The sequence below is a fragment of the Echinicola rosea genome (genome assembly GCF_005281475.1).
GTDB lineage: Bacteria > Bacteroidota > Bacteroidia > Cytophagales > Cyclobacteriaceae > Echinicola > Echinicola rosea.
The window spans coordinates 5,930,413-5,988,083 of sequence record NZ_CP040106.1; the positions used below are offsets into that span (position 1 = coordinate 5,930,413).

Below are 57,671 nucleotides of genomic sequence, written 5' to 3' on the forward strand. Positions count from 1 at the left end.
CCCTACTGGAAATTATGGGGATGTGGCTTATATCAATACCCGGGACAATTTCAACTATTGGGGCTACGGATTAGCGGCCACCTATTTTCTCAATCCCAATGTACAGCTAAAGGCTTCTGCCGAAAAAACCTACCGCCTGCCCGAGCCCGAAGAACTCTATGGTGACATGGTCAACCTGGAAGGAAACATCGGCCTTAAACCGGAAAGCAGCTACAACTATAACCTTGGCATATTCTACAATCACACTTGGACCATAGACCGCAGGTTGGAAATAGACGCCAATGTCCTTTACCGCGATGCCAAGGATTTTATCAGGCCGCGCCTGAACACCAACCAAGCCATGCAGGTCATGGATAATTTGGTCAATGTGACCAATTTGGGCTTCGAAATGGATGTCAGGTATTTCCATAACCGGAATTTCACTGCAGGGGCTAACCTCACGTATCAAAACCTACGGAACAACACCAAATATGACGAAGGACAAACAGTAGAAAGTGTCGTGTACAGAGACCGGGTTCCCAATATGCCCTACCTCTTTGGCAATGCCAACGCTTCCTATACCATCAATGATGTCTTGGGGGAGCAAAAAAATGTGGTGATCGGTTATAACCTGCTGTATGTCCACGCATTCTACCTCTACTGGCCCAGCTTGGGAAGCGACAAACTGGATATTCCAAAGCAAATCAGCCATGACATCAATGTCACCTATACCCTCGGCCAAAACAACCGCTTCCAATTCACTGCCGAGTGCCGAAACATCCTTGACAGTAAACTATACGACAATTTCAGCCTGCAAAAACCGGGACGAAACTTCAGTGGAAAAATCAGATACTTCATTTATTAATTACCTAAAATCATGAGAACAAGATTAAACAATTGGTTAGGAGCAGGTGCGCTAGCGGCCTTCACCCTAATGGGATGCACCAACGACGATGGACCTGACGGTCCAGGCAATGTTTCGGAAAGATTTGTCATTGCTTCCACCCCTACTACTGCTTCTGACGGGGTTGCCGATTACCTACTGACGGCAGAATCCCTTACTTCCGGCACCATCAGTACCGTGGGGAACGGGATCGAACAAGACGGTACCTACCGCTATTACATCACCATCAACAACAAGTTCTTCAGCTTGCTTTACGGCCAGGGAAATCCCGGTGCTGTGACCACCTACCAGCTGAACAACCAAGGTCAATTGGCAAAATTATCAGACTTCCAAGCGGAAACCGTCCAAGCTTTTGCCGAAATCGACGACGATCTATTGATGATGAAAATCCCTCGATCAGGTGCAGAAGATGCGACTTGGTATCAAATGGACACCGATATGCTCCAAATCACCGGCGATGGCCTGACCAATATTGTGGATGTGGCCAACAACGGTGAAAGGGCGCATTTCACTTGGCTTACACAAGTGGGAGACAAGGTATATGCCCCATATATGAGCATCAAGGGATGCTGTGACGATAATTTTGGCACCAATAATCCCGACAGTGCCTGGGTGGCCGTCTATGATTATCCTAGCATGGAGCTGGAAAAAGTCATTAAGGATGACAGGACCAGCTATATCGGCCGCTATTTCACAGAAGGGCTAACGGAAGTGGAAAACGGCGATGTCTATGCTTTCTCTTCCGGTGTCGCCACCAATAATGGAGAGGCCAGTTCTACCCTTCCTTCTGCTTTCGTAAGGATCAAAGCTGGCCAAACCGAATTTGACCAAAGCTATTACTTCAACATCGAAGAAGTAGCCGACGGCTATCACGTAACCGACAAGACCTATCTGGGTGACGGCAAATTCGTGGTAAATATGCACAATGAAAAAGGTGCATACACCACAGGAAGCCGTTTGGCCATTGTAAATGTGTACGATGAATCATTCACATGGGTAACTGGCACACCTGATCCTGAAAATGTCCTGAGGGTTACCACTAATAATTATAGCTTAATGGACGGAAATACTGCTTACATTGGCTTCACCACAGAGCAAGGTAGCTGGGTATATGAAGTGGATGCCACTTCAGCCACTGCCACACAAGGCCTGAAAGTGGAAGGCGGTACGATCACGGCCATCAGCAAACTGGATGTTGCGGAATAATTGATATGTTTAAGCTGCCAGACGACACTTCTTGTCTGGCAGCTTTTTTCTATAGCTTACCCACCATATACACCATACTTATGAAACCCTCCACCAATAACAAAAAGAAGAAAAACCGTTCGCTGTTTTATCGTATATCAGCTTGGCTTCATCTTTGGTTAGGACTGGTATCCGGTATTGTAGTAGTCATCATCAGCTTGACGGCTGCGCTGTTGACTTTTGAGGAAGAAATCAGGTTGGTATTGGAAGCCTCCCGTGAAAAAGTCACCAAGCAAGAAGGCCAGGTCCTCTTGCCCCCCTCACAACTTGCCACAGCAGTAAAGGAGAAATATGGTTGGCCGTCGGTGTATGGTGTCATGTACAGAGGTGAAGGCAGAAGTGCCATGATCCCCTATTACCGGGACCGTTCCAATTACCAACAGGCACTGGTAAACCCCTACACGGGTGAAGTCCTTCATAATCGAAAGTTAAACGATGATTTTTTCAGGTTTATGTTGATCGGCCATTATCAGCTATGGTTGCCAAGGTCAATTGGCAAACCTGTAGTAGCTTACAGTACCTTGATTTTTGTCATCACCCTGATCACTGGCCTGATCTTGTGGTGGCCAAAAAAATGGACTCGCGCAACCAAAAATGCCAGTTTCAAGGTTAAATGGCCCGCCACTCCAAAACGCTTCAATTACGACTTGCATAATGTAGTAGGCTTCTATTCACTATTGATTGCATTGGTCCTGGCCCTTACGGGAATGGTATATGGTATGCAGTGGTTCAGGGCTTCCTCCTACTGGGTGGCCTCTGGAGGGGAAACCGAAACTTTTGAACGCATGCATTCGGACACCACTTTGGTGGCAGCGGAAGATCAGATAGATGAAGATGTCCTCTTCACGAACCTGCTCCAAAGCGGCCTGGATCCAGACCAAAACCGCTTTAGTATTTTCTATCCACGGGGAGCGGCGGGAGTCTGGAACATGCAGGTAAATCCCAGTCTTATCAACACCTTCCAAAGCCGCAACCATTATTTCGAACAGGGCAGCCTGCACCTACTAAAAGAAGATCCCGCGTTTTCCACCGCCAATGGCGGAGACCAATTGATGAAGCTCAACTATGACCTTCACCTTGGGCTGATTGGGGGAATCTGGACCAAGATCATCGCTTTCTTGGCATGTCTCATATCTGCCAGCCTACCCATCACAGGGTTTATTATCTGGTGGGGCAAAGAAAAGAAAAAGCGAAAAAACAAGGCAAAATCCAAGCAAAAAGTAAAACAACAAAGGGTTCCTGTTCCAGCTTGATCCCCATATGGATGGCCAATAAAGTGACCTCCTTAAGGATATCAATCAAGTAAATCCAAAAAGCCATTTAACTATTTATTTGAACAAACTAAAAATTACGTTGAATTTTATTATATTGGTCATGAGCTTAAACCAATTTTAATGCAACGATCATGTCAAGAAATTTCAGCCTGCTTTTTTTAGTGATCATCCTGCTATCATGCAGTAAAAAGCCCACGCAACAAGAGGTACTTGAGCAAGCCAGGACCATGATGGCCAATCGTCAGGCGATATCCCATACCACCACCTATCATTGGGAAAATGCCTTAAATGAAATGGACACCTTCAACTATTCCCTTCAACTCGAAAAATATAAAAACGAACATTTTGACTATAATTATATTGCAAAGGGACATCAATCTGACATCATATATATAAGAGGCAACTATTCTAGAATCGACCATAAAGACAGCACCATTTCCTTATATACCGCAGAAGATCTCAAGACCGAGGCACATAAAGATGAAATAAGTTCCATTCGGAACACCATGGCACTTGCCTTTAATCCTATCTTACTATTACAACTGGATCAATGGTCCTATCTTAAGGACACCACTGTAAAAGGAGCCCTTTACCATGATTATTTTTTGGTCAAAATGGATACCGTTATTGATGGGAAAGAAATTTACCTCGAAAACCACCTTTTTATCAATCCCGCAACAAAAAACCCCGACTTCTTTTCTAATAGACTTTACCATAACGGCAGCAGGTCGCAGCTGATCAATGCCTATTTTTCGGATTATGATTTCCACGCTCCCGATGAAAAATTGGACTATCTTCCTCCGGCAAATTATCTCTCCCGATCCGGCAAAAATAAAAATACCGAAAAACGCATTATGCTAAAAGCTGGAGATAAGGCCCCAGGTTTTGAACTCCCTACTCTTGAAGGAAAAACCTTTACACTATCGGACATGAGAGGAAAAAAAGTTTTGCTGGACTTCTCTATGATCAATTGCGGCTGGTGTGCCATCGCACTAGAGCAGTTTACCAAACCAGAATTTAGTTTTAGGTCCAATATAAACCCCATTTACATCAACCCTGTGGACTCCAAAGAGGATGTAAAGAAGTACCAATCCCTCAACAACATCCCATTTCCAATTATCCCCGATGCTGGAGAAATAGGCAAGGCTTACGGTGTAAGTGGCTATCCCTCTTTTTTTCTGATCGATGAAAATGGCTACATCGAAAAGGCCTTTGCAGGATACGATAAGAGCATCCTATTGGGGCTTGGTCAATGATATGCTTAGTCCTCAAAAAAACTGACATGGCATTCCTTGTGGTCCACCAAAAATTCCCCAGTAGAAAAAAGCACCTTATACACACAATAAGGATTGTCAAACACACTGCTGTAACGATTATTTTTTTAATCAGTTTTTTATAGTTAATTACCGCCTATAAATAAACCTGTTTTACCCAAATTAGGTTTTTTAGACCTATATAAACATTATTCCCAGTGAAAGACCACCAACAAATCTTCCAGCAAAACAACAAAATACTGCAGACCTTGTTAAAACTCGCCAATAGCAATCGTGGTTTTATTGGAGTGATCAAGGAAGGTGGTCTCAATCTTTTGGCAGTCACCAACTTGGACGAAAACACCCTTCATCTCCATGAAGAACCACTAATTGACCTGATCAATACGGCTGAAAAAACCGGGGCAACTACCTTACCTTTCAATATCGGAAAAGTGTCTTCCCAACCGGGTATTATCGCTCCTTTTTCCACTGGCCAAAGCGGCACCAAAGGAGCCGTTTTTCTGTTGGATGTCGAAGGGGATGCAAATGACGCAGCCCCGTGGGAAGAAATAAGCATACTCACTGAGGCATTGGCAGAAAAGCACTTTTCACCGGGACCTTCACCGAATGTCCATTATGCAGAAAATCAGTTCAGAGATTTTTTCGAAAATTCCATGGGACTTATGTGCGCCCATGACCTCCAAGGAAATTTCCTCATGGCCAATAAGGCAAGTGCCCATAGTCTTGGTTATAATCAAAAAGACCTGATCGGGAAATCACTTCATGATATTATCCCAGTCCAACACCATGAATTGCTAAAACAATACCTGCAGAACATTCAACACCACGGAAAAAGCCAAGGGACCATGCGGGTGCAGCATATCAACGGGTCTGGCAGAATATGGCTATACAGTAATATTCTCCTGAAAGACCACAAAGGGGCTCCATATGTCCTCGGCAACGCGCTGGACATCACTGAGCGTTACCAACTGGAGCGGGAATACGACAGGTTGAAAGAAATGCTTGAGCAGACCAATAGTGTTGCCCGTGTGGGTGGCTGGGAAGTGGATCTAAAGGACAACACCATATTTTGGTCCAAGGTTACCCGAGAAATCCACGAAGTACCTGATGACTTTGTTCCCGATACTGCAAAGGCCATAGAATTTTATAAGGAAGGAAAACACCGTCAAGCCATCCAACAGGCATTCGAAAATGCCGTCCGCAAAAATGAACCATACGACCTGGAACTCATTTTGGTCACTGCAAACGGCAAAGAAGTATGGACACGCGCCATTGGCCAGCCGGAATCAATCAATGGTGAATGCGTTCGGATCTTTGGCACCTTTCAGGACATTACTGCACAAAAGGAGGCAGAACTGGAAATTATCAGGTCAAAAAACCTCCTTGAAGATGTCTTAAATGCCTCCTCTGAGATCAGCATCATTGCCACTGACAAAAACGGCTTGATTAGTCTTTTTAACAAAGGTGCTGAAAAAATGTTGGGCTATTCTGCAGAAGAGATGATTGGAAAACAAAGCCCGGCCATCATCCATGATCCTGAAGAAATAGCAGAAAGGGGTCAAGAGCTGAGCGATAAATATCATCAAGAAATCAGCGGGTTCGAGGTTTTTGTTTATTTACCGGAATTAAAAGGTGCTGAGGAACGTGAGTGGACCTACATCCGAAAGGACGGTCGCAAACTGTATGTTTCCCTAGCAGTGACCTCCATGCGAAATGAAGAAGGAGAAATCACCGGATACCTTGGCATGGCTACAGACATCACAGAACGGAAGCATGCAGAACAGGCACTAACCATCGAAAAGGCACGGTTAAACGCATTTGTCTCCCATGCCCCAGCTGCCGTTGCCATGTTTGATAAGGAAATCCAATATATTGCCTATAGTAACAGGTGGGTAGAGGAATATCAGCTGGAAGGGACAGACCTTTCCGGAAAATCGCATTATGAAGTGTTTGGCACCATTTCCGAGGAATGGAAAGCTATCCATGCCCGCAGCCTTAAAGGAGAAGTCATTCGCAATGAGGAAGATCGATGGCGGCCCGATGGCTGGGATCACGACCAATTCCTTCGCTGGGAAGTTCGCCCTTGGCACTACTATGATGGCAGTATAGGAGGCATTATGATGCTTACCCAGGACATCACTGAGACCTGCCTGCAAAGAGAGGAATTAAAAAAAGCAAAAATCCTTGCCGAACAGGCCAGTAAAGCCAAATCGGAATTTCTTGCCAACATGAGCCATGAAATCCGAACCCCTCTTAACGGTGTGATAGGGTTTACAGATCTGGTACTAAAAACAGACCTTTCCGACACACAGGAGCAATACCTATCTATTGTCAATCAGTCCGGCAATGCCCTGCTCAATATCATCAATGATATTTTGGACTTCTCCAAAATCGAGGCCGGTAAACTGGAACTGGATATTGATAGGTGTGACTTGTACGAACTCACCGAACAGGCCAGTGACATCATCACGTATGAGGTACACAAAAAGGGACTGGAGATGTTATTGAATATCCATCCCGATACACCTAGATATATATGGACTGACAGCGTGCGGTTAAAACAAATATTGGTAAACTTACTTGGAAATGCCTCCAAGTTTACCGAAACCGGCGAAATAGAACTGCAGCTCCATCCTGCTTCCCAAATAAATGAGGAAAATGAAATCACACTACGTTTTGCTGTAAGGGATACGGGAATAGGGATCAAAGAGGAAAAACAGCAAAAAATATTTGAAGCCTTTTCACAAGAGGATATAAGCACTACCAAAAAATACGGAGGTACCGGCCTCGGCCTGACCATTTCCAATAGCCTCCTCTTGATGATGGACAGTGGACTGAAGCTCAAAAGCAGGGTAGGCGAAGGGAGTACATTCTACTTTGACCTGACGGTCAAATCAGAACAGGAAGAATCCGACCATATGGATGAAAATATTGATATCCAAAAGGTCCTTATCGTAGATGACAACGATAACAACAGGATGATACTGGAGCGGATGCTGTCCCTACGGGGAATCGAATCGATCCAAGCAAAAAATGGATTTGAAGCACTACAGAAATTGGTAGAAGAAGGCAGGTTTGATGTGATCCTGATGGATTATCACATGCCCTATATGAACGGTATAGAAACCATACGCAAAATCCGCGAAATTGTCGAACACCAACCCATTATCTTTTTGCACAGTTCTTCAGATGACGACACAATCCTCAAAGCCTGCAAGGAACTGGGGGGACGCAAAAAACTAATCAAGCCCATCAAGCTGCAAGAAATGTACAATGCATTGCTCACCATTAACAAAAAGCAGGATCATCAAAAAGCAACCCAAACAACTTTTAGCGAAAACCACTTCCCTGAAGACACCACCGTCCTCCTTGTAGAAGACAATAGTATCAACATGCTTTTGGCCAAAACAGTCATCCATAACCTCTCACCTACCACCAGAATCCTAGAGGCCACAAATGGATTAGAAGCGCTTGCAGTGATGGAAACTGAAATTCCAGCAGTAGTTTTTATGGATGTCCAAATGCCCGAGATGAACGGTTATGAAGCAACGCAAGCCATTCGAGATAAATACAATAAACATAATATCCTGATCATTGCCCTGACTGCCGGAAATGTAAAGGGCGAAAAAGAAAAGTGCCTACAAGCTGGCATGAATGATTTTATCGCCAAGCCATTCGTGGAAGCTGATGTCATTAATTTGCTAAAAAAGTGGAATATCAACAAGGGAAATGATGAGCTCGCCACCACCAATACAAATGCTCATGGCGATCCCCAAAAACAGTTTGATCTTGAAAAATTCCAAGCCGTACTAGGTTTTCCTGATTTGGAAAGTGAAATGTTCCAGGTGATTCTAAAATCGGGCTTGAAGGAATTGGGAAAATCTAAAATTCAGCTGGAGGAAATCCTTTCTTCAAAGGGAGAGGGCCTTTCCATTGCTGCCCACAAACTCTACAGTACCGCCAGTGCCATGTACCTGACCCCGCTAGCCCAACTCAGCTCCAAAATGGAGACCCGAAAGGACTTTGATTTTGCTGATCCAAGCCTTGAAAATGAAATAATGATTATTCTAGCGGAAATCGACAATGCTAGCATATTGATTGATGAGGTTATTAAATAATAAACCCGCACTTTAGGTAAGGGCAAGTGACACCCGAGCCGCTGCACGATGTACTGGTTTGAATATTTATAATTTCTTCGAACGAACATCGGAAAAGCTGAAAGCAAAACCATAAGGGCGATCTGAAGATGCAGGGCAAACGCATTTAGTGTTTTGAAGGGGAAAAATTTTTGTGTAAGCATGACTATCATCCGTGCCGCTGGCACTCCTTCGAAGGGTTGAGGTGAGCTTAAGCTCCTGCGGATGAATCCGCAGGTTACTAAATTTATCGTGCCACTGGCACTTTGCCCCGGTTTGTACATTGGAAACTTCAGTAGCCTATCTTGCCGAATGGCTGGATAGACTGAAGAAATGATCAGTTGATTTGGAACCTAAAAACCGTCGCAGCTATCTGCTCATGAATAGTGTGGCTTGGTTGAGGTCAAACCCTGAATTTGCGTTAGCAACCAAGCGTCCTGCCTCATCCGCCTTAGGCGGAGGGGCATTTTTGGTGCAGGTGGTCACCTGCACCAAAAATGATTACACACAAAAGGTCAAGTTCCATAGGAATGGCAGGTATAAATGCAAATAGGAATATTATTATTAAATCAAATGGAACACCTTAAACATTTTGCTTAAACGACAAACACCTCTCTACTCATCACTATCTATCCAGAAAAACCTGCTTGTTTTTACCGTCCATAAAAAAAAATTTTTTCTAATTTTTTCCACTGAGCAAATCAAATATTCGTTTAAAACCATCCTCCGTTACTATCACTTTTTTTTCAGACTTAACCAGAAGCACAACAACCTATTTTACAGAAAGTTATAAACGCCTAAAATCTACTTTTTTTACCCTCTCACTTCTACTTAAACAAGTGATTAATCCATAGTTTGCTTATAAAATACACCCAAATAAGCTATTTCTGTTTTGTCATAATGGCAAAATCCGGTGTGACATTTTCATAAAACATGTGTCCTAATGATAAAGACAGAAAAGACAAACCATTTAAACCAATTAGTCATGAGCAACCTTGTTAGTCGAAATTTCACCAATCCGCAGGAACGGTTCTATACCACTGACCCAGCACAAAACTTAAAATCGTTTATTGAAAAGGGTGATCTACATTTCCTTTCAGAATTCAATGGGATATTTCCGAATTTCATTTCAAAAGTAAAAAGCGCCAGTTCCAAGCTAAATGCCATGGACATTAAATTTTGTGTGCTATTGAAAATGGGATTTTCCACCAAGGAAATCGCAAGCGTTACCAAAAGTACGATCCGCGCAGTACAGTCAAGAAAATACCGGATCAGAAAACGTCTTGGCGTCCCCAAAGACGAGGACCTTAACCTCTTCATGGTTACCTTTTCATAATGGCCAAAAATCCCATGTAAGTATGGTAACCTGAAGCACTACACGATTATTCTAATGATGACGGAAATACATTATTATATTTTCCGCCATTTTTAGGGATGGTACTCAATCCACCTGTTCCCCAAATCGTTTCCAGCCGTTACCCTACAACAAAAGGACACTATTCATAAATATTATTTCATCAACCTTGCCTATTGCATAGTAAATTAGAACAACATTATTTACCATGATATTAATCGAAAAAGGTAAAGACAATATATCAATAAGTAAATCACATGGCTTTACTACCAAAACACCCATAAAATCTAGTAAGTTTATGAATGATATCAAGGCTTTTTTATTGAACACCTATCCAGGACACGACAGAAAACATCCGTCTGTTTTGAGGCCTGTACCTTGGCTTGGCAATTACAGGGCATTGTTTTAGAATATCTTAGGGAAGTTTATATGACTATCTCAAAAAACAAAGAGGATAAGGAATTAAATTACTCAAGTCTGGACGATATCCAGCTGATAGAGCTAATCATCAAAAACAATGACTCTAAGTTATTTGGGACCCTGTACGATAGGTATTCCAATATAGTTTATAACAAATGCCTGAGTTTTGTAAAGAGCAAGGACGAAGCCCAGGATTTGACACATGATATATTTATCAAGCTCTTTTTCAATCTCAAAAAATTTAAGGGAGAAGCCAAATTTTCCAGTTGGCTATATTCCTTTACCTATAATTTCTGTGTAAACTACGTTCAGCGAAAATACCAGAAAAAAAAGGAAACGTTCCAGAGTTTGGATGACTTACAAAATCACCCCTATGATGAAATCGATGATAGTGAAATCTATAAAATGCAGGCCGAACGCCTACAAAAATCTCTCAAGTCCCTTGATCCCAATGATAAAATGGTCTTGTTGATGAAATACATGGATGGAATGTCCTTGAAAGAAATCCAACACGCCATAGGAGTGGGGGAGTCAGCGGTGAAAATGAGAATTAATCGTGCAAAACAGCGATTATTGGATATTTATAAAAATATTGACTGATGAATAATCCTTTTCAAGAAATAATCAGTGACGAGAAATTACCAGAATATATCCGGCAAAAGGTAATTGACGACATCAATTTGATAAAATTATCGATTGATATGGCGGACCTTTTCATGGTAAAGAGCCCTAATGTATTGGGAACTTTATTTGATGATAAAGATGATAAAAATGAAAATCCTGAGTTTTAAAATTACTACTACTATGAAAGATGTATTTACCCATACTGATTGGAGCTTATACTTAGTGGACAACACACTTAAACAAATCAGTGACCTGTTACCAAGACTGGTCGTATTCATTGTACTGCTGATAGCAGCTTGGCTGATCATGCGCGGGCTCCTTTTTTTAATCAAAAAACTGCTTAAACTGTCAAGGATCGACGAACTGGCACATAACTTAAGTGAAAGTGAATTGTTTAACCACATCAATATAAAACCTACCGCTATTATACTGGCTTTTGCGAGGTTCTTCTTCATACTCTTGATCGTAATTTTCAGTGCTGACTTCTTACAGCTCCACGCTGTTTCTGACGAAATCAGTAAATTCCTGGGGTATATTCCTCAAGTGTTCGTGGCCATGGTACTTTTTGCACTGGGCGTGTACTTGTCCATTGTGGTCAAAAAATTCATCAGAGGACTCCTTAAGTCCTTTGGTTCGTCGGGGGCCTCCGTGATATCCAATATTGTCAGCTATATAATCCTGATCATAGTTGGAATTACAGCCATGAGCCAAGCGGGGATCAATACCCAAGTCATCACCGATAACCTTTCGCTGGTACTCGGGGCATTTTTGGCCTGTTTTGCCATCGCCATTGGACTGGGATCCAGGGATATAGTACAAAGAATACTGTACAGTTTTTATTCAAAAAAGAACTACCAAATAGGCCAACACATTAGATTTGATGATATCGAAGGTCAAATCCTCGCCATTGACAATATATCCATCACGCTTAAAACCGAAAGTGGAAGGATGATCGTCCCCATTAAGGATTTGGTGGACACCAAAGTGAAAATACTGAACAATAATTGAGATAAAAACATAGGGGCTTTCCCAATTTAAATCTCGGGAGAGCTTCCTTTCTGATTGGCCTTTCAGAGGGCAGGTGAGTTTTAGGAAACCGAAATAATCCTTCCTCATTTCGTTTAGACTCGTTGTGCCGACAGCTATGCTGCGGAACCACTGATGTCAAATCAACGCTTAAATGACGGGTAAGGCCGTAATGGATTTTTGACAAGATCAAGGAAAAAAACGACCTTATCCATGAAAAGTCGGCTATGAAGTATCTCCAATTCTTCACCATAGGCCTATGCGCATCCTGCCTTAGACATCAAAGCTTGGTAACAGCTACGGCCAAAAGTCCTCTGCAATGTCCCAAAGGAGGCACATTGCAGAGGATCAATTGAACTCTTAAAAGTCCGCTTGGGCAGATTAGGCCATGCACAGGTCACTGTGATAAAATAAATCTTCTTCTTACTCTTCTACGACCCAGTAATTCAAATAACCGGAGGGCGTCTCCAACACCACTTTCAGCAACTTGGAGTCTAGCCCATCCAGCAAGACCGTTGCCGCTTCATCATCGAGATTTACTTCGCCAAAATCCCAGTAGTTGTCAAGGCCACCATTTTGGAAATTATTGGAAGGGGCAATCCACACCCGGCCTCTCTCACCTTTTGCAAAAGCTTTCCATCCCAGCTTCAGGCTTTCCCTTACACGGTCCACCTCAAAATCTGCTGCCGATACATGGCCTACGAAAGAAACACCGTCCAATTCCATCGCTTGATTCTTGGGAAGCGAGAGGCCCAAATGATGGGCTAAAGAAGGAAATATATCCACCATCTCCTGTTCATTGTCCATAAAGTACCCGTTGAGATTATCGGCGTTGGTCGCGATCCAAATTTTGCGTTCACGTTCACTCTGACCGCCGTGGCCATATCCATCCACCGTGCGGCCATGGTCTGTAGTGACCACCAGCATCCAGTCTTCCTCAAAATTGGCTTCTCTGTACTTTATGGCCTCCCAGATCCTTCCAATCTGAACATCAGCCTTCTTTACACCATCTATCATTTCGGGGCTATTGCCGTACTTGTGCCCCATATCATCCGAGTACTCCAGGTACACCCAAGCCAAATCTGGTCCTTCTTTTCTGACATGGGCAGCCGCCTCCTTGGATACTGCCTCATCAATCAGGTGTATAAACTCCCGCTGCTCATCGTGCGGGAAGTGAAGCGTGTCGATTTCCATTCCATCATAGTAGTAATCAAAGGAAAAATGCCCCGTGGCAGGTAAATTGGCACCGACAAGCTTTGTCCGATTATCCAGCCACGTAGAATATATGGCTGTTTTCTTGGATGGAAATACCGTCTTAAACGCCTTAAAGATGGTGGGGTAATAGTAATTGGGCTGTTTAATGGAATTGCCCCAGACATTGTGCTTATTGGCCCACGTGCCTGTCAGCAGGGAATTGTAACCTACCGCAGAAATAGTAGGTGTCTCACTGTAGGTCTCGGGATCCCCGCCCATGATGGCCATGGTAAATCCCCCTTCAGCAGCTACCGCATCGATATTGGGCGTATCCACCGTATCGACCACATCTTTAGGGATGCCGTCCACAATGACAAAAAGTGCCTTTTTTGTCTTTTCTTGGCCCCATGATTGCCCAAGTACAAAAACCAGAAGCGATACTATCATTATTTTTTTCATCATTTAGATTGTTGTTTTAATTAACATAAGTTGATTCCCTTTCCTCCCAACAGTTGGTTAAGGTGCCCCATTTGGCAGATAACATTAATTGGCCGGCACTAAGGAAAGGGTGCAGGGCCTGGAAGCTCATTTGCACTGTCCGCTGGCCCGATTACCTTTCTACTTGGGTCTTCGACACCTGTTATTTTTTTTCACCCCACTTACTCCCAACCAAAGATTTGTTCCAAATTGGGGTTAAGGGTCACTTGCTGAATGGGGATAGGGCGGTAGTAGTATTTAGGCTCTTCAAAATTCCTCACCCTAGTATCAGTGATCATATTGCCTCCAGCTTCACCATTGGCCAGGTACACGTCCACATTCTCGCCGATTAGTCCGGCTTTATAATAAATCAGAAATTCTCCCAAGCTATTTTTCTCCTTGGCATCCCCAGTAGGAATATCAGAATCCTTACTTATCAAAATCACGTCTTCCACATCATCGCCCGTAAGGTCATACTTGCCCAGGCCTGGAAAATACATTCCTTCAGGGATTTTTTCCAGTAGCTCCCCTGCATGCCAACGCATCAAGTCATCATAACGGTAACCTTCAAGTGCCATTTCCACTCTTCTTTCCCTACGAATTTCCAACAATACCCCTTGATTACTCCCGCTTACATTTGGGTATTTTTGTGATAAAAAGGCATCAGGTGCAGCATTGGCCATAGCTAAATCCAAAGCAGGCATTCCTACACGAGTCCTTAACAAATTGACGGAAGCATCTAGGTCCGCTTGGGTAAGTTCATTGAGTTCGGCTTTGGCCTCAGCAAAAGTCAGCAATACTTCTGCATAGCGATAAACAGGAAAATCCACGCTCGCCACTTCCACGTTATCGATGGTATTGGCATAGCCTTTTAGCTGGTGATATCCCGTGAAATTCTTGTTCAGTGATTGGATATAGGAGGTAGCATTGGGCTCCCTGACCCACCCAGGATAGGCTATAGTCTGCATTAATCGTGGATCTCTGTTTTCAAATTCTTTCACAAAACCAAGCTGCTCATGTCCGGTCATGTTGGTGTAACTGCTACCATCTGCCATCAGGTAGCTCATGACCAAGTCCCTTGAGGGAGACTGCTCATAATCCCCAAAGACCGTATAGTTAATATCACTACTCCGGTCTTTATTGACATCATAGGGGTTTGGAAGAATCACCTCGGGATTTCCCGTTAAGTCTTGGCTGGAAAACAGCGCCGCATAATCCCTACCTGGGTTTCCTGTGGAGTAAATTGAAAAGTGGCCAGCATCCATGATCTCTTTGGCCAAATCCCTTGCTATCTCCAAAAACTCCAATGATGATGCTGCTAGGCCAAGCTCGCCATGATACTTCCTGTAGGTGCCTTCATAAAGTGCCACACGGGCAAAAAAGGTTTTTACTGCCCATACATCTGGCGTCCCTTTGGGCACAGAAGACCGTACATTTTCTGCTGCAAACTCCAAATCTGCCATCATGTTTCGCACCACCATATCCCTTGGATCCCTAGGCTTATAGAGCTGCTCATCGTCCGGATTCAGCGTGTTTTCATACCAAGGCACATCGGAATAGCGCTTCACTTTTCCAAAATAAAACACTGCCCTATAGTACCGTGCCAATCCAGCAAAATGGTTTTTGGCCTCTTCAGATGCGTCAGCGCGCTGATAATTATCCAGAAAATAATTAATATCCCGCAGCCTTCCCCAGCTCCACCCACCGGTAATGGTCTGCGAACTTGGGTCACCTGTCATCATTGTCTTGACTTCCACGGCACCGGTAGTCGCCATGTTATCCGTACTTTGGTCTGCATGGTATGCTCCACTGGCACTTTGCAGTGACAATAATCCGTTTACATAGAGCTGCAAATCTTCTTCTGTCTTGAAGAACTCCTCAGGTGCCACGGAGGTTTGTGGGTACCTGTCCAAAAACTCCTCATCACAGGCGCTCAAAGAAAGCATCGCTAAGGCACCTAATAAAATTATATGTCTTTTCATGGTATTATCAATGTCTATTTTTACAAATCAATATTCACCCCAAAAGCGAGCTTACGCTGAAATGGATATGCCCAACCATAGCCATCATTCACCGCTTCTGGATCCACAAATTTCTTGATAGAGGAAAATTCATAAAGATTTTCTCCCGTCACAAAAACCCTTAAACGGCTGACCTTTATCTTATCCGTGATAGACCGGGGAAGGCTGTATCCTATCGTAATGTTCTTTACCCTGAGATAAGCGGCATTTTGCAAGTACTTGGTCTGGGAAATATCCAAGCCCCCGCCATAATTATTATCGGCCATCCAAGATTGTAGTACGGGAAATTCCGAGTCCAAATTGGCCTCCGCCAGTCCAGCATCAATATAGGACTGGGAGTGCTGTGCCATCAATGCCTCGTCATCTGCTGTTGCCCTATAAAAGTCCAAGTTCCAAGGGTAAATATTCGCATATGGCTGCTGATACGGCCCCCAGTACAGGTAATGCCGCGGGTAATAATCTTTTTTACCCACACCCTGCAAGAACATCGAAAAGTCAAAACCATTCCAGGCCAAGTTCATATTCAGCCCATACCGGTACCTCGCAGTTGTATTACCAATGATACTTAAATCTTTCGGATCGCCAGTGGTCAAGCCCTGCTCAATTTTACCGTCTTCGTTCTGGTCAATGTACTTCGGCCAGCCGGGCACAATATCCAATGCACCCCAAGGAATAATCGCCGTCTGGTCCAAGGCGGCTATTTCATCTTCACTCTGGAAAAAACCATCATTGGTCAACCCCCATATCTCTCCTAGCTCCTGGCCTTCCCGATAGGTCGACAACAAACCATTTTCATTTTCAAACTTGATGATGTGGGACCGTGAATCCGAAAGCATCCCTTTGACATCAAAGGTCACTGGATTGGACATGTCTCCAAAACTGGTCCTGTAAGAAAGAGACAACTCATAGCCTTTGGTACGCAGATCGGCAGCATTTTGCTGGGGTGGACTGGTACCCAACACGCCCGGAAGCTCTACAGGATCAGTCAGCATACCTTTCGTGTCCCTGACAAAATAGTCAAATGCCGCCGTCAATTTATCATTGAACATCCCTATGTCCGCTCCTATGTTTTTGGTCACTATTCTTTCCCAAGTATAATTATTGGGATCCACCGCCAAAGCTGGCGATGAAGTGATCACCGTCTGGCGATTTCCATCTATCAAATAAGATGACAGGTCTGTGGGAAGGGATTGAATATATCCAAAGTTAGCCACATCCTGATTGCCAAGGCTACCATATGACGCCCTTAACTTAAAGGTCGGAATAGTGTTTTGTAACCCTCCAAAGAAGCGCTCCTCGCTCATCACCCAAGCACCAGAGATGGACGGGAAAAAACCCCAGCGATCATTGACAGGAAACCTAGAAGAACCATCGTAGCGTCCATTCATCTCAAGGATATAACGGTCCTTAAACGTATAGTTTATCCTACCGAAGGCACTTCGGGTAGCATAGGTACTATAACTTGGCGTAATGAACGCATCACCTGAAGTCAAGCCTATATAAGGAAGGGATGAAGAAATCAGCACCCTTTTCTCCGATTCCACAGAAGAATACTCATAGTTTTCCTGATTATAGCCCAACAAGATCCCAAAATCATGATCACCAAAAGATGTTGAATAATTACCAAACAGATCAAAAATGGTATTGATAAGCGTCCCGTTTCGTTCTACTACCGAGCCGTCTCCCCCCTCTGTCCGAATGTCATCAGGCCCATAACCAATATCAAATTTCCGTGTATCATAATGATACTTCCATTGCTCCCTTTTGAAGCTGCCTCGTCCGGTTACGGTAAGATCGCCATCAAGGAAGCTACCCGTTGCACTTAGGATATCTTGAAAACCTATGCGGTCATCCTGATTTCTTCCACCATCTGTCAGCTCTGCGGCCAATCTACCTGCATCCGTATTGGCCCAGCTGCCATCAGGATTGACGGCCACCTGCGTCGGCTGCAAATAGTAAATATCAGTAATGCTACTGGTAGGCTCCGCTTGCTTGGTCTGGTAAACATTCAAGTTATTATCTATTTTGAGCCACTTTAGCGGGTTAACAGTGATTCTGGCCCTAATAGAGTACCTGTCCCAGTAATCCGGTGCCAGTTTATTCATCCCGTTTTCCTTATTATAGTCTGCTGACAAGTAATACCCTATCGCCTTCTCTCCCCCACTGCTGCCACTGATGGACAGGCTATGATTTGTAGAAAAACTGGCTGAATTAAAAAAGTACCCGTACCAATCATTACTGCCCATATAGGCCCATCGTGTAGGATCATTGGGGTCCAGTCGGACATCTTCTACGGAAGGGTTTTCAGAACGCTCCTTTGCCCATTGATAGTGCTCATCAGAGTAATTCACATAATCCCAAGGGGTATTGTTAGTAGAAGTTTCCAAGACCCTTGAGTATATATAGGGATCTGTAATGGGGTCGGGAAGTACCGTGGGCTTTCCCCAAGAAAAGTAGTTGTTATAGGTAATGCGTTGCTTCCCTTCTTTACCGGTCTTAGTGGTGACCAGCACCACACCAAATGCTGCTCTCGCGCCGTAAATCGCAGCTGAAGCAGCATCACGAAGTACAGAGTAGGATTCGATATCCGAAGGATTCAGCCTCAACAGGTCATCATAAGTCCCCGCTACCCCATCAATAACGATCAATGGACCACCCCCATTAATAGACGTAAATCCCCTGATATTAATATCAGGAACAGTACCGGGTTTGCCTCCTCTGTAGGTGATATTTAGCCCTGGACTTGCTCCCTGAAGCCCTTGCATCACATTGGCGACCGGTCTATTGACAATATCCTCGCCTGAAATCTGGTCAACGGCTCCTGTCACATTGATCTTCTTCTGGGTACCGTAGCCCACTACCACCACTTGATCAAGCAGTGTTTCTTCCTCTTCCATAACCACGTCAATCACCGTCCGTCCATCTACCGGCACCTCAGCCTTGGCGTAACCAATAAACGAAAAAACCAAGGTTCCACTTTCGGGTGCGCTAAGGGAATACTTGCCCTCAATATCGGTCACCGTTCCGATTTGTGTTCCTTTTACCAACACTGAAATACCAGGAACAGTCATACCGTTTCCTGCATCAGTAACTGTTCCCTTCACGTTCACTTGCGCAAAGGCCATCTCCTGGAAGCACAAGAAGACAATAACCATTGTCCCCAATCTCCTTCCAAACCTTCCGAATACGGAGTAGTCGTGTAAATTCTGTTTCATAAAATAATTTTTTAACGGGTGTTTTTTACGGAATATTCCATGCCAACAAGACTTAAAACGATTCAATATTTTTATTGAACATTCATTCAATATTAAATATTGAAAATAACAATTCAAAAGAAAACAATATCTTTTTTGTTGCGATTTATAGATATTTAACGTTAAAATAACACTGAAAATCAAAACTTCACGAAAACGAAATTATTGGATAACAAACCTTAAAAAGGACATTATGGCGAAAAGTTCAGATTATTTATAACGAGGGTTGCCGCAGATGATAGGCTTCTATTGGCAGCTTGCTTGAGCACACACTTTTATTCATTGTTTTTAAAACCCGGAACGTACATTAGCCTACCTATCCAGATCCCAGATGCATCAACCGGGGTTAAAAAAGTCTCCAAAAATCCATAAAGAGACAGGTAGGCGCCTATATACCCAATGGGAAAAATGTCAGCAAAATATACTGAACATTCAATCAAAATCATATCTTGCGACCAAACCGAACCATCAAAGCGCAAACGGGGAATATTAGTATATTTAGCATGAAAAAGAAAATTTCGGAAATTAGGAAGAAGGAAATTGTGGAAGGATTCTATTCCTTGGCCAAGGAAAACGGTCTTGAGAACACCTCAATCGCTAAAATCGGAAAACACCTGAACATACCTCCAAGTTTGGTCATGCATTATTTCCCTACCAAAGACATCCTCATTTCCCATCTAATCGATTACATCCTTGACCAGTACCTCAAGATTTACGAGCCTGCCATTCGTGAATTAAAAGAAAAGGAACATGCAGATCCCAAAACTTTCATAGACAAGCTTTTTTCCAGGGATTGGAACCTGCTATTTGATGATGGTGTCTTTTACAGCTGCTTTGCCCTAATCTTTAGAAACGACAAAATCAAAAAGGAATACAGAAGACTACATGATCGGCTACGGGAGTTCCTGAAAGAGATCCTAGACAAGGACGAAACGCTCAAAGGAGCCAACACCCTAGTGCTTGCCGAACAGATTTTTGTAGTCGTAGAAGGTGCATATTATTACCTTTCCATGATTGATAATGATGAAGTTTACGACCAGAAAGTTATTTTTTACAAAGAACAAGTTTATGACTTATTGCGCAGAAATGAAGACCTGAATTTATAAATGGCCATTATAGCAATGATGGCCCATACACCATTTACCAAAATATTGGCTCGGTCTGTCAAATGTACCGCATGCACCACCAAGCAGATGGCTCCACCCAAATTCATCAAATGATAAGTAATGGCCTCCTGCCTAAGCCATCCTTTGGAGAGCATAAAGTAAGAAACAATGTACAACACCGCTCCCAACCAACCGAAAATCTCAAATACCATAACACTATGCTTTGGTCCAACGTCTAACAGCACAGCACCTCTGCCTGCACCCCTATATTATTAAAAACTATTCACAAATCACCATACATCTTATATCGATGACAAAAACTCTTTTGTAACTTTATACAAACATCCACCAACCACCTACCCTACATTAACCATGACCAAGCACAACAGCATTTCCGAAAGGGCACTTAAAGCAGCCCAAAGTAGTATGAGGGCCGACTTGGAAGTTTACTTTGAAGCCTTGGATAACCTCTACGACCCGGCTGAAAATCCCCTAGGCACCTTCCCCTTAAATATGGCGGAAAATGTCTTGGGATGGCACCTGCTAAAGGATAACATCCAAACCATCCAAGAAACCGTAAAAATCCCCGACTGGGCTTCTAAATACGGTAACACCCTGGGCGTGGATACTTTCCGGGAAACTGTCGCCCAATTTCTCTCTGAATTCCTTATTGGCTGCCCCGTGAGCAAAGACCATTTGGCTTTTTCTTCTGGCCTGACTTCAGCCATTGACCTCACTGCCTTTTTGCTTGCCGATCAGGGCGACACAGCTGTTTTTCCCGCTCCTGCATACCCCGTCTATAAAAACGACATTGGCGCCATACCGGGCCTCAAGCGCTTTGACCTGCATACCCACCATGCTATTGACGAACTGAAAAACGGCATTCCCCTCACTATAAAACATTTGGATGAAACCCTTCACAGGCTTACTGAAGCTGGAGAAGTATTCAAAATTTTGGTACTGACCAGTCCTGACAATCCTACAGGAGCTGTTTATTCGCATAAGCAACTTCTCGAAATCACAGCTTGGTGTATCGATCACAAGATCCACCTTATCGTCAATGAAATTTACGGGCTTTCACTCATTGACACCACTCACCCGGCCATAGCCGGTGATTACAAAAACCCGGAACCTTTTAGTTCGTTTGGAAAGATCATGGCCAAACACCAAAGCCCTTATCTCCACCTTTGGTATTCATTCTCCAAGGATTTTGGCATTTCTGGTTTCCGGGTAGGCCTGGTCCATTCCCATAATGAGGCCTTCCTAAAAGCCTATGCCAACACCAATCTCACCCACTCGGTCTCCAACCACACCCAGTGGCTCCTACAATGCCTGTTGGAAGACCGAAAATTCATTGGAAATTATATTGCGCACTACCAAAAAGAGCTGACCGATTGCTACGTAATGGTCGTCGCATCACTAAAAAAACTCCAAATCCCTTATGTCCCTTCACGCGGAAGTCTCTTCGTCTGGATTGACCTGTCTGCATGGCTTGCAGAAAACACCGATGAAGGCCAAAAGGCCCTGTGGATGGATATTTATCAATCTACCGGGGTTCTCCTGACGCCAGGTGAAGGCTTTGGGCACCTCCAAAAGGGACATTTCAGATTGGTCATCTCCTCCCACACCAAAGCAGCCCTGCAGGTAGCCATCCAACGACTGGAAGACTATCTCAAACATAATTAAGTGAGGTCAGGCCGAGCGGACTTGTCTATCCTCCAGAGGATGGGATAATTTTAGAAAATCGAAATATGAGGTTACTAAGGATTGATCCAAAACCCTTCATTGGTGACGGGCTTTATTTCGTCTTCCGCATCAAGATAAATCTTTCTGGAAAGCGTTAGCTCTTTCAGCAAATCTCCATTCAGCTTTAAGCCCTTCTCATCGGCAGAAGACCATTGACTCACGTGGCGTTTCAGTCCAGGACTGCCCCATCCTTCTGCAAAATAATGCAGTGTCGGTTCTTTCAGGCCTAGTTGGTCAATCCAGCGATAGAGGGCATTCATGGCCGCATTGCCTCGCTTGCTTTTTGCCGCTTCCTTGAACTGATCGAAGAAGTAAGGCTCAGAGCGCAGGTACTGTTGCTTTTTCTCATGATACCGCTTGATCAGACGAGGCACCCATTTCACCAACAGATAAAGCAATAAGGCCACCAAGACAATCATGGCCGCCAACTTCTCTGGGCTTAGCCCCAGAAAGGTCAATGGGGCTTTCTCTTCTGCCACAGCGGCTTCTGTTTTTTGGACGGTAAGCAGCGAATCCTTCAAGGTCTCCAACATCCCCAAATCGGGATTGGGGTTTACATTGACTTTTACACTTGGGAGTGTGCGTTTATAGAGTTGCTGTTGGTAGGGGTTCCACCAAGTAAATACCATCTCGGGGATCTCTACTGCCCCTTCCTTCTCAAAAAGGTAGCGCGTCACCTCTGTCCGTACTGCACCGATGGCCGTTTTGGTACGGATATTTTGAATATCACTTCGACCGGGATACTGGCTGACACCCGGCAGGCTGTCCCATGCTATAGGAGGGATCAGCTGCGGCACGGTGTTGTCCGCATTCCTGATGATCTTCCGCTGGATGACATCACCGACCTTGACGTCCTTCAAGCTGCCACTCCATTCCTGCCGCACACTAAAGCTACTCGAGACTAGCCAACTGTTGATATTAAATCCGGGAGGAATCGGCCGGACCTTGATCACCCGTGCCTTGGTCGTTATGGTGTGGGGCTTTCCCTTGTAGTCTCCATCTTCCGGTGATTCTACTTCTATTTCTACGGCAGGAAATTGCACATCCTTATTGGCAAAGGGAAAAACATTGTAGATCATTTCTACCCCGGGGTAGGTTTTTCCATTTTTGGAAGTGCTGGTGCTGACATTACGAAAGAAAACGGTATAGGCGCCGTTCACTTTTATATTGCCCGGGTCCACGCCTTTGGTAAACCAGGTGGACGTGTAAACGCGAACAGTAACCTGCACGGGCTCTCCCACATATGCTGTGCTCTTATTCAGCTGCACTTCACTCCAGAGGGTCTGTCCTGAAACAGGAAGCAACACACAACAAAATGCCAGTACACACAAGCATCCTGCACGCCAATAGTTATCGGCCTGTCTCTCCCAGTCAAGGAACTTTGCAAGCCTCCCCAAGCCACTCTTACGGGTTGCGTTCATGTATAGGCTACCAGCTTTTCTCATTGGGATCAGGTTTCATTTTTTTGCGTTTCACCTCGAATTCAAATTTCTTTTGTAAAAACCGAGCCGGATCATCATCAATTTTACGCAGCAGGACTTCTTGGTTATCATCGGACTTGCCGGCCATCTTCAAATCATCAGGAACTTCGTCCAGCTCCTTGGCGGTTCTGGTACCCGTAGTGGCGGTCTCCGACAAGCGTTCTTTCTCCATGTCCTTTTTCGTTGCTTCCTGTCCTCCTCCACTGAGGTCCTCCATGCTTTTGTTTTGTCTGGTTTTGGCAGGGCCGTTTTCCGCCTGCTCCTCTGCTTGGGAAGGATCGATTTTACCTCCGCCAGAAAGCACCTTGTCCAGTTGCATTTTACTGTCTTGGGCCACTTTTAACCCAGGATCTTGGGAAGCTGCCACCCCGAATGCCATCTGGGCCGCTGCATAATCACCGTTTTTGAAATAGGCCAATCCCAAGTTATACGCACCTATGGCACTGGTATCTTGGCTGAAGGCCTGAATCGCTTCCTCATAATCTCCTGCTTTGTAAAATGCCACGCCTTTGCGGAGGGGATTGTCATATAATTTTGCCGCCGCCTCAAAATCTCCCGCATTGCTTTTTTTCTGAGCCTGGTAATCCCTGGTGTACCATAGATCGGCAAAGTGCTCCACGGGCTGTTTTTGGCCACAGGAGCTGAGCATTACCGCCAAGCCAAACACTACCCAGCCCCTACGAAACCACATCAACAAAATGAGTGCAGCTGGAATGACCAACAACAAGCCGACATCCCTCCACTCGTCCTTCTTTTCCTCTGGTTGTTCTGTGAATTTCAGGTTTTCACGGACATCTTTGGCAATCAATTCCACATCACTGTTATCCAAAGTCAGGGAATGTACCGCACTGTTTTCGAGGGAATTGATCTGTCCAAGTACTGCGGAATTCAATGATGAATGCACGGGATTGCCGTCGGTCTTTAACACACCTTTTCCTGAAAATGCGGGCACATCACTTCCCGAAGGAGTATTCACCGGCATGATTGCCAGTTTACGGTTTCCTGCACCTACAAATTCCTGCACCAGGTCAAAATCTTCCCCTTCAAAATCATCCGAAAACAACAGCACTGTACCAGGGGCCGAGGTCACACTCATTAGACTATCGGCCAACACCAATGCGCTAGAGAGATCGGATCCCCTGAAAGGCATCACCTTGGGAGATAGTGTTTCGATATGGCTTTTGATGATTTTGTAATCCCGGGTCAGTGGCACTATGGTGTGTGCCGTTCCTGCATAGCCCACCAGTGCCACACGTGCTCCCGGTCCCGCATCCAAGAAATCTGTTATTTTAAATTTTGCCCGCTCTAGACGGCTGGGCTGAATATCATCGGCCATCATGCTTTGGGACAGGTCGAGCAGGATCACCATGGGCGTTTCGAGCACTTGACCGGGCAGCTCTACTTTTTTCCAAGTCGGCCCCGCCAGCCCTAGGACACCTAAGCCCAGCACCGTCATCAACAACAGGTGCATCAACAGCTTGACCCGACCGCTGCCTTTACTGATCATATAGGGGCGAAGATGAGGGGCAATGTACCTCTTCCAGCTACTTTGCTCACGTAAATTGGCCAGGCCTATCAAAAGCAACAACCCCACTCCGGCAAAACCCCAAAGCAGCTGTGGCCTCAAAAAGTGAAAGGCTCCCCAATCTATCGGAAACAAGTCATCAAACATCCCCATCTTTGTTCATTCCTTTTTTTATTACGCCTCCCAAATTATTCAGCAAACTGGCCATGAATAGCAACATCATGGCTGCCGCCAAAGGATACATGTACAATAAAGTCACCGGGCGGTGCTCCTCTTCTTCATACTCGATCGGCTCCAGCGTATCCACTTCCTGGTAGATTTGTTGCAACTGCCCCGCATCTTTTGCGAGAAAATACCTTCCGCCCGTCATTTCCGCAATTTGCTGCAAGGTCTTCTCATCCAGGTCTGATCCGGAATCGCCCGGATTACCGATGCCGATGGTATAGATGATCACCGAGTCCTGTTTGGCCATGTCTGCCCCATCCAGTGGCAACACATCCGTCCCTGCATCCACACCGTCTGTCAGCAATAACATCACCTTGGTCTTGATCGTATCCTGATCAAACATATCAATGCCTTTCGTGATGGCCTTTCCGATATGGGTCATCTGCCCCGCCATGCCCACATCCGCTTCCTCCAGCATCTGATCCACCGTGCCCAGATCAGGTGTAAAAGGCGCTTGGACATAGGCATTGGTCGCAAAAAAAACCAAGCCCATTCGGTCCCCTTTTCGCTTTTCAATAAAATCATGCATCAGGGACTTTACCGCATCCCATCTTCTTACTTTTTCACCATTTACCTCCCAGTCCTTTTGGGCCATACTGAATGAAATATCTGCTGTGATCAGAAAATTCCGTGAAGTTTTCACTTTCATTTGGGGCTCTCCCACGAGCTGGGGCGAAGAAAGGGTCACCACGACCAATACCCATCCCAAGATCAATATCAGCCAATTGAAAAAATTACGTCTTTTGACCAATGCCGACCGTCGTGGCTTGTCCCCCGTATAATCCAAGGCCTTTTCAAACCCGGGATATTGCAGCGACGGGCTTTTTATCCGCAGTGGAGGCAAGATAAAAAACAGCAGTATGGGCAATGGCAACAGCCAAAACATCCAAGGATAGCCGATTTCGAAATTAGCGGGTAGCATGATCTTTGATCCACTTTTTAGTGTTGGTAATAATGGCTGTCTTTACTTGCTCTTCAGGCAGTTCATCTTGGTAAATCAGCCGGTCTATCCGCTCCTCTAGCGCCATGAAGCCAACCCCTTGGGCTTTTTTGTCCAAAAAGGTGTACCAAGACTTTCCGTACATTTGTCCTACCGTGTCACGTCCGTAAGCATGCATCGCCGTACGCTTCAGCAACACAAAACTGTAAAACAAAGGACGCTTTCCGCTGGCCACATTTTCCAGTTCAGCAAGGGCTTCCCGACGGTACCGGTTTTTATGATATGCCCGCACCTGCAAAACCACCAACACCACAATCCCCAACAACCCCAGCCCACCCAAAATAGGCCAGCCAATGGTCTCAAAAGTAAAGGACACCGCCTCCGGCTCCTGCAAGGGTCCCAGCTTAAGTCCGGCAGCGATTTGCGCCAATGAATCGGTAGCCAACGTATCTTGTCTTACCATCATGTTCATCGCTTTCCTTTTTTAAAATAAGTTTTGATTTGGCTTTCGATTGGCGTTACCGTGTCCACACTGAAGACAGGTATCTTATGTTTTTTCAAGGTCGCCTCAAAAGCCGTTAGATCCGCATCAAAACCTTCTTCAAATTGCTTTTGTAAAGGCTTTTTGCGGCCATCGATGCTCACTTGGTACTGGAGGTTTCCCGCGACAAATTTTGATTTGGGAATCTCCCGCTCCATGGGGTCAAACACCTTGGCCACTACCACATCATTGTGCTGGGCGATCTGCTTGAGGTATTTGATAGTCTGGGGAGAATAGCGGTGAAAATCACCAATAAAAAAAACTAAGAAATCATGGGTAACGATATTCCTGATTCGGGCAACAACCTCCTTGAGCGCCATATCAAAATCAATAGCCTGTGAAGTAGCCAACTCATGGTTTCTGGAAACAATTTTTTCCAATAAACGAAGAATATTTTTACGGTCGCGCTTAGGAAAAACAATGTCTATTCCCTCATCTGCGAAGACCACTCCCCCCACGCGATCCCCTTCCTTGAGTACGCGGAAAGCCAGCATTGCGGCAAGTTCAGCAGCCACCACCGCTTTTGTGCGCTTTTGGGAACCAAAAAACATGGATTTTGACTGGTCCACCACAATGAGTGCCGGTTTTTCTTTTTCTTCGGTAAAGACCCGCGTGTGCGTTTGCTGTGTTCGAGCGGTGACTTTCCAATCGATATTGCGAATATCATCTCCCTTTACGTAATTCCTTACCTCCTCAAAATCCAATCCCCTCCCCCTGAGCTTGGAGGCATGTTTGCCTGCCAAAATGGTATTTACTTTCTGCTTTCTGGCCTGAAGGCTAAAATGATGCGCCAGGTACTCCATCCTAAGCAACTCCTCCAGGGAGGTGAATACATCTTTGGGATATTTCTGTTGACTACTGGCCATAAGGACGTTTTATGCTACCACGGCTACTTTACCGATCAATTCCTCCAACACCTTGTCTGCTGTCACGCCTTCTGCATTGGCCTCATAGCTTAGGATCAAGCGATGGCGCAAGCAGTCGTGCACCACTGCCCGGATATCCTCTGGAGTGACATGGTCACGTCCTTGCATCCAAGCATGGGTCCTGGAAGCCCTGTCTATGGCGATGCTTCCTCTTGGGCTGGCACCAAACTCAATCCAGCTATCCAATTCTTCACTGTATTTTTGGGGGTACCGACTGGCGGAGATTATATCCACAATGTACTTTTCCATGGCTTCTGAAATCTTCACGGTGGCGATTTCCTGCCTTGCCGCAAAAATCACCTCAGGGCTCAGCCGTTCCTTTTCTTCCCCAGTGGTCTTTTTCTGCTCCTCCCGATTGAGCCGGAGAATGGCCAGCTCGGCAGCATCATCTGGATAGTCAATGATCACGTGCATCAGAAAACGGTCCATCTGGGCTTCGGGAAGTGGATAAGTCCCTTCCTGCTCCACGGGGTTTTGGGTGGCCATGACCATAAACAGCGGATCCATGGCATAGGTCTTCCCAGCTACCGACACCTGTCGCTCTTCCATGGCTTCAAGCAATGCCGACTGCACCTTGGCAGGGGCGCGGTTGATCTCATCGGCCAAGATCAGGTTATTGAAAATCGGGCCTTGTTGGAAAACAAATTTCTCCTTTAGCTCAGGTTGGTAAATCTCCGTCCCGGTAATATCAGAAGGCAACAAGTCCGGTGTAAACTGTATCCTGCTCAATCCACAGTCAAGTTCTTTGGAAAGCGTCTTGATCGCCCGTGTCTTGGCCAAGCCCGGCAAGCCTTCCAAAAGCATATTGCCATCGGCCAACAACACCAAAATAATCCTTTCGATCAGTGTATCCTGCCCGATGATGGAGGCTGACATCCGTGTCTTAAGTTCCTTTATTGATTCATTTGCTGTCATGTAGTGCGTACTGGTTATTGGTGATGGAGTGATTGGTGACTGGATAGGCGCTCCACGGCCCATAGACTTCCGTAGCCTAACTGCTCCCTATGTTTCTTGGACAATAAAGCTATCGGCATTCCCTATTCACCAATAGCTAAAATGGGGCAGCTACAGAAGAACTGCCCCATTAAAAAAGTTTAAACTAAAATGGACTTCTCTTTAGTTTCTTGGAGAGGTTCCCATTTGTTCCACCACCTTATCGATGGACAGAGAAGATCCTGTCTGTGGAGGAAAATCCTTGAAGGTGGACAAGAACTCAGCAGCGTAACGCTGTGCCGGCACAAAGAGCCACATGTTCTCACCATACCAACGAACATACATTCTGGAATCCGGGGAAACCTCATACGGATCCGCCCGTAGGTTTACAATCAGTGGCCAGCTTGGAGACTTTCTGTATGCCTGGGTAATATCTCCTTCCATAATGGTAAAGTGAATTTTCCACATGCCATAGCGAATGGCATTTAGATTGGCACCAGCATCAAAATAGAAGATTTCTTTTCGAGGCGACTCTTCTACTTCACCCTTAAAAAACGGCATCATATTGTAGCCATCCAAGTGTTGCTTAAACGTCTTCCCATTGGCTTGATAGCCATTCAGTACTTTTTCCTTGATATTCGGCTCACCAGCAGCAGCCAAAATAGTAGGCATCATGTCCTCATGGCTGAAGATGTCATTGTAAACCGTACCTGGCTCGATCACTCCTGGCCAGCGGATGGCCGTAGGGACACGAAAGCCACCTTCCCAAGTGGTTCCTTTTTCACCACGGAAAGGAGTACTGCCACCATCAGGCCAAGTAACTTTCTCTGCACCGTTATCCGTAGAATACATCACGATCGTATTATCAGTAATGCCCAGCTCATCCAGTTTATCGAGGATTCTTCCCACAGCCTTGTCATGCTCTACCATGCCGTCAGGATATAGCCCAATACCGGTCACCCCATCGCTTTCCTCTTTCAGGTGTGTCCAAACGTGCATACGCGTAGCACTCAACCACACAAAGAAAGGCTTGCCGTCTGCATGGGCCTTTTCGATAAACTCAATAGCAGCGTTCTCAAACTCATCATCAACGGTTTCCATACGTTGTTTGGTCAAAGGGCCCGTATCTTCGATGCTGCCATCAGCGGTACTGTGGATCACGCCCCTTGGGCCGAATTTCTTTCTAAACTCAGGATCATCCGGATAGTAATATCCTTCCGGCTCCTCTTCTGCATTCAAGTGATACAGGTTTCCAAAAAACTCGTCAAATCCGTGGTTGGTAGGCAAGTGTTCATCCTGGTCTCCTAAGTGGTTTTTACCAAATTGGCCCGTAGCATAACCCTGTGGCTTGAGTAGATCGGCAATAGTCGGCTGCGATTCTTGGATCCCATGGCTATCTCCCGGCATCCCAATCGTGAGCAAACCCGTCCTGAATGGGTGCTGACCAAGAATAAATGCCGCCCTTCCTGCAGTACACGATTGCTGACCGTACCAGTCCGTAAACACGGCTCCTTCATTGGCTATTCGGTCGATGTTAGGTGTCTTGTACCCCATCATGCCATTGTTATTGAAGCCCACATTGGACCAGCCAATGTCATCGCCCCAGATCACCAGGACATTGGGCTTTTCCTGTGCTTCTGCTATTTGCCAGCTACTGGCCGCCAAAAAGCAAGTCACTAAAATTTTCTTAAACATACATCATAGAATTAATTGTAAATAAATAAAGGTTCTGCTTAACATGTTGATTGTGATGAGAAGTTAACCATTATCAATTCTTCGATTGCGAGAAATCACCAAAGTACTGCCAATATTTACCAATTTTGGCAAAAATTAGCATTTTGGAATTATGACCAAAAGGATTAAAAAACAGTGTTATAATTGTGCAATAACAATTTACAACCTGGGTTCGACTTATCTTAAGTCTTAAAATTGTAATAGCCGATGTAGGAAAAACACCGTTGTTCCGACAGCAATGCTGCGAAACCACTAGTGTTAATTCGACGCTTAAATGACGGGTAAGGCGGTAGCGGATTTTGGACGAGATCAAGGCACAAAAAACACCCCTATCCGTAGCTACGGAAGTCTTTTTGTAACGCAGGAATAGTTCAAAAGATGCACCGGATTCCACGTAAGTTTAGGCCGGCCTGCCGGCAAAGGCAGGTTTGACTTGACACCAGCATGGAGTTTTTAAATCTGTAGAGGGCATAGGAAGCCTTCGGGGCTACGCCCGACGTCCTGTTTTTTATTTGTTGTTCTTTTTTTACGGCTTTAAAGCATGATTCAACCCGATCCTACAATACTCCGGGAATCAAACTTCCCAGATGCGAGCCAAACGCCAAGATCAAACAAGAGATCACTGCCCCAATGCTAATGGCTATAAATGAAGATGCTCGCGGCAACTTAAAAATATAGGCCGCAATGGTTCCCATATATACTCCTGTAAAAGGCAGCGGTATCATCACAAACATCATCAAGCCCCAAAAGCCATATTTTTGGATCTTATCACCTACACCACTCTTGGCACGGCGCATCAGTTTTACCGACTGGCTTTTGTACATGCGGTATTTCCAAAGACGATTATTAAAATTGTCAATCAAAAACATCATGATGGGAAATACCAATAAATTGGCAATAAGGCCTACCCCAAGAGCCGTCACTGGGTGGAGGCCATTCAGGACTCCATAAGGAATCCCCACCCTGGATTCACCAAAGGGAGATATGCTGAGTAAAAAAGTATGGATTATTATATTAATCATTTGTCGTTAACGTAAATCGTAAGAAATTCTTCACCACTCCTCTATCGTTCCCTGCCATCACTAGTAGGCACTAACAAAATTAGAAGTGGAAATACATGTATTTTGTAGATAAAAGGGTATATAAACTTAAGAAACGGGAGGAGCCCGTCCAGAAAAATGGGTTACCGTCACCGGCCTCAATGACACTTTTCTTACGGTCTTATAGGTCGTATTAAAAGTTTGCTGTGCTAATTTGAAATCGACAGACTGCAGGAAAAATGTTTTGCCCGGGTGCTGCTCGTTATCGCCCAAGCTATATTGTTCACCCGCTGCCCTTGTCTGAACATAACTTCCTGCAATGACAGCATTATCACCATTTGCTCTCAGGACGGTATTCTTCACTGCTTTGGCCACAGAGACCTCCTCCATTTCCCCCATGAAAATGGTGAATGCCACTAGGCAAAATAGAAAGAAAACGATCTTGGAGCATTTATTCATTGCCGCGAATGTAGGGAATTTTTAACCGAATTTGACATAAAAGTCAAAAACCATATACGGAAAAAGTTATTTCAAGTTTGATGCCAAAAGAAAAAAAACACGACACCATGACCACTTTTTATTTAGCAACCTTCCAAAAAAGCAAAACCATTCGGTATTACAATAGATTTACCGAATGGTTTTGAAGTTATAATTTGCGCTTGTTTTAGGACAATGCTTCCTTGCGAACGTTTTCCACTTCATCTGGCGCTATAGGCAGTGGAGTACCGAGTAGGTCTGCACCTTTGTCAGTGATCACCAAATCCTCCTCGACACGGATTCCTCCAAAGTCACGGTAAGTATCCAGTTTATCGTAATGGATAAAATCTTTAAACTTACCCTCAGCCTTGTACATATCAATGAGTTCAGGAATGATATAAATCCCCGGCTCTACCGTAATGACATTGCCAGTTTCAAGTTCTTTTCCTAACCGAAGTGATTTCAGGCCAAATTCCGTGGATTTTTTAAGCGATGCTGTATAGCCTACATATTGCTCGCCTAAGTTTTCCATATCGTGAACATCCAGTCCCATCATATGGCCCAAACCGCACTGGAAGAACATGGTATGCGCACCAGCAGCCACTGCATCCTTTGCATTTCCCTTCATTAGGCCGGCACCTTTGAGGCCTTCCACCAACGTTTCTGCAGCCAGCAAATGAACATCTAGAAAACGCTTGCCCGGACGAAGGGATTCCACTGCTGCGCGGTGTGCATTATACACGATTTCGTATAGCTCCCTTTGTCGTGCATCAAACTTAGCACTTACTGGAAAGGTCCTGGTCATATCGCCCGCGTAAAACTCGGTGGATTCTGCTCCAGAGTCAAACAACATGATATCTCCTTCCTTCAGCGTATTCCCATAATAATGATTGTGCAAGGTCTGCCCATTGATCGTCGCAATCGGAGGAAATGCAAGCGAGGCATTATACGACCTGGCCACGCTCGTAGCCACGGCTACCAATTCATATTCCTTCATTCCAGCCCTAGCCGCTTTCATCACTGCAAGATGAACGGCAGAAGTCCTGCTCACGGCTTCATCCATTTCGGCCAGCTCCTCTGATGACTTGATATTTCGCTGATTGGCCACTGCCTGAATAAACTTCTCTGAAGGCATGCCTTCTATCTCCTCTACGGTTTTGCCCAGCAATTCGCGAAGCTTCAGTACATGTTCTCCCCTGTATGGAGGAAGAATATGACAATCTCCTTTGATAATATCAGACAACTTTTTCAATGACGCGGTATTCTCCACCCCCACTTGTTCGCCCAGTTCGGCGACAGTAGGTTGAGGTCCAGTCCATACGATATCGTCTATTTCGTAATCGTTTCCAAAAATATAGTCTTTACCGCCATCACAATCAATCACGCCAACGAGGCCAGGCAGCGAAATCCCAAAATAATAGAGAAAGGTACTGTCCTGTCTGTACGGGTACCAATTGTGTTTGAAATTGACACTGGCTTCATCGTTCCCTAAAAACAACAACTGGCCACTGCCCATTTTAGCTCTAAGCTTGGCCCTTCTTTCTATATAAATCTCTTTATTGAACATTATAAGTGGGTCGTTTAAAATAAGTAAACCACAAATGTCCGAAAGTATTTTGGGCAAACAAAGAAAGATCCTTGATATTGGTGACTAGCCCGTAAGGCTCCGCATTGGCTCATGGATTATTTGACAGCCAGATGGAGGATGGCCTGGCAGTTTGCTTTGCCATGAAATTAAAATGAGAAGTCATACTGCACCCTCACTCGCCAATCATTTGCTTCCCGGTTTTGGGACATTTGGTCAAAATCAAAATAAGACACGTCAGCAGTTAGCTTATTGAGGTGGCCATTAAAGAAACAATTAAACGCCAAGGTGTATTCTTCTTCGCTGTTGTTTGGCAGGCTAAGTTCCGGTTGATAATGGGCATACCTGGAAGCCACTTCAAATAAGGGCTTGCCCGCAGCGGCATCTTGATGATTTAAAATATAGCCACCTTGCACATAGAAACCAGACAAATGTCCAGCTTCAGGTCCATAATTGTCATTTATCCGCTTTCTGTGATACTCGCTTTGCCAGCTAAATGATTTATACTGAAAGGCAGTTTCCACTACCCACTGGTCCACCTGATACTGGCCAGGGGCTCCACCTTGATAGCCTATCAATTCCCCTCCACCGCTGGATGAAAAACGGGTATATGGGCTGGTATTGGTAGCTCCCGCAAGGGCTATTGAAGCCTGGGGCAATACTTGGTGCTTTAGGTCGGAGCCGGAAATGGCTACCCCATCGCCAAGGAAATTCCAAAATACCTTCCCGACGTACATGAGCTTTTTATCATCATTTTCCCTTGCTTCCCGACCCATACCTGTCAGTATCGAAAAGTGGTAATTGAAGTCAGCCAATCCCCCTTCATCTATCCTTCCGTACACTGAAACACCCTGCTGGCGATCGATGGTAAAAGGCCTATTGATAAGGGAACGCTCCAGCATTTGCTGTTTCCCACTGCTGATGGATCGCTCACGAGTATACTCTACTTTCCATTGGCCTGCCTTAAAACTTAACCACGGCCATTTCTCGACCATTACCCTGAAGTCCAAAAGCCTGCTGGCACCAAGCTCATATTCAAAGTAATATTTTAACCAAGGCTGGTATGCATGCCCTCCTACTTTTAGCCTGGCCCGATTGATCTTGAACACATGTTGGTCTGGTGCATGATAATCATCAAAATTCAACGGGTCCTGATCAGAAGAATAGGCATACCGAAATTGCAACCTACCGGCAATTTGAAGTTGAAATTTATTTCCCGGAGTGGTAAATTGGAATCCCTTAGAAGTGTGCCTGATATCCACACTTGCCGAATCTGTTGATGCGGTCTGGGCATGGGTAGTCACAGCAAACGACAGCCACACACAGACAGCAACACACAGTTTGCCCATGTCCATAAAGCGGTTTTATTTTTTTTGTAAATTTAAGTATTTGGAACATTTAAATCGATCCGGCTCCTTGCATTTCCAGATCAAATAAATGTTAAGCTTTCCGTGAAGGCCTTTCACTGAAATCGGCTGCAAAATTAACGGTTCGTCGAATAGCCTGCACAAAAGCAATATTACCTTTTTGTTAATATTGGTATAATCAAGATAACATATAAGTAACCGTTTTCAAAGGATCACCCCGCTGGCACGGTTTTTACATCCCTTCAAGCATAAAAAAAAGAAAACTATTGACTGATCTACCCCTGCCTTCGTTTCGGTAAGCCAAATGCCAGACGATCCATACCCACATACTGATGGCAGATCAAGCGATACCACCAAAACCCTACCGCTATCATCTATTACTAACGGTATTGCTGCTGAGTTTCACCTTTTTTTTTATCTTTGTCATGTGAAAAACAAAACCATTTCCTTAACAAAATCTACACAACATGCCCGAGGTTAAACTCTTTGCCGGAACCAACACAAAAAAACTGGCAGATTCCATTGCAGGAAATTACGGACAAGAATTAGGAGCCATGACCCTCTCCAAATTCAGCGATGGGGAAATGTCTCCCAGCTTTGACGAGTCCGTCAGGGGATGCCACGTGTTTTTGATTCAGTCCACCAATCCAAATGCGGACAATCTTCTAGAGCTTTGCCTCATGATCGATGCCGCCAAAAGAGCAAGTGCCTATAAGGTCTGTGCCGTAGTACCCTATTATGGATATGCCCGCCAGGACCGAAAAGACCGTCCTCGTGTATCCATAGCAGCCAAGCTAATAGCCAACATGATCATGTCTGCCGGTGCCGACAGAATCATGACCTGTGACTTACATGCTGGACAAATCCAAGGTTTTTTTGATATTCCTTTGGATCATTTGAATGGTTCCGCTATCTTTGTGCCCTATTTGAAAAGCCTGGATTTGGGCGACAACCTGATTTTTGCTTCCCCGGACGTCGGAGGAGTAAGCAGGGCAAGGGCTTACGCCAAGCATTTCGAAGTGGATATGGTGGTCTGCGACAAACATCGTAAGCGTGCCAACGAAGTGGCTTCCATGCAAGTGATCGGCGACGTAGAAGGGAAAGATGTAGTTTTGGTCGATGATTTGGTGGATACTGCAGGCACCATGTGCAAGGCCGCAGAAATACTCCTTGACAAAGGAGCCAATTCTGTCAGGGCGATCGCAACACACGGCGTCTTGTCTGGAAAGGCATATGAGAATATTGAAAATTCCAAATTGTCAGAACTGGTCATCACCGATACCATTCCGATCAAAAAAGAGTCTTCAAAGATCAAAGTCCTTACCGTAGCAGAGTTGTTCGCCAAGGCCATCCATGCAGTGACCGGAAATGATTCGATCAGTGCTTTATTTGTATAGCAATTCTTATTTATCACATATTTAATATATTAAAACTATGAAATCGTTAGAGATTATAGGGTTTAAAAGAGCAAATCTCGACAGTCCTTCCATTTCGGAAATCCGAGAAGAAGGAAATGTACCTTGCGTGGTTTACGGACCAGGGATCAAAGAACAAATTCACTTCTATGCTCCAGCTATCCTGTTCAGACCACTGCTTTTCACTCCTGAAGTGCACATGGTAGAATTGAACATTGAAGGCACCAAAATCAAAACCATCCTTCGTGAGACGCAATTCCACCCTGTAAGTGACGTACTTCTTCATGCTGACTTCTTGGCTTACAGTGACAAGAAGCCTATCACAATGGACATTCCTGTGGACATCAAAGGCTCTGCTCCTGGTATCCTAAAAGGTGGTAAACTGGAAATGAAAACCAGATCACTTACCGTTAAAGGCCTTGCCAAAGACCTTCCTGACAGCATCCCTGTTTACATTTCTAACCTTGAACTAGGAAAGTCTGTAAAAGTTCACGAAGTAAAAGCAGAAGGTTATGAAATCATGACCAACCCTAGTGTATCTATCGCTACCATTGGTATTCCAAGAGCACTTAGAGGTAAGAAAAATGCTGAAGAAGAGGAAGAAGCATAAGCCATTCCCGCTTCTAAAAGATAAATACCCAATCCTGTCAACATCCACATGTTGGCAGGATTTTTATTTTCGCTGAATGCCTAACGTAAAGACACCATGAAGTACCTTATCATTGGACTTGGGAACATCGGCCCAGAATATGAACTCACCCGGCATAACATTGGATTTTTGACATTGGACAGGTTTGCAGATCAAGAAAATGCACCTTGGAAAAGCAACCGCCTTGCCTTTACCTCAACGGTCAAATACAAAGGACGGACGCTCCACCTCATCAAACCGACTACTTATATGAACCTTAGTGGCAAAGCGATGAACTACTGGATGAAAGAGCTTAAGGTCCCCAAAGAAAACACGCTGGTGATCGTCGATGATGTCGCCCTGCCCTTTGGCAAGCTCCGACTAAGGGCCAAAGGATCCTCAGCAGGCCATAATGGACTAAAAAACATCGAAGCCATGACAGGTGGTCAAAATTATCCCAGGCTACGTTTTGGTATCGGCGATGATTTCCCAAAAGGAAAGCAAATAGACTATGTCCTGGGCAATTGGAGCCAACAGGAAATTGACGAGCTGCCCCTGTTTATGGACAAATCGATAGAAATCATCAAAGGGTTTTGCACCATTGGGATCAATATGACCATGAGCCAGTTTAATGATTAGCTTCCTTGCTTATAGTTCGCAGCCACTAGTCAACGACATCATTTCTTTGGGTCGTAAAAAGCACTCCCTAAAAATGCTCCAACAATCCAATCCTAAAACCTTCTAAACTCTCCCACACCATGAAAAGCATCAATTTAGGCCTCCAAATCGTCCCAAAAAGTACTGTATTGGACACCTATAGCCTAGTGGACAAAGCCATTGAAGTCATTCAGTCCTCAGGTGTAAAATATGAAGTCACTCCGTTTGAGACAGTAATGGAAGGACCGGAAGACCTTCTGATGGAAATATGCCGAAAAGCTCAGCAAGCGGTCTTGGATGCCGGAGCTGAAGAAATACTAGTGTACTACCGAATGCAAATCCGAAAATCCGGTGATGTCACCATGGGCGAAAAAACCGATAAACATCGCCAGTAACCCCTCTGACATTCTCCAAGACAGGCTGTCCCCCAACGAAATACCATCGTACTTCACCTCTTATTAGCGGTACCCTCCCACCAACATATCCCTGATACGCCGACAAACAGCATCGACAAAGCACTTTCGAGCCGAATATTTTTTCACTATTATTTGTTTTTTTTACTACTAACAAAATAATATTTACCATAAATCCATTTTTGCGTACATATGCGTAGGTAGCAAAAAGGGGCGTGGCACTAAAGTTGATATATTTGACCCAAAATTATATCGAAAAACACGCATACCTGTACCCGGCCGACCAGTTGTGTTCATGTGAAAAGAAACAACCTTCTTTTCAGTACAAACCAATTTCTTTAGACATTATACTAATCACTTCGAGATTATGAAGAATTTTACTACGTTACTTCTACTGGGAGTTCTATGCTCAATCCAAATGGTAGAGGCCCAAATCAAATCCGTACATTACGATGTGGTACGCAATCAAATCAATGAGGGGAATCCGCTTCCTTCGGAGGAGATATTCTATATCAAGGGAATCATTCCAGAGGGAATTTCATACATCGAGAGTAAAGTATATCAATCCTCAAAAAGCATCCACAAAGCTGAAACCTACACATGGAAGCAGCCCTTCAATTTCCAAGTCAATCAATATAAAATCTTAGTCGCGGATCCACTAAGGAGCAGTGAAAAGTACACCATTGAGCTGCATTATTACCAACGTGCTGACCAACAACAAATGGAAGAACTAAAAGCTTCCATCAACCACAACCTGGCCGCATATATCCAAGCAAACCTTGAAATATCCAAGGGAAAGATCCACGCTTATAACAGCAATAAGGTAATGCTTGCCCAATTGGATAAAATCGTCTCAGATGGGATCAAAAATTACAGCCATTTCATCCATCAGGACTTCAGCGGCTTCAGTGACATCGTCAAACAGAAGCTTGAGCAACGGGAAGAAATAAAACTTAAAAAAGCCAAATTCAATCTCTTGGGGAGAAAAAAAGATAGGGAGGACAACGAACGCACCGTATATGCCCATCAATACATCGACGAGCTTATTGCGCTTTTGCAAAACGAGGCCGACCAATACCTGTCCGACAACATGTTTGCCCTAGTGGACATCAGGTCTGTAGATGCCTACCCCACCGAGAAAAAACCATCCAGCATTCCACTTAACTTCGGATATGGCGGATTTGCCATGAAAAGGTTATTCCCGAGTACCGAGTATTTTAACGGCATGTACGCCGGTGTTTCTGTCCCACTGGGAAACAAAGCATTCACTAAGTTCCTTGGCAATGCCTCTTTTTCAGCTGGCGTGTTCCTACAAAACTTTGAGGCTCAAAATGGCACCAAAATCTCAGGACCTATTGTAAACCTTCCTATTTATGCAGGGTTGGGCTATAAGGTCTTTCGAGTCTTCCGCTTCAACGCCGGCTTGGTAGCGGTAACTACCGAAACGCCCGGCGTATCAAATGACAACTTCAATCTGCAGCCTTATGCTGGCTTTAGCTTGGAATTCAATATCTGGTTGGGACTGAACAACAAATAATCCAAAGCCACTATGAAACGAATTATATTAGTACTGTTTATCCTCTTGGCAGGCCGCTTTCTGCATGCCCAACAGGTAAACTATAACTGGCGAATAGGGGTCAGCGGTGGCTTTACGAATTACTATGGCGACCTTAGCCCCTATCCTGTAGAGGGCATCGGTGACTTCTCCAATGCCCTGAAACTCTTCACCTATAACGAAAATTACACATCAGACTATTCCGGACAGCTTTCGCTGGAAAGGAGGCTCACGCCCACTACTGGACTTAAGGTACATTACGGTCAGTATCATTTTGGTATGAGCGACCGTTATATGACACCCAGTGGAAAAATAGTGAAAGACAGCCCACATTTTGACCGTGCACTGAACTTTCAAAACTCCATGGAAGATGTGGGAATATCCTTGGTCTTGAAAGCGGACAACGGCAAACTCCTGTCAGAAAAATCCTTTATCGCCCCCTACCTTACCTTGGGTGGTGGATGGATGTGGTATGAGGTAAAGGGTGACCTCCTGGATGCCGATGGCAACCGATATGATTACAGCACTTCTCCCGTCATGCGGGACGGGACGTACGAGACTGTCCTATCTAGCTTTGAAACGGAAGCCAATGGCTTATATGAAACCCAAGGACTCTATGCATCCCTAGGAATTGGGTTTAGGGTAAGATTGGGAAATAAACTGGAGCTGTTTGCACAAAGCACCTTTAACCACACCTTCACCGATTACCTGGACGATGTCAGTGGTCTGTATAAGCAGGATTATCCCCGTGACTTTGAGGCCTATGCAGCCAAACCGGGAACAAACGCTGTCAATACAGAGACTCCTTACAGGGGCAATAAAAACAATGATAAGGACTGGTTTATCTATCATGGCGCCGGCATTAAGTTCAGTTTCGGATCTGCAAAGAGTCATTTCAGAGCTCCAAAAGTAACTTCATCATACAACACGACGCCACCACCGGTAGTTACCAGCCAGAAAGTACAAGAGCAAGCTCCCACCAAAACAGAAGCTCCACCCCAACCCAAAGAATACGAAAAAACCCCTAATCAGGGAGGTCCATCGGTGGTCAACAACTATTATTTCCTCAATTGGGGAACACCTCCGTACTGGGGGCAATTAAAGCGACAAATAGCCACGCTGTCAGTGGATCTAGAGATTATGGACCAGCAGCGGTTGCTGGACAGTGTACATCATGAAAAGTCAATTGTAGAAACTAAATTAAGCGCTTATGAGCTTGATTCTGCTCAAATCCAATCAGACAGCACCATGACTGAAGTGGAAAAGGTAAAGGCACTGAAGGAATTGGAATACTACCAAAGTCAAGACATGGCAAAAAAAGACAGCCTTGAAAACCAAGCCAGTACAATCCGAAAAAAAATCAATGAACTCGAGCAGCAAAAAGAAGGTATTGGTTTGGGAGTTGCCAGCGATTCCTTGGCTTACCATGATTACCTAGCAACTCTTGCTTCCCAAAGAGGCTACCTACCTGAAAGTAGAAATTCATATATGATGATGCAGCCGCCCGCTCAGCCTGATAGCACAGCTTCATTCACCCCTCAACCATCCGACCAAGATGGCTATATACCAATGGCTTCTACCAAGACGATGGAAACGGAAGAAATTGCTGAAGAGGAAGAAAATGAGGAATCCATCGCTACTACTTCAACTCCCGAAACACAGTATGTATATATCCAGCCTAGTGATGCATCGCAAACCGCAACCACTGTACAAGCACCTGCTCCGGCAGTGGCATACCAAGAGGAAAAGAAGAAAAGAAGTTGGATTCCAATCCCCATCATTTTTGGTGGAAACAAAAACAAGGATAAAAAAAAGGCCAAAAACGCTAATAAAAACGGTGATGACTCAGCTGAATTATCTCCAGACCTGACATCATCTGTCTCTCCCTGGTATGAAAACATCTCAGAAGAGGAATATCAAAAGTATTACCTGCCAGCAGCAGCCCTGGGGATGACCACTGCAGGCATCTTCATTGCGGCGGACAGTCAGGGGGCCGTCGATACTGCTGCAACCACTTCCCCTGAGAAAACCGCCAACATGGCTTCTGCTGTTACAACTGTCCCTCAAAAAGAGACGAGTCGTGTGGACACCATTTATATCAAAGGAAAGGACACCACCAAACTGTTTTCCTCACAGACAGCCGTGTACTTTGAACTAAATCAAAAAACAGTGAGCGAGACTGAAAAAAGAAAACTGGAAAGCGTAGTTGACTACCTAAACACCAATCCAGAAAGCAAAATCAACCTGGAAGGCTATGCTGACAATACAGGTAATATCACTTATAATCTCCAACTAATCAAAGAACGTACCCAGGCGGTTAAAGATATTTTGATCGAGGAATTTGATATTAGCCCTGACAGGATAAACACCCATACGGGTGGACAGATTTTACGAACGCCCACCAAAAAGGAGCCTAATCGCTCTGACAGAAAAGTAGAAGTGTCGCTTATTTCCGAATAAGCAGTTAGTGGTTGACCGGAGCCTTCTTTATGAAAGAGGCTCCGGTTTTTTTGATTACATCAAAAGGCTGTCCTTCCCTGATTAGTGTTTACCGGATTAATATTAACCTGAGCTCGACTTATTTTTAGTATAAAAAGCGTCATTGCCTACCCTTTTTAGGAGAATGTGGGTTGGAAAAGGGTGTGGCAACTCGCCGCGGCGAGCTGCCACGGCTTCCACCCGCTCAGACCTACCGCTAAGCCTCGCAGTGACGGTTTTATAATCGAACTGAGGTTATTGGTATTCATTAATAAATTTGGCAATAACTGGGAAGGTTACAAATCCGGAACTGCTTAATTGAGTCAGAGACGCAAAACATGCCCGTGCTGAGGCGGAGCCCCAGCACAACGCGGAACCAGGCACAATCCAGCATTTGTAAAATCTTTTCTCTTTTCTCTTGGCGCTCATGTCTAACTTATTGATCCTTGCATCCAGCGACATGATCCCAACTGTTCTCGCACCTCGGGTCAATATCCATACTTTTTGCCCCACAATCGCTGGAGATTTTTACGCAGGTCATGTTCACGCGCATTCCTGCCCGGTTCATAGAGCTTCTTGCCCTTCAGCTTATCCGGCATAAACTCCTCCTCCACAAAACTCCCTGGATAATCATGGGCATATTTATATCCCTTACCGTAATTGAGGTCTTTCATCAGTTTGGTCGGGGCGTTTCGGAGGTGGATGGGAACCGGAAGATCTCCCTCTTGACGGACAATGGCCTGGGCTTCGTTGATGGCCAAATAGCTGGCGTTGCTTTTGGCCGAACTGGCCAAGTAGGTCACACATTGCGAAAGAATAATCCTCGCTTCAGGATATCCGATGATTTTCACCGCATCAAAACACTGTGTAGCCAACAAAAGCGCATTTGGATTGGCATTTCCGATATCCTCCGAAGCCAGAATTACCAACCTTCTGGCAATGAATTTCACATCCTCGCCTCCCTCAATCATCCGTGCCAGCCAGTACACCGCAGCATTGGGATCAGACCCCCTGATGGATTTTATAAAAGCTGAAATGATATCATAGTGCTGCTCGCCAGACTTGTCATACATGGCCACCTTCTGCTGAGCTATCTCCGTTACCTTTTCATTGGTAATGACAATGGGGTCATCTGGAATAGCATTTACCACTATCTCAAAAAGGTTCAGCAGTTTCCTTCCGTCACCTCCCGAAAGGCGTAAAAGTGCCTCAGACTCCTTCAATTCGATATTTTTGGTTTTTATCAGCACATCCTTTTCCATCGCTTGGTGGACCATGGCCTCCAAACTCTCTTTTTCCAAGTGATTCAGTGTAAACACCTGACACCTGGAAAGCAATGCGGCATTGACCTCAAAGGAAGGATTTTCGGTGGTCGCCCCGATCAAGCGGATATGCCCTTTTTCCACAGCCCCTAAAAGCGCATCTTGCTGGCTTTTGTTAAATCGGTGGATCTCGTCGATAAACAAAACCACACCTTGCTGAAACCGGGCTTTTTCGATCACTTGCCGAATATCCTTCACACCTGAGCTAATGGCACTTAGGGTATAAAAGGGAGCCTTCACCTCATTGGCGATGATATTGGCGATTGTCGTTTTCCCTACCCCGGGTGGTCCCCAAAGAATCAACGAAGGCACCGTGCCTGACCTGATCGCCCGGTGCAAAAACGTCCCCTCCTTGCTCAAGTGTTCCTGACCTATCAATTCTTCCAGCTTTGCCGGCCTCATCCGCTCTGCTAGTGGCTCCTGACTCATATAATTGGTAATTAGATTCCTTTGCTATTAGTTACTGACAGATGATTTCATCTCTTATGTGCCAAAACTGTAAATACGATTATCGACCGCCAATGTTGGACAGCTAACAGTGATCATCGACATTCGTTTAGCTTTTCTTTCATCATTTCCAGCTGATCATCCGTAAGGCCCAAGTGCGTTACAAATCGCAGCATATTCTTTCCAAACTGGACTGCCTTTATGCCTTTTTGATCGAGTTTTGCCAGCATTTCTTGCGTACTGATCCCTTCCAGCCTGACAATGACAATATTCGTTGGCACCGGAAATACCTCCACCACATAGGAATGGGTGCTCAGGACATCGGCTACTGCTTTGGCACGTCTGTGATCATCCACCAAGCGGTCCACATGATGCTCTAACGCGTATATGCCCGCTGCAGCCATAAACCCTATTTGCCTCATTCCTCCGCCCATCGATTTCCGGATCCTTCTGGCTTGGTGAATTGTCGCCTTGTCTCCTATCAGCACAGACCCAACAGGGCAGCCCAACCCCTTGCTCAGGCAAACAGATATCGTGTCAAAAACATTTCCCCAATCTTTAGCTTTTTCCCCAGTGGCCGCGAGCGCATTAAAAATCCGCGCGCCGTCCAGATGAAACTTCAGCTGATGCTTTTGGCAAACCTGCTGGATAGCTTTTACCTCCTCAAGGGTATATACACTGCCTCCACCCTTGTTCATGGTATTTTCTAGGGATACAAGTGTCGTCATCGGCGCATGCACATCATCTGGCTGCACCGCTGCCTCTACTTCGCCTGCTGACAATTTCCCATAATCCCCTTCCAAAAGGCGTACTGAAGCCATCGCATTGGCCATGATGCCGCCTCCTTCGTAAAGGTAAATATGGGAATCCTTGTGACAGATCACTTCCTTGTGCTGTCCTGCGTGAAGTTTTATCGCTATTTGGTTGGACATCGTGCCTGATGGGCAGAACATGGCATCGTCCATTCCAAACATATCCGACAGTTTCCTTTCCAAAAGCCGAACTGTAGGGTCTTCTCCAAGGACATCATCCCCTACTTCGGCGCTCCACATTGCCTCCAACATCCCTTTTGTGGGTTTGGTCACCGTATCGCTTCTAAGGTCTATGATCATGGCTATTCCCTGATTATTTTTGCAGCTTCTATTGGCCGATCGGTCGCCAGTATGTCAGCTCCGTTTTTTACAAATTCACTATAAAGATGGTCTCCTCTGGCAGCGGCACTTTGGTCCAAATTCCCCAAGGTACCTAAGATGGTGCACACTCCCTGCTCATGAAGTTTTTCATTAAACTTGGAATTCCTTTCGGAAACGCCCGTAAAGGCCAGAACATTCTCCTTGGGGATACCGGTTGCCAAAAACCTGTCCCACTCTGCTTCATTTCTCAAGGTCACGGACAGCATCAGCTCCGAATCCATACTGTACAGTTTTTTGGCTGCTGCCAAGCTGTACGTAATCAGCACAACATGCGCTTCCGAAGTAGTCGCTTCAATTGCTTCAAGCACCATCTCATAAGGCACATTGGACTTGATATCCAAGGTGAGCACAGCTTTCCCTTTTGCCCACTCCAAGACTTCTCGAAGTGTAGGCACTTTAAATTCCGTGGTATTCCCTGAAGCATCTTCCAAATAAAAGGTCTTTAATGTCCCATAGGTCAAATCCCCAACTTTACCAGTTCCTGATGTTGTCCTGTCCACTGTATTGTCATGCATCATGACCAGCACCGAATCCTTGGTCATCGAAATGTCACATTCTATGAGCGCAGGGGTATGCTGCAATACATACTCAAAGGTCTCAATGGCATTTTCGGGATAACCGGGATAGCTTCCCCCTCGGTGGGCACTGACCATAGGAGACCAATCGGCATCTTTGGTAAAAAAAGCCTTGGTGTCTGAAACATTCTCAAAAGACAGATAATGCTCTCGGCTAGCCCCTCTAGAAGAAGGATCACTACACCCAAAGGCCAGGCTCAGGGACCATAAGTAAATTGCTGCCAAAAATTGCTTTTGCATCGATTAAGGTTTTGATTGTTTTGAATCTTTAAATTTTAACCCGAGAGCACCTCCCTTGGCTTTTTTCAGCACCTCTTCCATGCCACTCAGTTCAATGCTAAGTGCCTTAGTGGATAAGTTGATCTCCCAAAGGGATATCCCCAAGGAAACCAAAAGTGCCAACATACTCATCATAAAGGTCACATTGGCTGCTGTATCAAATTTTCTATAGATCAAAAACATGCAAACCACACATATCAGAAAACTGATTACCCCAAAAATCTGCATGTATTTGATCATGATCATTCGTTTGCGGAGGTTCTGAAGCTGCCCGAGGAGCTGCATATCATCAGGATGTTCGCGATAGCGTTCATTCAGCCCCCTGATCAAGCTGGCCATCGCCAAAAAACGATTGGTATATGCCAACATCAATAACGTAATGGCCGAAAATAACAATGCTGGGGTGGAGAGTTCAAGTTCCATAAGTAAGTGGATTCAATTGGACTACCTAAATTCAGGAATTTTAGAGGATAATAAAAACCCCGTCAAAAAAATTGACGGGGTTTGTCACAGTTTTATTTTTTATATCACAAGGGATTTACTTTACACGACTTCACCGATTACGACAAGGTTTTCCAAAGTCGGTGCTTCGCTTCCCCCTTTAGGCTCGATGGTGATGGCAAAGGCTCCAGCACTAGCAGCTGCTTCCATTTGCTGTAAGGTCAGTGTCTCGCCTGGCTTCACGATACCAATCCCTACCGGACCATCGTCACCGATTGCCCAAAGCTGGTAATCTTGGCCCTCATCCAATGAAGCTAATTGGTTCACTGAAACGAACACATTTTGTGATCCTTTATCCCAGAAGACATCCACCCTTGCATTTTTCTGCAATTCAAAGGACTCTCCTAGCATTGGCACGCGCTCATAATCACCGGACAGCAAGGTCTCAAATTGCTCATCCAGCTCATTGTAGCGGGCTTGGTTTACATCCAACTCTTGTGACAAGACATTTCGCTCTTCCAGTAGAGCGGTAAAACGCTCTTCCACATCATAATACTGAACAGCAAAATATACCGCAGCCAGAATCGCCAAAAAGGCCACGATGGAAGATGCCACGGCAAACTGCTTCCACGGCTGTAAAACCACTTGCTTTGCCACAGGGGGAGTGCTTGCTGCAGGTTCTATTTCTTCTTCAAAGTCCATTGAAAGGCTGTCAAAAATCTTGCCCTTCACCGCTTCCGATGGCTTGACTCCTGTCTTGTCATCAAAAGCAAACATGGCATCCTCGATTTCCTCAAGCTCTCTTTTGATTTCAGGATACTTTTTGGAAAGCGCAATAACCTCCTCGCACTCTCTGTCGCTGAGTTCTCCCAGCACAAAGAGCTCCAACTTACCTGACGCTATGTAAGACTGAATATCCACTAAATTCTATTAATATTCTTTTTCAATACTCCTAAGGCCGCACGTATCCTGGATTTCACTGTTCCCAGTGGAATTTCAAATTCTTCGGAAATCTCGGAATGGGTGTAGCCTTTAAAATAAATACATTCAACCACGAATCGTTGTTCCTCATTTAATGTGGTAATGAGTTCCTTTACGCCGATTGCATCTACAGCTTCTGTAGTTCCCGACGCTCCTTCCAATCCATATACGTAGTTATCTATCGTATTGGTCTTACTGTCTTTGGAAAATTCTTTGGAGCGTGTTTTGTCGATGGCTGCATTTCTGCAAACGTTGGCCATCCAGGTGTAGAGTCTCCCTTTGGATTCATCATAGCTTTCGATGCGCCTGATGATTTTCACAAAAGCATCATGAAAGACTTCCTCTGCAATGTCGTGGTCTTTGATTACACGGGATATCACAGCAAATAAAGCCCTGGAATATTTATCATATAAATAGTCCACTATTTGCTTATCCTTAGCTCGTAATCCTTTTATGAGTTGGTCTTCTTGCAAAAGTTGCCGAGGTTATTTATTATTTTTTTGTCCCTTAAAAAAAGAAACACGAGATGTATAACCATCTCGTGCTCTAATATAAGGATATATTTACCAATTTTACAAATGAATTACCTCATCATACGCTGCAGCTGCTGCTTCCATCACTGCTTCTGACATGGTCGGGTGCGGATGAACGGTCTTAATCAGCTCATGACCAGTAGTTTCCAGCTTTCTGACAGCTACAATCTCTGCAATCATTTCTGTCACATTGGCACCTATCATGTGCGCACCAAGTAATTCCCCGTACTTGGCATCAAACACCAACTTCACAAAGCCATCTGAGGCTCCGGCCGCTTTGGCTTTTCCGGAAGCAGAGAAAGGGAATTTACCTACCTTCAGTTCGTAACCAGCCTCTTTGGCCTTCTCCTCCGTATAGCCCACCGAAGCAATTTCAGGCACGCAATAGGTACAGCCTGGGATATTGTTGTAATCCAATGGCTCAGGATTATGGCCTGCTATCTTCTCCACGCAGATGATCCCTTCTGCAGAAGCGACGTGCGCCAAGGCCGGTCCAGGGATCACGTCTCCGATAGCATAGTAACCAGGCATATTGGTCTTATAGAATTCATCCACTTTAATGCGGCCTTTATCAACGACGATTCCTACATCTTCCAGCCCACAGTTTTCTACATTGGCGACTACACCAGCTGCAGAAAGCACCACGTCACAATCGATCGTTTCTTCACCTTTTTTGGTTTTGACGGTCACCTTACAGCCGGAGCCTTTGGTATCCACTGAAGTCACCTCAGTACTGGTCATGATGTTCAAGCCAGCTTTTTTGTAGATTCTTTCGAGAGATTTGGAAACCTCCGCATCTTCATTGGGGACAATACGGTCCATAAACTCCACGATGGTCACCTCAGTACCGATCGCCGCATAGAAGTAGGCAAATTCCACTCCGATGGCTCCAGAACCAACCACGACCATCTTCTTTGGTTGCTTTTCCAGGGTCATTGCTTTTCGGTAGCCAATGATCTTCTTGTCATCGATCTTGATGGCAGGAAGCTCCCGGGACCTGGCACCAGTGGCGATGATGATATTATCGGCGCTGTAGGTTGTTTTCTTACCGTCCTTGTCTTCCACCTCGACCTTCTTGCCTGGCTTTACTTTGCCCCAGCCGAGGAGTTGTTCTATCTTGTTTTTCTTTAGAAGAAACTGAATACCCTTGCTCATTCCATCGGCCACTCCCCTGCTTCGCTTCACCATTCCGCCAAAATCAGCCTTGGGATCCTTTACGGTAATGCCGTAGTCCTTTGCATGGTTGATATATTCAAAAACCTGCGCACTTTTCAACAAGGCTTTGGTAGGGATACATCCCCAGTTCAAACAAATACCACCCAATTCGGCGGCTTCTACAACAGCAGTTTTCAGACCCAGTTGGGATGCGCGGATAGCCGCTACATATCCTCCCGGTCCACTACCTACTACAATAACATCAAATTTTGTTGAAGACATATGTGTATGTTTTTAAAATAGCTATTTTAACCTTCGCAAATTTAAACTATTTAGCCACAGAAAAAAATTTGGTTTCCAATATCCTGGCGTGAAACGGCTGAATTACGGCACGGTACGGGACAGTTGCATCTACTGCTGATCAAAAGGAAAAGACTATTGCCAAAGGCTGAAAGGCGAAGGGCTAAAGCCAAATGCTGGACACAAGGACTTTAGCCAATTGGCTTTTGGCATTCGACCTCCTCCCTCACCTACCGCAGAGATCATTTTCTCTATATTAATGGTAGCGGACATGGAGTGCTAAATTTGTTTTTGGGAAATTATCCCTATTTTTGATCCTTCTAAACGATCTAACACTAATATACAATATGGGATTATTAACAGGAAAAACCGCCCTCATAACCGGGGCATCCAAAGGCATCGGAAGAGCAATTGCACTGAAGTATGCCCAAGAAGGTGCCAATGTAGCTTTTACTTTTTTGTCCAGTGTGGAGAAAGGACAAGCCTTGGAAAAAGAACTGGCTGAATTTGGCATCAAAGCCAAAGGATTCCGCTCTGACGCTTCCGACTTCAAGGCGGCAGAAGAACTGGTCAACGAGGTGGTCAAGGAATTTGGCTCTCTGGATGTCTTGATCAACAATGCCGGCGTTACACGTGACAACCTCCTGATGCGCATGAACGAAGAAGCCTGGGACGATGTCATCAACATCAACCTCAAATCCTGCTTCAATACCGTAAAAGCGGCGAACAGGACCATGATGAAGCAAAGAGCAGGGTCCATCATCAACATCACCTCTGTGGTCGGCATCAAAGGAAACGCCGGACAGGCCAACTATGCCGCTTCCAAGGCCGGCATCATCGGTTTTACCAAATCAGTGGCCCTTGAGCTGGGCTCCAGGGGTATCCGTAGCAATGCCGTGGCCCCAGGTTTTATCGAAACGGAAATGACCGAGGTATTGGACGAGAAAACTGTCCAAGGCTGGAGAGATGCCATCCCTATGAAGCGGGGCGGCCAACCAGAAGAAGTGGCCAATGCCTGTGTATTCCTGGGCTCGGACATGAGTTCCTATATCTCTGGACAGGTCATTCAAGTGGATGGTGCCATGCTGACGTAGGAATTGGAAGATTGAAAAATTCATAAATTGAAAAATTAAATGCCCTTGAACCTGTCATGGATAGATTCAAGGGCATTTTTCTTTGCATACTGGATCGCATGGGGTTGTGCAGGGTCTCTGCCCCTGCACTAACCAAAATTTGAGTCTCTGACTCAATACTTTAACCCCTTGGATCGTCCCAAGTCAATTCGATAAAACTCGTATTCATCTTCATCCAACCGCTCCGGTTTATTGATATACAAAAAACCATTCGACACAAACCAGTTTTCAACCTCCTTCTCCCCTTTAAAATCAAAGAAATATTCACCTAAGGGGTCCCATTTCGGGGAAAATACCTGTAAGACATAGTGCTTGATGCGGTCAAATTTGGTCTTTCCTTCTCCCGATTCATTGACCTTACTACCCCGTACAAAAAGGTCATTTTGTCTATCGTACACTACAAAAATATGTTGGGAAGCTTCCTTATGCAATACCCAAGTTGTTGCCCCCTTGCCCACAGGAATACGCTCACTGGGCTTATAATTTAACTCAACACGCGATTTTACGCCCACTTTATCCAATAACTTCACTCCATCCAAGCGATACAAAGTATCCGAATATGGCCAACCTAGATAATAATCTCCCCGCTTAGTATCCAATGCCCCCATCAACCAAGTAGCCGTAATATCCCCTTGAAATGCTTCATTCCCCCCAGGAATAGTGAAATTAGTGTGCCTAACCTCACTAGTTTGGAGATTGATTTGACTCAGCCAATGGGTAAAGTCCAAAGGGAACTCCACCCTGGCCAACCGTGCTTTTTCGTCCCTGAATTTCATGTGATTTTTGGGATCCTGTCCCACCTGCAACCAAGCACCTTTTTTCACCATTAAACCTTTTCTTGAAGACAATGTGACATAGCTCTCTTTTGTGGTCGGCAAGGTAAAATCCACTTCCCATTCCTTAATTTTCTTCCCTTCACTGTTATACAGTCCTACCCGACCAAGACTCCCAACAAGCAATACCTCCAGATTTTCCTTAACATAATAATTTGCTCCCCTACCACCTTTTAAGGCATTGGGACCTTCATAAGGAATAGGAATCTCTTTGATCAATCTAGAAGAGCCCACTTCAAGTATTTTTATAATGAATCCCGTACGATCCGCCATAGGAACAGGATGGACCAACCAATCTTCCCTACCAGTCACCGTACTTAAATGATTAATATAACCAGTGGTCGTATCCACCTTTAATATAAACTCCCCATCCACCAATTCCTCAAGCCTTCCTTGATACACTTCCACCCTTTCTCTTTTTGGGCAAGAGATCAACAAAACCAAAGTACCTAACCAAAATATCTTTTTCACAGCTGCTGATTTTTACCTGAACACAACTAACAAATTAGTCATAAATTCGTATAACTGCAAATCCAACCCCATTGTCCGGATAACTGAAAGTACAGCCAGCATGTCAGCACCCCCTACCTTACCAGCTTTAAAACATTGCAACCTTCAAACAGCTCACAACGTATATCAAAATGATATCACTTTAAAATCATAATAAAATGGAAAAAACAACTAAACCCATTTCCGGATATTTAATGGTACTGGCAGGGCTGCTGCTCGCCATTGGCGCCTTGGCGTCCATCGCCTCGGGAAATGCTATACTGGCCATCATCCTAGGTGTACTCTTCATCTTCGTGACCCCTGGGTTCTTTATCGTCGAACCCAATAAAGCCGTGGTATTACTCCTCTTCGGTGCGTATAAGGGCTCTGTAAAATCCAACGGTTTCTTTTGGGTAAACCCATTTATGAAGAAACAAAAAATCTCCTTGCGTGTCCGGAACTTCGAGAACAAACCCATGAAAGTCAATGATAAAATCGGTAATCCCGTCATGATCGGCACGATCGTCGTTTGGAAAGTAGAGGATTCCTACAAGTCTTTTTTTGATGTGGACGATTATGAAAATTTTGTCCACCTGCAGGCGGATGCGGCAGTCAGGAAAATGGCCGGATTATATCCTTATGATAACTTTGAGGATGAGGATGCAGAAGTGACCCTACGATCAGGTGTAGAAGATGTCAACCAGTCGCTGGAAAAGGAAATCAGCGAACGACTGGAGCACGCAGGGATCAAGGTGATTGAAGCCCGGATCAGCCACTTGGCCTATGCTTCGGAGATTGCCAGTGCCATGCTCCAAAGACAGCAGGCCACGGCTATTGTAGCAGCCAGAAGGCGGATCGTGGACGGTGCAGTGGGCATGGTAGAGATGGCCTTGGATGATTTGAAAATCAAGGAAATCATCGACTTCGACGAAGAGAAAAAAGCCGCCATGGTCAGTAACCTGATGGTGGTGCTCTGCTCGGACAAGAGTGCCAGCCCTGTCCTCAATGTGGGAACCTTGCACCAATAATAGAACAGTAACATGCCAAACAAAAAAGCTTTTGCCCTACGGATCGACGAAAAAATGATGAAGGCAGTGGAAAAATGGGCGGCCGATGAATTTAGGAGCACCAATGGACAATTGGAGTACCTGATCCATGATGCCTTAAAGAAAGCGGGCAGGCTTCCCAAACCCGGCAAAAACCAAAAAGAGGCCGAATAGTCGGCCTCTTTTATGATGTATTATTCTTGCTCTTCCTCCAAATTAGGGTTATACAGCAGTTCCTCGTTTTGGAAATCGTACAAGGTCAGCTGCCGCAACTCGTAATAAGCCTGCCAGTATTCCTGCAGGGACTGGATATAGCTTCTCCTGTTCGAGTCCTTCTCCTGCTGGGCAATATTGAGGTTCGTGATGTCCACCTTTCCGCTCAGGTAACGCTGCCGCGAAATCTCATACCGTTTGGCCGCCACCTCATCAGCCTTATCACTGATCAAAATCCTACTTCTCAATTGCTGGAAATTCTTGACCCTAGTGAAAATCTCTTGTTCAAAATTGATTACTTCCTGATCGACCGTGTAGTTCACTAACTCTTTATTTGCCTTGGCGATTCCCATTCGAGCCTTATTTCTGCCCCAATCCAGCACTGGTACACTCACCCCTAAACTTACGACCGCCTGTTGGTCTGGGTTTTCATACACACCACCCCACGTCTGCGCTGCATTGTTATACCCATACCGTGCATTTAGACTCATGTTAAACCGCTGGCCTTTTGCTCTGGCCACCTCCGCATCTGCCTGAAGTCGCTGGATCTTAAAGTTAACTGCATCAGAGCTATTTTCAAAAGCCAAGTTTATGGCCTTGTCCACATCCACGACAAAATCAGGGATTTCATCAGGCAAAACCAGGTCAAACTGGGTGTTTTCATTCAAGCCAATATAAGACCTCAAGGCAAGTGCAGATGACTCTAGGGACAATTGTGCCGAGGTTAAATCCTGATCCGCTTGGAGTACCTGTAGCTCCACTTGGAGCAATTGGTCCTCTGTGGTCGTACCGATATTATACCGGCCTTTCTCAATTTTATAGATCGCTTCGGTATTGGTCTTGTTTTGCATCGCAATATCGTACCCTACCTGGGCTACCAAATAATTAAAAAACAACTGCGTGGCCCTTTGACTGATCTGCTCCATTTCCTCTACATAGCTTTTCTTGCTTTCTTCATATCGTAAAGGCTCTATTTTCTTGTCCCATTTCAATTGGTTAAAGGCAAAAATCGGCTGGTAGAGCTGGATATTTACAGGAACGCCCTGCCATTGGGTCCTTTGATCTGGGTTATCAGTCAGGTAATTATCAAACCTTGTTGCCGACGTATTGATGGATACTTCTCCACCAGTCAGCGCTATGGACTGCTCCAAGCCAAGACCAACATCCACTGTACTTTGTTCAAGTGGTAAATATTCTATCGATCCATCATTTTGTTCTACCCCTCGAACTTCCTGGGAATAACTCGGAAGGGTACCATTTAATCTCAACTGCGGATTATAATTGGACTTGTAAAACCGGTATTGCCAGTAGTTGTTTTGCCGCTGGGTTTCGGCCCTTAGTGCAGCAGGAGATACGGACTTTGCCCGGGCAATAATGTCCTGCAAGGTATATTTGATCCTTTCCTGCCCATTCACTTGGCACGGAACACTAAACATCAAACAGAAAATAAAAACGAAGAATGTGATTTGCTTATTCATGTCTTAAAGAAGTTATCGGGTCCTGGCTCGCGGCGCGTTTGGCCGGAGCTATTCCAAAAATCAATCCTACGGTAGCGGCCACACTAAAGGAGACCAAAATAGAAGGTATGGTGATGATGGTGGGAAAATCGCCAAATTGGGAAACAAGGCTGGCCAAAACAATCCCGAGGATCACCCCAATGATCCCTCCGCTGACACTGATCATCATGGCCTCAAAAAGAAACTGGTGAATAATGTCCGTCTTCTGGGCCCCCAGAGCCAACCTGAGGCCTATTTCCTTGATCCGCTCCATTACAGAGGCCAGCATAATGTTCATAATGCCAATCCCCCCTACCAATAAGGAAATCCCAGCAATGGCCCCCAATACAATGTTAAAGATATTTTGGGTACGTTGTTGCTGCTTCAAGAGCAGTTCTGGAATGGTAATCTCAAAGTCAATGACATTATAATGCTTTCGTTCCAGCAACCTGGACAATACTTCAGCCGTCGGGTTAAGCATCCCGCTCTCTTTCACCTGCACCACCAGCTTATCGATTTGATGGTAATTGGTCTGCTTATTGGACGTGTTTTGCTGGACTTCCCCGTTTATAATTACCACGCCCTGCCTACCGGAGACCAAGCTTCCTGAAGTGACCATATCGCGATTTTTATACCGCACGAGCATGGTCTGCATGGGAATATACACGTCCATGTTAAAATCCCGGATCCCCAGTTTGGCGAGGCTTTTATCTGAGACAATTCGCTCCTCCAAGATCCCGATTACCCGCATCCACTGGTTGCCGCATTTGATTCGTTTGCCAATGGCGTTTTCCTTACTGAAAAACTTGGTCTGAACCCCACGGCCGATAATGCACACGGGATCTCCATTGGTAAGGTTGTTTTCCGTAAACATGCTGCCTTCACGCAACTTAAAATTTGTCACATTAAAATATTCCGGTGTCACCCCCACGAGCTTTGCCGAACGCCTGATGCCACTTTTCACAATATGCGTATCCATGATCACCTCTGGACTGATTCGCTGAATACCGGGTATCACCTCTGTGATGGCTTCCACATCCAACATCCTAAGGCCTGGGCTAAATTTGTTTTTTTCGGCACCTGGCCCTGAACCAGGCCCGTCACTTACCTCTTCCTCTACCTGCTCCACGACCGGTTCGATGATGATATTATTTACCCCCACCAGCTTGATCTGCTCCAGGATTTCTTGTTGCGCGCCATTTCCGATCGCCATCATGGCGATCACCGCTGCCACCCCAAAAATAATCCCCAGTGCCGTCAGGAGTGACCTGAGCCTATTGGCCATCACTGCCTCCAAGGCACTGTAAAAATTAGACATAAGTCTTGGTCCAAACATAAGTCAACAATTAAGAGTTTGAAGCTTTCTTACCTGACTTTGCCTCTTCGGCGCCCTGTCTCGGGCCACGTGGACCACCCTTACCAGGCGTATTAGGTGTAGATTGGGTGGGTTTTTCCCCTTCCTCTTTTAAGTTACGCTTGCCATTTAGCTCTTCCAGCAATTTCACTTCCTGGTTACCACCCCAGTCAGGTATGGACAGGTACACCTTGTCCCCTTCTTCCAAACCAAGCTCTACAATCGCTTCATCATAATTGGACAGTCCAAGTTTTATCTCTTGTTTGACGCCATTGTTCAGGTACACATAATTGATACTATCGTTTTGGACATGCACGGCCTCCAAGGGTACGTATATAGCTTCATCCAGCTCCTGTGCAATGATCGTGTTACTCGTGGTCATGGCAGGGCGCATGACGGGGTCACTTTCATTGACCAATATTTCTACTTCAAACACCTTTGCATCAGAATTTGGACGCTGCTGGCCGACATTGGCCACCCGGGTCACCTTTCCGGTAAATTCCTTTTCAGGAAAAGCATCCAATCCTATCTTCACCTCTTGGCCCACTTTTACTTTCCTGATCTCCACTTCGTTCACATAAGTGATGCTCTGCATTTCTGTCAAATCTGGCAACGTAGCCACCACAGGGTTCCAAGCACTGATCTGGGAGCCTTCGGCAATCTTGTTTCCATCCCAATTGGTCCTGTAAATCACCATACCATCCTGCGGAGCGGTGATGTTAAATTCTTCCAATAGGTCATTCATCGCCTGGAATTCACGCTCTTCTTTACGAAGCCTTGCCGTCCGTTCAGCCATTTTGGCAAGGGCTTGATTAAACTTGATCTTATAGTTCTGTCTGGCTTGGTCCAAATCACGTTCGGCTTTTTCCAAATCGTATTCATTTTGCTTGATCGTCGCCGGTGGCTCGTACTGGGACTGCTCCAGTACTAATTTCTTTTGCTCCACATTGTACTCCAGATTAAGGATGTTGTCCCGCTCCTGACGAAGCGTCAGCGCAGTATCCAATTTGGCCTGCTCATACTGCGCCACCTCAGAATCCAAATTGTTCTGGCCATCACTGAGTTTTCCAAAGAGTTCTGACTTATCGAGTGAAGCAATGAAATCCCCTTTTTTCACAACAGTTCCTTCATCCACCATTCGCTCTATCGTAAGCTGGTTTACACGAAACTCCCGCGCCCTAGTGGGACCCATGATCATGACCGAGCGCAATGCCTTTAGCTCACCAGTCGTGGCTATCTCAACGGTAAATTTTCCTTTCTCTACCGGAACGATGATATCTGCTCCATCCCCGGAGGCAGTGGGAGAAAAAATAAAGTACAGGACCAATATGGCCACCACACTTCCAACCGCTACAAATAATAAATTCTTTTTCATGACAGTTTCACTGTTAGGTGTATTTATAGATTATTGTTTACAAAATTAAATTTTTAAAAACTAAGCACCGTCCCAACTAAATTCAAATATAGCCATTGACATAATAATTCAAACTAAAACCTTAATTAATAAATGTTAAATTTAAATGCAATGATTTGTTATCTTGCGGCAAAATCTCCAAAAACGGGCGTTTATGAAGTCTATCATCAGTTTTATCATTAGATATATTCCTCGAAGTTTTTTGCAGCACATCAGTCATATATTTTTAAGGATATTGGCTGTTTTCTACCGGGGACACGATGTTAGTTGTCCCGTCTGTAAGCGGGAATTCAGTAAGTTTTTGCCGTATGGCCGCAAAGCAAGGGAAAATGCTCTATGTCCTAAATGCCTTGCACTAGAGCGTCATCGACTCATGTGGCTATTCCTAGAGCAGCAGACCAATTTCTTTGATGCCAAACTTAAGGTCCTTCATATTGCACCGGAACTTTGCTTTATCGATCGCTTCGAAAAGCTTCCCAATATCGAATACATTACGGGCGATATCGAATCCCC

The 57,671-nt window shown here is 45.0% G+C and carries 48 protein-coding genes (2 of these 48 only partly in view); 21 read left to right on the top strand and 27 right to left on the bottom strand.

Translation table 11 applies throughout. The features are described 5' to 3' along the window. From FDP09_RS23115 to FDP09_RS23155, 9 genes are all read left to right on the top strand, one after another. Positions 1–844 carry the 3' end of a TonB-dependent receptor gene (locus FDP09_RS23115; protein ID WP_137404803.1) on the top strand. 1,529 nt of this gene lie to the left of the window's left edge, so only the last 844 of its 2,373 coding nucleotides appear in the window; its start codon lies off the left edge, out of view; it ends in the stop codon at positions 842–844. A gap of 12 nt (positions 845–856) precedes the next feature. Beyond that, positions 857–2,089 carry a DUF4374 domain-containing protein gene (locus tag FDP09_RS23120; protein ID WP_137404804.1) on the top strand — a complete coding sequence of 411 codons (1,233 nt, stop codon included), beginning with the start codon at positions 857–859 and terminating at the stop codon, positions 2,087–2,089. A gap of 80 nt (positions 2,090–2,169) precedes the next feature. Continuing rightward, on the top strand, positions 2,170–3,381 hold the full coding sequence (locus FDP09_RS23125) for a PepSY-associated TM helix domain-containing protein (protein WP_137404805.1): 1,212 nt from the start codon (positions 2,170–2,172) through the stop codon (positions 3,379–3,381). Between the two features lie 152 nt (positions 3,382–3,533). Further along, positions 3,534–4,658 (top strand): peroxiredoxin family protein, encoded by a 1,125-nt coding sequence (locus tag FDP09_RS23130; RefSeq protein WP_137404806.1) that lies wholly within the window; start codon positions 3,534–3,536, stop codon positions 4,656–4,658. Positions 4,659–4,873: 215 nt separating this feature from the next. Beyond that, positions 4,874–8,794: a PAS domain-containing hybrid sensor histidine kinase/response regulator gene (locus FDP09_RS23135; RefSeq protein WP_137404807.1), complete on the top strand. Its 3,921-nt coding sequence runs from the start codon at positions 4,874–4,876 to the stop codon at positions 8,792–8,794. Between the two features lie 1,003 nt (positions 8,795–9,797). Next, on the top strand, positions 9,798–10,148 hold the full coding sequence (locus FDP09_RS23140) for a helix-turn-helix transcriptional regulator (protein ID WP_137404808.1): 351 nt from the start codon (positions 9,798–9,800) through the stop codon (positions 10,146–10,148). Between the two features lie 447 nt (positions 10,149–10,595). After that, positions 10,596–11,186 (top strand): RNA polymerase sigma factor, encoded by a 591-nt coding sequence (locus FDP09_RS23145; protein WP_137404809.1) that lies wholly within the window; start codon positions 10,596–10,598, stop codon positions 11,184–11,186. Continuing rightward, positions 11,186–11,377, top strand: a complete 192-nt coding sequence (locus tag FDP09_RS23150; RefSeq protein ID WP_137404810.1) for a hypothetical protein — start codon at positions 11,186–11,188, stop codon at positions 11,375–11,377. The genes FDP09_RS23145 and FDP09_RS23150 overlap by 1 nt, the downstream gene beginning before the upstream one ends. A gap of 13 nt (positions 11,378–11,390) precedes the next feature. After that, positions 11,391–12,218 (top strand): mechanosensitive ion channel family protein, encoded by an 828-nt coding sequence (locus FDP09_RS23155; RefSeq protein ID WP_137404811.1) that lies wholly within the window; start codon positions 11,391–11,393, stop codon positions 12,216–12,218. A gap of 441 nt (positions 12,219–12,659) precedes the next feature. Here the strand turns inward: FDP09_RS23155 and FDP09_RS23160 are convergent, their stop codons facing one another. The 3 genes from FDP09_RS23160 to FDP09_RS23170 all read right to left on the bottom strand — a co-directional run bounded on the left by FDP09_RS23160 (position 12,660) and on the right by FDP09_RS23170 (position 19,143). Next, positions 12,660–13,892 carry an alkaline phosphatase family protein gene (locus FDP09_RS23160; RefSeq protein WP_308421156.1) on the bottom strand — a complete coding sequence of 411 codons (1,233 nt, stop codon included), beginning with the start codon at positions 13,890–13,892 and terminating at the stop codon, positions 12,660–12,662. A 197-nt stretch (positions 13,893–14,089) separates the two neighbouring features. Beyond that, the gene (locus tag FDP09_RS23165) at positions 14,090–15,889 is read right to left on the bottom strand and encodes a RagB/SusD family nutrient uptake outer membrane protein (RefSeq protein ID WP_137404812.1); all 1,800 of its coding nucleotides are present in this window, start codon (positions 15,887–15,889) and stop codon (positions 14,090–14,092) included. Positions 15,890–15,909: 20 nt separating this feature from the next. Beyond that, positions 15,910–19,143 (bottom strand): SusC/RagA family TonB-linked outer membrane protein, encoded by a 3,234-nt coding sequence (locus FDP09_RS23170; RefSeq protein ID WP_229683456.1) that lies wholly within the window; start codon positions 19,141–19,143, stop codon positions 15,910–15,912. 542 nt (positions 19,144–19,685) lie between these two features. On the opposite strand from FDP09_RS23170, the gene FDP09_RS23175 reads away from it, so the two are divergent. Beyond that, positions 19,686–20,288 (top strand): TetR family transcriptional regulator, encoded by a 603-nt coding sequence (locus tag FDP09_RS23175; protein WP_137404813.1) that lies wholly within the window; start codon positions 19,686–19,688, stop codon positions 20,286–20,288. On the opposite strand, the gene FDP09_RS23180 is transcribed toward FDP09_RS23175, so the two are convergent. Continuing rightward, a complete protein-coding gene (locus FDP09_RS23180) occupies positions 20,249–20,500 on the bottom strand; it encodes a CBU_0592 family membrane protein (RefSeq protein WP_137404814.1) in 252 nt (83 codons plus the stop codon). The genes FDP09_RS23175 and FDP09_RS23180 overlap by 40 nt on opposite strands. A 160-nt stretch (positions 20,501–20,660) precedes the next feature. Between FDP09_RS23180 and FDP09_RS23185 the strand changes: the two genes are divergently transcribed. Further along, positions 20,661–21,974: an aminotransferase class I/II-fold pyridoxal phosphate-dependent enzyme gene (locus FDP09_RS23185; protein WP_137404815.1), complete on the top strand. Its 1,314-nt coding sequence runs from the start codon at positions 20,661–20,663 to the stop codon at positions 21,972–21,974. A 74-nt stretch (positions 21,975–22,048) separates the two neighbouring features. Here the strand turns inward: FDP09_RS23185 and FDP09_RS23190 are convergent, their stop codons facing one another. The 11 genes from FDP09_RS23190 to FDP09_RS23240 form a co-directional block, all read right to left on the bottom strand. After that, positions 22,049–23,479, bottom strand: a complete 1,431-nt coding sequence (locus FDP09_RS23190; RefSeq protein WP_222840313.1) for a BatD family protein — start codon at positions 23,477–23,479, stop codon at positions 22,049–22,051. After that, positions 23,463–25,193 (bottom strand): VWA domain-containing protein, encoded by a 1,731-nt coding sequence (locus FDP09_RS23195; RefSeq protein ID WP_229683457.1) that lies wholly within the window; start codon positions 25,191–25,193, stop codon positions 23,463–23,465. Before FDP09_RS23195 ends, FDP09_RS23190 begins: the two co-directional genes overlap by 17 nt. After that, a complete protein-coding gene (locus tag FDP09_RS23200; RefSeq protein ID WP_137404816.1) occupies positions 25,180–26,187 on the bottom strand; it encodes a VWA domain-containing protein in 1,008 nt (335 codons plus the stop codon). The genes FDP09_RS23195 and FDP09_RS23200 overlap by 14 nt, the downstream gene beginning before the upstream one ends. After that, complete coding sequence (locus FDP09_RS23205) at positions 26,174–26,671, bottom strand: DUF4381 domain-containing protein (protein ID WP_229683458.1); 498 nt, start codon at positions 26,669–26,671, stop codon at positions 26,174–26,176. Before FDP09_RS23205 ends, FDP09_RS23200 begins: the two co-directional genes overlap by 14 nt. 2 nt (positions 26,672–26,673) lie before the next feature. Beyond that, the gene (locus tag FDP09_RS23210; protein ID WP_137404818.1) at positions 26,674–27,612 is read right to left on the bottom strand and encodes a DUF58 domain-containing protein; all 939 of its coding nucleotides are present in this window, start codon (positions 27,610–27,612) and stop codon (positions 26,674–26,676) included. Between the two features lie 9 nt (positions 27,613–27,621). Continuing rightward, a complete protein-coding gene (locus tag FDP09_RS23215) occupies positions 27,622–28,587 on the bottom strand; it encodes an AAA family ATPase (protein ID WP_137404819.1) in 966 nt (321 codons plus the stop codon). A gap of 201 nt (positions 28,588–28,788) precedes the next feature. Then, positions 28,789–30,300, bottom strand: a complete 1,512-nt coding sequence (locus tag FDP09_RS23220) for an arylsulfatase (protein WP_137404820.1) — start codon at positions 30,298–30,300, stop codon at positions 28,789–28,791. A 596-nt stretch (positions 30,301–30,896) separates the two neighbouring features. Beyond that, a complete protein-coding gene (locus FDP09_RS23225; protein ID WP_137404821.1) occupies positions 30,897–31,361 on the bottom strand; it encodes a COG2426 family protein in 465 nt (154 codons plus the stop codon). Between the two features lie 126 nt (positions 31,362–31,487). Continuing rightward, positions 31,488–31,838: a hypothetical protein gene (locus tag FDP09_RS23230; protein ID WP_137404822.1), complete on the bottom strand. Its 351-nt coding sequence runs from the start codon at positions 31,836–31,838 to the stop codon at positions 31,488–31,490. 205 nt (positions 31,839–32,043) lie between these two features. Beyond that, positions 32,044–33,423 (bottom strand): aminopeptidase P family protein, encoded by a 1,380-nt coding sequence (locus FDP09_RS23235; protein ID WP_137404823.1) that lies wholly within the window; start codon positions 33,421–33,423, stop codon positions 32,044–32,046. A 167-nt stretch (positions 33,424–33,590) separates the two neighbouring features. Beyond that, complete coding sequence (locus FDP09_RS23240; protein ID WP_229683459.1) at positions 33,591–34,790, bottom strand: OprO/OprP family phosphate-selective porin; 1,200 nt, start codon at positions 34,788–34,790, stop codon at positions 33,591–33,593. A 485-nt stretch (positions 34,791–35,275) separates the two neighbouring features. Between FDP09_RS23240 and FDP09_RS23245 the strand changes: the two genes are divergently transcribed. The 6 genes from FDP09_RS23245 to FDP09_RS23270 all read left to right on the top strand — a co-directional run bounded on the left by FDP09_RS23245 (position 35,276) and on the right by FDP09_RS23270 (position 41,936). Beyond that, on the top strand, positions 35,276–36,205 hold the full coding sequence (locus FDP09_RS23245; RefSeq protein WP_137404825.1) for a ribose-phosphate pyrophosphokinase: 930 nt from the start codon (positions 35,276–35,278) through the stop codon (positions 36,203–36,205). Positions 36,206–36,242: 37 nt separating this feature from the next. Beyond that, entirely contained in the window at positions 36,243–36,833 is a 591-nt protein-coding gene (locus FDP09_RS23250; protein ID WP_137404826.1) for a 50S ribosomal protein L25/general stress protein Ctc, read from the top strand. 96 nt (positions 36,834–36,929) lie between these two features. Next, the gene (gene pth / locus FDP09_RS23255; protein ID WP_137404827.1) at positions 36,930–37,490 is read left to right on the top strand and encodes an aminoacyl-tRNA hydrolase; all 561 of its coding nucleotides are present in this window, start codon (positions 36,930–36,932) and stop codon (positions 37,488–37,490) included. Positions 37,491–37,609: 119 nt separating this feature from the next. Then, the gene (locus FDP09_RS23260; protein ID WP_137404828.1) at positions 37,610–37,903 is read left to right on the top strand and encodes a thiamine-binding protein; all 294 of its coding nucleotides are present in this window, start codon (positions 37,610–37,612) and stop codon (positions 37,901–37,903) included. A 385-nt stretch (positions 37,904–38,288) separates the two neighbouring features. Continuing rightward, positions 38,289–39,458: a hypothetical protein gene (locus tag FDP09_RS23265; RefSeq protein ID WP_137404829.1), complete on the top strand. Its 1,170-nt coding sequence runs from the start codon at positions 38,289–38,291 to the stop codon at positions 39,456–39,458. A 12-nt stretch (positions 39,459–39,470) separates the two neighbouring features. After that, positions 39,471–41,936 carry an OmpA family protein gene (locus FDP09_RS23270; RefSeq protein WP_137404830.1) on the top strand — a complete coding sequence of 822 codons (2,466 nt, stop codon included), beginning with the start codon at positions 39,471–39,473 and terminating at the stop codon, positions 41,934–41,936. Positions 41,937–42,442: 506 nt separating this feature from the next. Here the strand turns inward: FDP09_RS23270 and FDP09_RS23275 are convergent. The 8 genes from FDP09_RS23275 to FDP09_RS23925 form a co-directional block, all read right to left on the bottom strand. Then, positions 42,443–43,705, bottom strand: a complete 1,263-nt coding sequence (locus FDP09_RS23275) for a replication-associated recombination protein A (RefSeq protein ID WP_137404831.1) — start codon at positions 43,703–43,705, stop codon at positions 42,443–42,445. A 113-nt stretch (positions 43,706–43,818) separates the two neighbouring features. Continuing rightward, positions 43,819–44,835 (bottom strand): threonine aldolase family protein, encoded by a 1,017-nt coding sequence (locus FDP09_RS23280; RefSeq protein ID WP_137404832.1) that lies wholly within the window; start codon positions 44,833–44,835, stop codon positions 43,819–43,821. Positions 44,836–44,837: 2 nt separating this feature from the next. Further along, on the bottom strand, positions 44,838–45,731 hold the full coding sequence (locus FDP09_RS23285; protein WP_137404833.1) for a glycerophosphodiester phosphodiesterase family protein: 894 nt from the start codon (positions 45,729–45,731) through the stop codon (positions 44,838–44,840). Positions 45,732–45,734: 3 nt separating this feature from the next. After that, on the bottom strand, positions 45,735–46,193 hold the full coding sequence (locus FDP09_RS23290; protein WP_137404834.1) for a DUF2721 domain-containing protein: 459 nt from the start codon (positions 46,191–46,193) through the stop codon (positions 45,735–45,737). A 120-nt stretch (positions 46,194–46,313) separates the two neighbouring features. Next, positions 46,314–47,132, bottom strand: coding sequence for an anti-sigma factor (locus tag FDP09_RS23295; protein ID WP_137404835.1), 819 nt, complete (start codon positions 47,130–47,132; stop codon positions 46,314–46,316). Next, positions 47,132–47,665, bottom strand: coding sequence for an RNA polymerase sigma factor (locus tag FDP09_RS23300; protein ID WP_137404836.1), 534 nt, complete (start codon positions 47,663–47,665; stop codon positions 47,132–47,134). Before FDP09_RS23300 ends, FDP09_RS23295 begins: the two co-directional genes overlap by 1 nt. Before the next feature lie 99 nt (positions 47,666–47,764). Next, a complete protein-coding gene (gene lpdA / locus FDP09_RS23305) occupies positions 47,765–49,162 on the bottom strand; it encodes a dihydrolipoyl dehydrogenase (protein WP_137404837.1) in 1,398 nt (465 codons plus the stop codon). Positions 49,163–49,315: 153 nt separating this feature from the next. After that, positions 49,316–49,453 (bottom strand): hypothetical protein, encoded by a 138-nt coding sequence (locus FDP09_RS23925; RefSeq protein ID WP_187328762.1) that lies wholly within the window; start codon positions 49,451–49,453, stop codon positions 49,316–49,318. 74 nt (positions 49,454–49,527) lie between these two features. Here FDP09_RS23925 and fabG point away from each other — a divergent pair, with 74 nt between their 5' ends. Then, positions 49,528–50,274: a 3-oxoacyl-[acyl-carrier-protein] reductase gene (gene fabG / locus FDP09_RS23310; RefSeq protein ID WP_137404838.1), complete on the top strand. Its 747-nt coding sequence runs from the start codon at positions 49,528–49,530 to the stop codon at positions 50,272–50,274. Between the two features lie 152 nt (positions 50,275–50,426). Here the strand turns inward: fabG and FDP09_RS23315 are convergent, their stop codons facing one another. Beyond that, complete coding sequence (locus FDP09_RS23315; RefSeq protein WP_137404839.1) at positions 50,427–51,617, bottom strand: hypothetical protein; 1,191 nt, start codon at positions 51,615–51,617, stop codon at positions 50,427–50,429. A gap of 197 nt (positions 51,618–51,814) precedes the next feature. Between FDP09_RS23315 and FDP09_RS23320 the strand changes: the two genes are divergently transcribed. Both FDP09_RS23320 and FDP09_RS23325 read left to right on the top strand, forming a co-directional pair. Further along, entirely contained in the window at positions 51,815–52,663 is an 849-nt protein-coding gene (locus FDP09_RS23320) for an SPFH domain-containing protein (RefSeq protein ID WP_137404840.1), read from the top strand. Between the two features lie 12 nt (positions 52,664–52,675). Beyond that, on the top strand, positions 52,676–52,855 hold the full coding sequence (locus FDP09_RS23325) for a hypothetical protein (protein WP_015268307.1): 180 nt from the start codon (positions 52,676–52,678) through the stop codon (positions 52,853–52,855). A gap of 20 nt (positions 52,856–52,875) precedes the next feature. Here the strand turns inward: FDP09_RS23325 and FDP09_RS23330 are convergent, their stop codons facing one another. Genes FDP09_RS23330 through FDP09_RS23340 form a run of 3 tightly spaced genes read right to left on the bottom strand, consistent with a single transcriptional unit; the run spans position 52,876 to position 57,119 of the window. After that, a complete protein-coding gene (locus FDP09_RS23330; RefSeq protein WP_137404841.1) occupies positions 52,876–54,372 on the bottom strand; it encodes a TolC family protein in 1,497 nt (498 codons plus the stop codon). Beyond that, positions 54,365–55,726: an ABC transporter permease gene (locus FDP09_RS23335; RefSeq protein WP_137404842.1), complete on the bottom strand. Its 1,362-nt coding sequence runs from the start codon at positions 55,724–55,726 to the stop codon at positions 54,365–54,367. The genes FDP09_RS23330 and FDP09_RS23335 overlap by 8 nt, the downstream gene beginning before the upstream one ends. Positions 55,727–55,736: 10 nt before the next feature. Beyond that, positions 55,737–57,119: an efflux RND transporter periplasmic adaptor subunit gene (locus tag FDP09_RS23340; protein WP_137404843.1), complete on the bottom strand. Its 1,383-nt coding sequence runs from the start codon at positions 57,117–57,119 to the stop codon at positions 55,737–55,739. Positions 57,120–57,312: 193 nt separating this feature from the next. On the opposite strand from FDP09_RS23340, the gene FDP09_RS23345 reads away from it, so the two are divergent. After that, a protein-coding gene (locus FDP09_RS23345) for a class I SAM-dependent methyltransferase (protein ID WP_137404844.1) crosses the window boundary here: on the top strand, positions 57,313–57,671 show its 5' end (the start). The gene runs 415 nt beyond the window's last position; 359 of the gene's 774 nt are visible here — the first part of the coding sequence; its start codon is at positions 57,313–57,315; the stop codon falls past the right edge of the window.

Bases quoted from the DNA above. Each gene is read 5' to 3' on its own strand.
- FDP09_RS23150 (WP_137404810.1), top strand. From the start codon at position 11,186: ATGAATAATCCTTTTCAAGAAATAATCAGTGACGAGAAATTACCAGAA.
- FDP09_RS23330 (WP_137404841.1), bottom strand. From the start codon at position 54,372: ATGAATAAGCAAATCACATTCTTCGTTTTTATTTTCTGTTTGATGTTT.
- FDP09_RS23245 (WP_137404825.1), top strand. From the start codon at position 35,276: ATGCCCGAGGTTAAACTCTTTGCCGGAACCAACACAAAAAAACTGGCA.
- FDP09_RS23130 (WP_137404806.1), top strand. From the start codon at position 3,534: ATGTCAAGAAATTTCAGCCTGCTTTTTTTAGTGATCATCCTGCTATCA.
- fabG (WP_137404838.1), top strand. From the start codon at position 49,528: ATGGGATTATTAACAGGAAAAACCGCCCTCATAACCGGGGCATCCAAA.
- pth (WP_137404827.1), top strand. From the start codon at position 36,930: ATGAAGTACCTTATCATTGGACTTGGGAACATCGGCCCAGAATATGAA.
- FDP09_RS23340 (WP_137404843.1), bottom strand. From the start codon at position 57,119: ATGAAAAAGAATTTATTATTTGTAGCGGTTGGAAGTGTGGTGGCCATA.
- FDP09_RS23275 (WP_137404831.1), bottom strand. From the start codon at position 43,705: ATGAGTCAGGAGCCACTAGCAGAGCGGATGAGGCCGGCAAAGCTGGAA.
- FDP09_RS23250 (WP_137404826.1), top strand. From the start codon at position 36,243: ATGAAATCGTTAGAGATTATAGGGTTTAAAAGAGCAAATCTCGACAGT.
- FDP09_RS23210 (WP_137404818.1), bottom strand. From the start codon at position 27,612: ATGGCCAGTAGTCAACAGAAATATCCCAAAGATGTATTCACCTCCCTG.
- FDP09_RS23325 (WP_015268307.1), top strand. From the start codon at position 52,676: ATGCCAAACAAAAAAGCTTTTGCCCTACGGATCGACGAAAAAATGATG.
- FDP09_RS23220 (WP_137404820.1), bottom strand. From the start codon at position 30,300: ATGTTTAAGAAAATTTTAGTGACTTGCTTTTTGGCGGCCAGTAGCTGG.
- FDP09_RS23205 (WP_229683458.1), bottom strand. From the start codon at position 26,671: ATGATGGTAAGACAAGATACGTTGGCTACCGATTCATTGGCGCAAATC.
- FDP09_RS23160 (WP_308421156.1), bottom strand. From the start codon at position 13,892: ATGATGAAAAAAATAATGATAGTATCGCTTCTGGTTTTTGTACTTGGG.
- FDP09_RS23290 (WP_137404834.1), bottom strand. From the start codon at position 46,193: ATGGAACTTGAACTCTCCACCCCAGCATTGTTATTTTCGGCCATTACG.
- FDP09_RS23270 (WP_137404830.1), top strand. From the start codon at position 39,471: ATGAAACGAATTATATTAGTACTGTTTATCCTCTTGGCAGGCCGCTTT.
- FDP09_RS23140 (WP_137404808.1), top strand. From the start codon at position 9,798: ATGAGCAACCTTGTTAGTCGAAATTTCACCAATCCGCAGGAACGGTTC.
- FDP09_RS23215 (WP_137404819.1), bottom strand. From the start codon at position 28,587: ATGACAGCAAATGAATCAATAAAGGAACTTAAGACACGGATGTCAGCC.
- FDP09_RS23260 (WP_137404828.1), top strand. From the start codon at position 37,610: ATGAAAAGCATCAATTTAGGCCTCCAAATCGTCCCAAAAAGTACTGTA.
- FDP09_RS23320 (WP_137404840.1), top strand. From the start codon at position 51,815: ATGGAAAAAACAACTAAACCCATTTCCGGATATTTAATGGTACTGGCA.
- FDP09_RS23190 (WP_222840313.1), bottom strand. From the start codon at position 23,479: ATGAGAAAAGCTGGTAGCCTATACATGAACGCAACCCGTAAGAGTGGC.
- FDP09_RS23120 (WP_137404804.1), top strand. From the start codon at position 857: ATGAGAACAAGATTAAACAATTGGTTAGGAGCAGGTGCGCTAGCGGCC.
- FDP09_RS23240 (WP_229683459.1), bottom strand. From the start codon at position 34,790: ATGGGCAAACTGTGTGTTGCTGTCTGTGTGTGGCTGTCGTTTGCTGTG.
- FDP09_RS23180 (WP_137404814.1), bottom strand. From the start codon at position 20,500: ATGGTATTTGAGATTTTCGGTTGGTTGGGAGCGGTGTTGTACATTGTT.
- FDP09_RS23195 (WP_229683457.1), bottom strand. From the start codon at position 25,193: ATGGGGATGTTTGATGACTTGTTTCCGATAGATTGGGGAGCCTTTCAC.
- FDP09_RS23185 (WP_137404815.1), top strand. From the start codon at position 20,661: ATGACCAAGCACAACAGCATTTCCGAAAGGGCACTTAAAGCAGCCCAA.
- FDP09_RS23200 (WP_137404816.1), bottom strand. From the start codon at position 26,187: ATGCTACCCGCTAATTTCGAAATCGGCTATCCTTGGATGTTTTGGCTG.
- FDP09_RS23280 (WP_137404832.1), bottom strand. From the start codon at position 44,835: ATGATCATAGACCTTAGAAGCGATACGGTGACCAAACCCACAAAAGGG.
- lpdA (WP_137404837.1), bottom strand. From the start codon at position 49,162: ATGTCTTCAACAAAATTTGATGTTATTGTAGTAGGTAGTGGACCGGGA.
- FDP09_RS23335 (WP_137404842.1), bottom strand. From the start codon at position 55,726: ATGTTTGGACCAAGACTTATGTCTAATTTTTACAGTGCCTTGGAGGCA.
- FDP09_RS23230 (WP_137404822.1), bottom strand. From the start codon at position 31,838: ATGAATAAATGCTCCAAGATCGTTTTCTTTCTATTTTGCCTAGTGGCA.
- FDP09_RS23225 (WP_137404821.1), bottom strand. From the start codon at position 31,361: ATGATTAATATAATAATCCATACTTTTTTACTCAGCATATCTCCCTTT.
- FDP09_RS23285 (WP_137404833.1), bottom strand. From the start codon at position 45,731: ATGCAAAAGCAATTTTTGGCAGCAATTTACTTATGGTCCCTGAGCCTG.
- FDP09_RS23125 (WP_137404805.1), top strand. From the start codon at position 2,170: ATGAAACCCTCCACCAATAACAAAAAGAAGAAAAACCGTTCGCTGTTT.
- FDP09_RS23170 (WP_229683456.1), bottom strand. From the start codon at position 19,143: ATGAAACAGAATTTACACGACTACTCCGTATTCGGAAGGTTTGGAAGG.
- FDP09_RS23925 (WP_187328762.1), bottom strand. From the start codon at position 49,453: ATGTCCGCTACCATTAATATAGAGAAAATGATCTCTGCGGTAGGTGAG.
- FDP09_RS23265 (WP_137404829.1), top strand. From the start codon at position 38,289: ATGAAGAATTTTACTACGTTACTTCTACTGGGAGTTCTATGCTCAATC.
- FDP09_RS23175 (WP_137404813.1), top strand. From the start codon at position 19,686: ATGAAAAAGAAAATTTCGGAAATTAGGAAGAAGGAAATTGTGGAAGGA.
- FDP09_RS23155 (WP_137404811.1), top strand. From the start codon at position 11,391: ATGAAAGATGTATTTACCCATACTGATTGGAGCTTATACTTAGTGGAC.
- FDP09_RS23235 (WP_137404823.1), bottom strand. From the start codon at position 33,423: ATGTTCAATAAAGAGATTTATATAGAAAGAAGGGCCAAGCTTAGAGCT.
- FDP09_RS23145 (WP_137404809.1), top strand. From the start codon at position 10,596: ATGACTATCTCAAAAAACAAAGAGGATAAGGAATTAAATTACTCAAGT.
- FDP09_RS23165 (WP_137404812.1), bottom strand. From the start codon at position 15,889: ATGAAAAGACATATAATTTTATTAGGTGCCTTAGCGATGCTTTCTTTG.